Origin of the sequence: Cupriavidus lacunae (assembly GCF_003353055.1) — a bacterium.
Taxonomy (GTDB): domain Bacteria; phylum Pseudomonadota; class Gammaproteobacteria; order Burkholderiales; family Burkholderiaceae; genus Cupriavidus; species Cupriavidus lacunae.
On the sequence record NZ_QKWJ01000059.1, the window covers coordinates 1 to 46730 of the forward strand.

The 46730-nt window shown below is 63.6% G+C and carries 45 protein-coding genes and 2 pseudogenes; 16 read left to right on the top strand and 31 right to left on the bottom strand.

Annotation, left to right across the window (positions count from 1 at the left end; genetic code table 11):
- The first annotated feature begins 206 nt into the window (after positions 1-206).
- The gene (locus DN412_RS43565; RefSeq protein ID WP_161564068.1) at positions 207-350 is read left to right on the top strand and encodes a hypothetical protein; all 144 of its coding nucleotides are present in this window, start codon (positions 207-209) and stop codon (positions 348-350) included.
- 45 nt (positions 351-395) lie between these two features.
- On the opposite strand, the gene DN412_RS30530 is transcribed toward DN412_RS43565, so the two are convergent.
- The 8 genes from DN412_RS30530 to DN412_RS30565 all read right to left on the bottom strand — a co-directional run bounded on the left by DN412_RS30530 (position 396) and on the right by DN412_RS30565 (position 9029).
- Positions 396-1472 carry a porin gene (locus DN412_RS30530; protein WP_115214980.1) on the bottom strand — a complete coding sequence of 359 codons (1077 nt, stop codon included), beginning with the start codon at positions 1470-1472 and terminating at the stop codon, positions 396-398.
- A gap of 118 nt (positions 1473-1590) precedes the next feature.
- On the bottom strand, positions 1591-3030 hold the full coding sequence (locus DN412_RS30535) for an MFS transporter (protein ID WP_115214981.1): 1440 nt from the start codon (positions 3028-3030) through the stop codon (positions 1591-1593).
- 80 nt (positions 3031-3110) lie between these two features.
- The gene (locus tag DN412_RS30540) at positions 3111-4112 is read right to left on the bottom strand and encodes a 2-dehydropantoate 2-reductase (RefSeq protein WP_115214982.1); all 1002 of its coding nucleotides are present in this window, start codon (positions 4110-4112) and stop codon (positions 3111-3113) included.
- The gene (locus tag DN412_RS30545) at positions 4109-4855 is read right to left on the bottom strand and encodes a class II aldolase/adducin family protein (RefSeq protein ID WP_115214983.1); all 747 of its coding nucleotides are present in this window, start codon (positions 4853-4855) and stop codon (positions 4109-4111) included. The genes DN412_RS30540 and DN412_RS30545 overlap by 4 nt, the downstream gene beginning before the upstream one ends.
- A complete protein-coding gene (locus DN412_RS30550) occupies positions 4852-6279 on the bottom strand; it encodes an MmgE/PrpD family protein (protein WP_115214984.1) in 1428 nt (475 codons plus the stop codon). Before DN412_RS30550 ends, DN412_RS30545 begins: the two co-directional genes overlap by 4 nt.
- Before the next feature lie 14 nt (positions 6280-6293).
- Positions 6294-7310, bottom strand: coding sequence for a TauD/TfdA family dioxygenase (locus DN412_RS30555; RefSeq protein WP_115214985.1), 1017 nt, complete (start codon positions 7308-7310; stop codon positions 6294-6296).
- A 29-nt stretch (positions 7311-7339) separates the two neighbouring features.
- Positions 7340-7657, bottom strand: a complete 318-nt coding sequence (locus DN412_RS30560) for a DUF4387 domain-containing protein (protein WP_161564069.1) — start codon at positions 7655-7657, stop codon at positions 7340-7342.
- Position 7658: 1 nt separating this feature from the next.
- Positions 7659-9029 carry an acyclic terpene utilization AtuA family protein gene (locus DN412_RS30565; protein WP_115214987.1) on the bottom strand — a complete coding sequence of 457 codons (1371 nt, stop codon included), beginning with the start codon at positions 9027-9029 and terminating at the stop codon, positions 7659-7661.
- A 256-nt stretch (positions 9030-9285) separates the two neighbouring features.
- Between DN412_RS30565 and DN412_RS30570 the strand changes: the two genes are divergently transcribed.
- Positions 9286-9822 (top strand): MarR family winged helix-turn-helix transcriptional regulator, encoded by a 537-nt coding sequence (locus tag DN412_RS30570; RefSeq protein WP_115214988.1) that lies wholly within the window; start codon positions 9286-9288, stop codon positions 9820-9822.
- 425 nt (positions 9823-10247) lie between these two features.
- Positions 10248-10331 (top strand): annotated as a pseudogene (locus DN412_RS30575) (ABC transporter permease); the annotation flags it as partial.
- 118 nt (positions 10332-10449) lie between these two features.
- Here DN412_RS30575 and DN412_RS30580 read toward each other — a convergent pair.
- The 12 genes from DN412_RS30580 to DN412_RS30635 form a co-directional block, all read right to left on the bottom strand.
- Positions 10450-11454 carry a tripartite tricarboxylate transporter substrate-binding protein gene (locus DN412_RS30580; RefSeq protein ID WP_244222836.1) on the bottom strand — a complete coding sequence of 335 codons (1005 nt, stop codon included), beginning with the start codon at positions 11452-11454 and terminating at the stop codon, positions 10450-10452.
- A 121-nt stretch (positions 11455-11575) separates the two neighbouring features.
- Positions 11576-12589 (bottom strand): 4-hydroxy-2-oxovalerate aldolase, encoded by a 1014-nt coding sequence (gene dmpG / locus DN412_RS30585; protein WP_115214989.1) that lies wholly within the window; start codon positions 12587-12589, stop codon positions 11576-11578.
- Positions 12590-12617: 28 nt separating this feature from the next.
- Positions 12618-13574, bottom strand: a complete 957-nt coding sequence (locus tag DN412_RS30590) for an acetaldehyde dehydrogenase (acetylating) (protein WP_115214990.1) — start codon at positions 13572-13574, stop codon at positions 12618-12620.
- A gap of 21 nt (positions 13575-13595) precedes the next feature.
- The gene (dmpE, locus tag DN412_RS30595; protein WP_115214991.1) at positions 13596-14378 is read right to left on the bottom strand and encodes a 2-oxopent-4-enoate hydratase; all 783 of its coding nucleotides are present in this window, start codon (positions 14376-14378) and stop codon (positions 13596-13598) included.
- 11 nt (positions 14379-14389) lie between these two features.
- The gene (locus tag DN412_RS30600) at positions 14390-16831 is read right to left on the bottom strand and encodes an efflux RND transporter permease subunit (RefSeq protein ID WP_115214992.1); all 2442 of its coding nucleotides are present in this window, start codon (positions 16829-16831) and stop codon (positions 14390-14392) included.
- 28 nt (positions 16832-16859) lie between these two features.
- Entirely contained in the window at positions 16860-17921 is a 1062-nt protein-coding gene (locus DN412_RS30605) for a WD40/YVTN/BNR-like repeat-containing protein (RefSeq protein WP_115214993.1), read from the bottom strand.
- Positions 17922-17976: 55 nt separating this feature from the next.
- Complete coding sequence (locus DN412_RS30610) at positions 17977-19347, bottom strand: DUF1329 domain-containing protein (protein WP_115214994.1); 1371 nt, start codon at positions 19345-19347, stop codon at positions 17977-17979.
- Between the two features lie 12 nt (positions 19348-19359).
- On the bottom strand, positions 19360-21024 hold the full coding sequence (locus tag DN412_RS30615; RefSeq protein WP_208647686.1) for a DUF1302 domain-containing protein: 1665 nt from the start codon (positions 21022-21024) through the stop codon (positions 19360-19362).
- 72 nt (positions 21025-21096) lie between these two features.
- Entirely contained in the window at positions 21097-22302 is a 1206-nt protein-coding gene (locus tag DN412_RS30620; RefSeq protein WP_115215018.1) for an acyl-CoA dehydrogenase family protein, read from the bottom strand.
- A gap of 42 nt (positions 22303-22344) precedes the next feature.
- Entirely contained in the window at positions 22345-22920 is a 576-nt protein-coding gene (locus DN412_RS30625; RefSeq protein WP_115214996.1) for a flavin reductase family protein, read from the bottom strand.
- Complete coding sequence (locus DN412_RS30630) at positions 22920-23804, bottom strand: alpha/beta fold hydrolase (protein ID WP_115214997.1); 885 nt, start codon at positions 23802-23804, stop codon at positions 22920-22922. Before DN412_RS30630 ends, DN412_RS30625 begins: the two co-directional genes overlap by 1 nt.
- Positions 23805-23909: 105 nt before the next feature.
- Entirely contained in the window at positions 23910-24815 is a 906-nt protein-coding gene (locus DN412_RS30635) for a VOC family protein (protein WP_115214998.1), read from the bottom strand.
- A gap of 429 nt (positions 24816-25244) precedes the next feature.
- On the opposite strand from DN412_RS30635, the gene DN412_RS30640 reads away from it, so the two are divergent.
- Entirely contained in the window at positions 25245-27044 is a 1800-nt protein-coding gene (locus DN412_RS30640) for a sigma-54-dependent Fis family transcriptional regulator (protein ID WP_244222837.1), read from the top strand.
- Positions 27045-27159: 115 nt separating this feature from the next.
- Here DN412_RS30640 and DN412_RS30645 read toward each other — a convergent pair whose 3' ends face one another.
- Positions 27160-27510: a tripartite tricarboxylate transporter substrate-binding protein gene (locus DN412_RS30645; protein WP_115215020.1), complete on the bottom strand. Its 351-nt coding sequence runs from the start codon at positions 27508-27510 to the stop codon at positions 27160-27162.
- Between DN412_RS30645 and DN412_RS30650 the strand changes: the two genes are divergently transcribed.
- On the top strand, positions 27391-28152 hold the full coding sequence (locus DN412_RS30650) for an IclR family transcriptional regulator (protein ID WP_123060209.1): 762 nt from the start codon (positions 27391-27393) through the stop codon (positions 28150-28152). The genes DN412_RS30645 and DN412_RS30650 overlap by 120 nt on opposite strands.
- Positions 28149-28943: a crotonase/enoyl-CoA hydratase family protein gene (locus DN412_RS30655; protein ID WP_115215000.1), complete on the top strand. Its 795-nt coding sequence runs from the start codon at positions 28149-28151 to the stop codon at positions 28941-28943. Before DN412_RS30650 ends, DN412_RS30655 begins: the two co-directional genes overlap by 4 nt.
- Positions 28944-29030: 87 nt before the next feature.
- Here DN412_RS30655 and DN412_RS30660 read toward each other — a convergent pair whose 3' ends face one another.
- Positions 29031-29333 (bottom strand): hypothetical protein, encoded by a 303-nt coding sequence (locus tag DN412_RS30660; protein ID WP_244222838.1) that lies wholly within the window; start codon positions 29331-29333, stop codon positions 29031-29033.
- A gap of 902 nt (positions 29334-30235) precedes the next feature.
- Here DN412_RS30660 and tcuA point away from each other — a divergent pair.
- The 5 genes from tcuA (at position 30236) to DN412_RS30685 (ending at position 36021) form a co-directional block, all read left to right on the top strand.
- The gene (gene tcuA / locus DN412_RS30665; protein ID WP_115215002.1) at positions 30236-31714 is read left to right on the top strand and encodes an FAD-dependent tricarballylate dehydrogenase TcuA; all 1479 of its coding nucleotides are present in this window, start codon (positions 30236-30238) and stop codon (positions 31712-31714) included.
- A 37-nt stretch (positions 31715-31751) separates the two neighbouring features.
- The gene (locus tag DN412_RS30670) at positions 31752-33137 is read left to right on the top strand and encodes an FAD-dependent oxidoreductase (RefSeq protein WP_115215003.1); all 1386 of its coding nucleotides are present in this window, start codon (positions 31752-31754) and stop codon (positions 33135-33137) included.
- A 13-nt stretch (positions 33138-33150) separates the two neighbouring features.
- Positions 33151-33948, top strand: coding sequence for an adenine nucleotide alpha hydrolase family protein (locus DN412_RS30675; RefSeq protein WP_115215004.1), 798 nt, complete (start codon positions 33151-33153; stop codon positions 33946-33948).
- 12 nt (positions 33949-33960) lie between these two features.
- Positions 33961-34959 (top strand): electron transfer flavoprotein subunit alpha/FixB family protein, encoded by a 999-nt coding sequence (locus tag DN412_RS30680; protein ID WP_161564071.1) that lies wholly within the window; start codon positions 33961-33963, stop codon positions 34957-34959.
- A 63-nt stretch (positions 34960-35022) separates the two neighbouring features.
- Positions 35023-36021, top strand: a complete 999-nt coding sequence (locus tag DN412_RS30685; protein ID WP_115215006.1) for a Bug family tripartite tricarboxylate transporter substrate binding protein — start codon at positions 35023-35025, stop codon at positions 36019-36021.
- Between the two features lie 16 nt (positions 36022-36037).
- Here DN412_RS30685 and DN412_RS30690 read toward each other — a convergent pair whose 3' ends face one another.
- Genes DN412_RS30690 through DN412_RS30710 form a run of 5 tightly spaced genes read right to left on the bottom strand, consistent with a single transcriptional unit; the run spans position 36038 to position 39805 of the window.
- Positions 36038-36502 carry a hypothetical protein gene (locus DN412_RS30690; RefSeq protein WP_115215007.1) on the bottom strand — a complete coding sequence of 155 codons (465 nt, stop codon included), beginning with the start codon at positions 36500-36502 and terminating at the stop codon, positions 36038-36040.
- Entirely contained in the window at positions 36499-36870 is a 372-nt protein-coding gene (locus DN412_RS30695; protein WP_115215008.1) for an aspartate/glutamate racemase family protein, read from the bottom strand. The genes DN412_RS30690 and DN412_RS30695 overlap by 4 nt, the downstream gene beginning before the upstream one ends.
- Before the next feature lie 32 nt (positions 36871-36902).
- A complete protein-coding gene (locus DN412_RS30700; RefSeq protein ID WP_115215009.1) occupies positions 36903-37496 on the bottom strand; it encodes a cysteine hydrolase family protein in 594 nt (197 codons plus the stop codon).
- Positions 37497-37544: 48 nt separating this feature from the next.
- On the bottom strand, positions 37545-38300 hold the full coding sequence (locus DN412_RS30705; protein WP_208647688.1) for an SDR family NAD(P)-dependent oxidoreductase: 756 nt from the start codon (positions 38298-38300) through the stop codon (positions 37545-37547).
- 59 nt (positions 38301-38359) lie between these two features.
- On the bottom strand, positions 38360-39805 hold the full coding sequence (locus tag DN412_RS30710; protein ID WP_115215010.1) for an FAD-dependent oxidoreductase: 1446 nt from the start codon (positions 39803-39805) through the stop codon (positions 38360-38362).
- Positions 39806-39937: 132 nt separating this feature from the next.
- Here DN412_RS30710 and DN412_RS30715 point away from each other — a divergent pair, with 132 nt between their 5' ends.
- A complete protein-coding gene (locus DN412_RS30715; RefSeq protein WP_115215011.1) occupies positions 39938-40891 on the top strand; it encodes a LysR family transcriptional regulator in 954 nt (317 codons plus the stop codon).
- Here the strand turns inward: DN412_RS30715 and DN412_RS30720 are convergent.
- Positions 40839-41648 (bottom strand): aspartate/glutamate racemase family protein, encoded by an 810-nt coding sequence (locus DN412_RS30720; RefSeq protein WP_115215012.1) that lies wholly within the window; start codon positions 41646-41648, stop codon positions 40839-40841. The genes DN412_RS30715 and DN412_RS30720 overlap by 53 nt on opposite strands.
- 30 nt (positions 41649-41678) lie before the next feature.
- Complete coding sequence (locus DN412_RS30725; protein WP_115215013.1) at positions 41679-42650, bottom strand: tripartite tricarboxylate transporter substrate binding protein; 972 nt, start codon at positions 42648-42650, stop codon at positions 41679-41681.
- A gap of 221 nt (positions 42651-42871) precedes the next feature.
- On the opposite strand from DN412_RS30725, the gene DN412_RS30730 reads away from it, so the two are divergent.
- Positions 42872-43861 (top strand): tripartite tricarboxylate transporter substrate binding protein, encoded by a 990-nt coding sequence (locus tag DN412_RS30730; RefSeq protein ID WP_161564072.1) that lies wholly within the window; start codon positions 42872-42874, stop codon positions 43859-43861.
- 21 nt (positions 43862-43882) lie between these two features.
- Here the strand turns inward: DN412_RS30730 and DN412_RS43135 are convergent, their stop codons facing one another.
- Complete coding sequence (locus tag DN412_RS43135; protein WP_161564073.1) at positions 43883-44263, bottom strand: hypothetical protein; 381 nt, start codon at positions 44261-44263, stop codon at positions 43883-43885.
- A gap of 20 nt (positions 44264-44283) precedes the next feature.
- Between DN412_RS43135 and DN412_RS45545 the strand changes: the two genes are divergently transcribed.
- The 3 genes and pseudogenes from DN412_RS45545 to DN412_RS30745 all read left to right on the top strand — a co-directional run bounded on the left by DN412_RS45545 (position 44284) and on the right by DN412_RS30745 (position 46190).
- Positions 44284-44691: a tripartite tricarboxylate transporter substrate-binding protein gene (locus DN412_RS45545; RefSeq protein ID WP_161564074.1), complete on the top strand. Its 408-nt coding sequence runs from the start codon at positions 44284-44286 to the stop codon at positions 44689-44691.
- A 41-nt stretch (positions 44692-44732) separates the two neighbouring features.
- Complete coding sequence (locus tag DN412_RS45550; RefSeq protein ID WP_279635263.1) at positions 44733-45152, top strand: tripartite tricarboxylate transporter substrate-binding protein; 420 nt, start codon at positions 44733-44735, stop codon at positions 45150-45152.
- A gap of 112 nt (positions 45153-45264) precedes the next feature.
- Positions 45265-46190: pseudogene (locus DN412_RS30745) on the top strand (SMP-30/gluconolactonase/LRE family protein).
- A gap of 53 nt (positions 46191-46243) precedes the next feature.
- Here DN412_RS30745 and DN412_RS30750 read toward each other — a convergent pair.
- The gene (locus tag DN412_RS30750) at positions 46244-46645 is read right to left on the bottom strand and encodes a hypothetical protein (protein WP_115215016.1); all 402 of its coding nucleotides are present in this window, start codon (positions 46643-46645) and stop codon (positions 46244-46246) included.
- Between the last annotated feature and the right edge of the window lie 85 nt (positions 46646-46730).

Below are 46730 nucleotides of genomic sequence, written 5' to 3' on the forward strand. Positions count from 1 at the left end.
GCTCACCACAACACCAACCCCAAGCCGTTCATCTGGACCAAGAGCGCTCGCGACATCTTGCAGAAAGTCATTCGCGCCAACCGCCGCTTAAGTTCCAAACAGAATGGAACACTGCACTAGCTTGGACAGGATGCCGATGGAGACCTTCCGTCTTCGACGCACCGATCTTGCCAGGCAGTTGCATAGGCGACCGTGATCGAGTCCTTATGGACGAGCCGACGCTTGAGTTCTCGATCCACTTTGCCGTCCTCGCGGTGCTGTTTCTACCAGCCTCCAGCCGTAGCGGTCACAAAGAAATCGAAGCCTTAGCGGGTGATTTGACTCCCAAGGATCACGCGTTGGCCACCTAGCTTGAAAACCGGCGCGCGGCCCCAGCCGCGCACCGACACCATTGATCAGAACCGGTGGCGCATCCCCAGGGCGACGCCGAATTGGTTGTGCTCACTCGGCGCGATCTGGTAGGCCGCGGCGGCGCCATTGTAGTTCTCGAAGTTCAGCGCAGCGTTCTTGGTATAGGCGGACGTGACGTAGAGATCCGTGCGCTTCGACAGCACGTAGTCCGCGATCAGGCTGACCTGCCAGGGATTGGCGGGGTTGCTGGTCATGCCCCCCGCGCCACGGAGCGTGCGGATGTTGTCGTAGTACGCCGCACCGATCAGTTCGAGCGCCGGCGTGGCCTGCCAGTGCAGCGCCAGCCACCACAGGTCGTCGCGGGCAACGGTGCCGGCAGCCTGCGCGCCGTTCGCCCCGTAGCGATATGCCGCCTGCGTGAACCACCGCGAAGCGATCTGGTAGCGCACGGCCACCGCGGCCTTGCGCGCCCGAGTGTAGTCCCCCGCTACCTTTGTGCTGTTGATATCGTCATAGGCGACCGCCACGCCGAACGGCCCGGCATGGTAGTCCGCGCCCGCACCGAAGCCGGAGCCGCCCTGCAGGCTGCCCGCCTGTTCACCGAAGCTCCAATGTAACTCCGTGCTCACCGGGCCGAAGTCACCGTGATACTTGACGAGGTTGTCCTCGCGCAGGTTCAACCCAGCGATGATCGGCACCGGTTCGTAGGAGGTGGCGTAGGCGGTAGGCGAATAGTTGGCCAGCGTCAGGAACAGCGATGTGTATTGCCTGCCAAAGGTCACCTGGTGCGAGCCCGCACCGAGTCCCACCCAGGCCTGGCGGCCGAACAGTCGCCCACCCTGCGTCGAGGTGCCGGTGTCGATGCTAAAGCCGCTTTCCAGGGCGAAGACGGCGCGCTTGCCGCCGCCCAGGTCTTCAACGCCACGCAGGCCCCAGCGGCTGGAAGAGAGACCGCCGGAGTTCAGGGCGAACCGGGATGCACCGCCGGGGCCGCTGGTCAGGTTGTGATTGGTGTATTCCACGTTGACGTCGGCCACCCCGTAGAGGGTAACGGAGGTCGGCGTCGCGGCGTGACCGGTGGCAGCCAGTGCCATCGTGGCGATGGCGATAGTACTGGACATTCTCATTGTGCGTCTCTCTTGATAACTATTGTTATTGAAGTGGCAAAAAAAATGCGACGCGCTTCCCGATGCCGAAGGGAAGCGGCCGCGCAGTCCGGGCCGCGCGCCGCGGGTATCTTCAGTGCTTGGCCACCCTGGTGCCCGGGGCCAATGTGCGCCGCCCCGCGCTGATCTCGTCCGATTGCGCTTCCAGCGCTTCCAGTGCGACGCTGTTGGTCTCCGGTCCCCACAGCCAGACGACGCCGGCCTGCAGCAAGAGCAGGACGGAGACCGCCACGGCAACCGCCGTGATGCCGCCGACCCCAAACAGCCACACCACGACATACGGCAGGCCGATGGACACGGCACGCCCGATGCCGCTGCACAGGCCCGTGCCGCGCGAACGCACCGCGGTAGGGAACAACTCGGCGACGTAGCCCGCGAAGACATAGGTCGCCAGCACGTAGACCGCGGTGAAGAGCAGGAACCCCAGGCCGGCGATGGCAACCGGCGAGGTCTGCATGGAGTACACCCAGCCCAGCAGCGCGGCCAACAGCGAGAAGCCCACGATGCCGCGGCGCCGGCCGATGTGGTCGGACAGCAACGCGGCTAGCAACGCCCCCGCCGGGCCGCCAGCCGACATGAAGAGCGAATACTCAAGCGACGTGCTCAGCGCGAGGCCCTGCTTGACGTACAACCCGGGCAGCCAGACCAGCAGGCCGTAGATCGCTACGTACTGCACGATATTGAGGAACATGCCCAGCAGCGTGCGCCTGCGGGCGGCGCCGGAGAAGAGTTCCGACAGCCCGGCGTCGGCCTGCCTCGCCGGCTGCTGCTCCACGCGTACTGGCGGCAGGCCGCCGGCGGGCGTGCAAAGGGCCTCGATCTTCCGGAGCACGGCATCCGCCTTGTCGAAGCGACCCTTCGACTCCAGCCAGCGCGGCGACTCCACCAGGCGCCAGCGCAGCACCCACATCACCAGCGCGCCGGCGCCGGCGATGGCAAACATCCAGCGCCACCCGCCCGCTTGCGGCAGCAGCAAATAGCCGCACAGCGCCGAGGCGAATACCGCGAGATTGGCAATGAACGCCAGCAAGCCGAGCCAGCGGCCGCGCCGGGCCGGCGGGATGAATTCGCTGAGCGTGGCGTAGCTGATGACGGCTTCGGCGCCAAGGCCGATCGCCGTGACGAAGCGCAGCACGACCATCGACTCGGGCGAGGAAGCCAGCGCCGTGCAAAGGGTGCCGACCGACACCACCGCCAGGTTGATCTGGTAGCAGACCTTGCGGCCGAAACGATCCCCCACGTAGCCGGCCAGCAGCGCGCCGACCACCAGCCCGGCGTAGGTTGCCGACACGATGTGCGCCGCCTGGTTCAGCGTGGCAAAGCCTTCCTTGACCAGCGCTCCCGTCACACCGGCCAACAGGTAGACGTCAAAGGCGTCGAAGAACAGGCCGCCGGCGATCAGCCAGAGCAGCCGGTAGTGAAACGTCCCAATCGGCAGCCGGTCCAGCCGTGGCCCGCTGGCGGCGCCAGCGCGATGGCCGGTGCCTCCCGCTACCTTGTCGTGCGATGACATGTTTGTCTCCCTTTCCCTTGTTGTAATGGTATGCAGCAGCCCCCGGCCGGTAGCGGTTGCGTGCGGCCGGGCCAGCCGAGTCAATAGAGCCCGTGCACGCGCGCATGCAGGCGGGACAATCCGAACAGTGCCGCCAGGTCCGGTGTCGGCACCGCCACATGCTGCCCAATCTCGATAACGGCACCCACCAGCGCGTCGAGTTCCACCGGCTTGCCGGATTCGACGTCCTGCAGCATCGAGGTGCGGAAGGCGCCGAGACGGCGCGTTACCGCATGGCGCGCCTCGGGGTCGGAGTCGACCTGCAGGCCGATCCGCCGCCCGATCTCCGCGGCCTCCAGCATGCAACGCGACATGAAACCGCGCACCAGCTCGTCGTCGAGGATGCGGTCGCCGGTGGCGCCAGTCATCGCCGAAATGGGGTTGACGGTCATGTTGCCCCACAGCTTGAACCAGATCTCGTGCTGGATGGAGGCCGCCTCCTCCACGTCGAATCCCGCCTGCCGCAGCAAGCCGACGATGGCGGACAAACGCGCACTACGCGTCGTGCCGGCCTGAGCGGGTTCGCCAACGATCAGACGGTTGCCCGCCACGTGCCGCACGGTGCCGGGGGCGGGCACGACGGCGGACAGGTGGGTGACGCAACCGACGACGCGCGCCGGATCGATGGCCTCCGCAATGCTCCCCTGCGGGTCTACGGCACGGACCCGCAGCGTGGACAGTTCCGGCGCCATACCATGAAAGAACCACCACGGGATGCCGTTCATGGCCGACAGCACGACGGTATCTGGCCCGAGCAGCGGGCCGATCTCCTGCGCCACCGCGCCCATCGCGGTCGTCTTGACGGCTATGATGACCAGATCCTGCACGCCCAGGTCGGCAGGCCGCGCCGCTACGCGGATCGGGGCCCGACGCATGGCCGGAGCCGCGTCGTTGCCGCTCGGCTCCTGCAGCATCAGTCCATCCCGGCTCACTGCTTCCAGCGTGGCGCCGCGCGCCACCGCGCTGACGGGAACGTCCGCCAGCGCCAGCCTCGCGGCCAGCAGGCCGCCGACGGCACCGAGCCCATAGATGCAGATCTTCATGACGGTACTCCCTGACGGTGTGTCGAGGCGTCAAGACCGGCCAGGCGCCTCAATGCGGCAAACACATCGGCGCCAGCGCCGTAGCGCTCGTCGAACTGCAAGGCATCGGCGCTGGCCTTGCGCCGGATGGCCTCCGGAATCGGCCGCGTGGGCCCCAGCGGGGCACCCGCGACCTGGATTTCACAGGCGCGCTGCAGCGTCCACAGGTAGCTGAAGGCCTGCGGCAGCGAAGTGCCCCAGGCCAGCAAGCCGTGGTTGCGCAGGATGACCGCCTGAGCCGAACCGATCGACCGCACCACTCGCGGCCCCTCGTCGGCGTGGACGGTCACGCCTTCGAAGTCGTGGTAGGCAAGGCGGTCGTGCAGTTGCGCCGCGTAGAAGTTGTCCATCGACAGCCCCGCGCTGCTGCATGCCACCGCACTGCCCGCCGTGGTGTGCGTATGCATGACGCAATGCGCATCCGGAATCCCGCGGTGAATCGCTGCGTGCAGGGTGAACCCCGCCGGGTTCACCGGCCATTGCGATTCGCCGACGATGTTGCCGTCCAGATCCACTTTGACCAGATTGGCCGCGGTGACCTCGCCGTAGTGCAGGCCGAACGGATTGATCAGGAAGTGCGGCTGCGGCCCCGGTACCCGCAACGTGATGTGGTTGTAGATCAGCTCGGTCCAGCCGAGCATGGCGAAGATGCGGTAGCACGCTGCAAGCTGCTCGCGCAGCTCACCTTCCGTGTGGGTGGTCATGCGCGCCCTCCTCGGTCGTCCAGCGGTTGCGTACAAACCAGCAGATCGCCCAGCGGCACGCCGCGGTCCATCTGCCCAATGACCTCATACAGCGCCGCCGCCTTGTCCTTGCCGATGGCGGCGTCGACCAGCAGCGAGAACTTCTGCCGCAACTCGTGCTCCGCGAGCATAGTGTCGGGCTCGCCACGCGGCGTCTCCACGAACGCGTGCCAGTGCTCGCCGTACCGGGTCCGGATGTCGACCACGCCGGAAAAGGCCTGCGGGAAATTGGCCTCGCAGCGCGCATCCTCGTACACGTCAATGCGCTGCATCAGGGCGCGGATCTCCGGGTCTTCCAGCGCAGGCTCGTAGTGGTCCCAGCCCATGCGCCCGTGCTTCAGGGCCACGGCCACGCACAGATGCGTGGAGAACTGGCAGTCGACCACGTTCTTCGGGTGGCGGCGGCGCTCCTGCGGCTCTCCCACCACGAATAGGCTGCGGCGCGCCATGCCCACGCGCACGGACTCGATCCGGTCAATGTCGATCTGATGCCGGGCATGCAGGGTCATCACCGCGTCCAGCGGGGCGTGAATGCCGCGGCAGCAGGGGTACGGCTTGATGCCGGACTGGAGGATTTCCCATACCGTTCCCAGCCCCTGCAGCGCCTGCTCGGGCTGGGGCGCCGGAGAGTAAGCGTTGAAGAAACCTTCGCGGCCTTCGAACGCCTCGGCGGCCCCCGTGTAGCCCCGGCGGGCTAGACAGGCCGCCAGCAGCCCGCCGGCGGCGGCGTTGCCGACATGGAAGCGCTTGGTCCAGGCGCCGTTGACCGCGAACTGGCCGGTGCCAGCAGATTCGCTCAGCGCCGTGCCGAAGGCATGCGCCATCTGCGCGGCATCGAGCCCGAGCACGTTGCCTGCCGCGGCAGTCGCGCCAAAGACGCCTGTCGTGGCGCTCAGGTGATAGCCGCGCTCGGAGTGCTTCAGCGGATTGACGCCCAGCGCCACGCGGATCATCACCTCGTATCCCGCCACGATGGCCGCGAGCAACTCGCGGCTGCCGGCGCCCACCATCTGCGCGGCCGCCAGGGCGGCGGGGATCACTGCGGCGCCGGGATGAAGCTGCGCCGGGGCATGGGTGTCGTCAAAATCCAGGCTATGCCCGGCGGCGCCGGCCAGCAGGGCCGCGGCCTGGGGCGTCCAGGCCTGCCCGCAACCCGGCACGCCTACCGCCCCGTGCTGTTGGTCGAGGTCGCGCAGGGTCTGCTTCAGCACAAGGGTGGAATCCAGCGTCTGCGCGCGCACGATGATGCCGGTCAGGTCCATAAAGAGCAGCTTGGCCCGTTGCACGACCTCCTGCGGCAGGTCCGTGAAGCGCAGCCCGGCGGCGAAGCGCGCCAGTTCCCCGGTGACGTCTGGCACCGTCTTGTCCGTCGTCGATGTCGTCATTCGAGGCTCCCCCTTCAAGCCGCTGCCTTGAGCGCAGGAATGCCGCGGCGCACGAAGGCGGCAAACGCGTCGGAAAGCTGCACGCTGTCCTGCAGGTTGATCCACATGCGCAGCAGAAAGCGCTTGCGGCCGTCGTCGTGGTCAATGTAGTTGGAGCGGGAGTGCAGCGTGATGTAGTTGTTGATGATCTGGATGTCGCCCGGCTCCAGCATCATGTCGATCCGCAGGTCTTCGCGGGTGCCGAGTTCGTGGACATAGTCGATCGCCGCCTGCTGCAGGTCCGTCAGGGGCACGCCGCGCTTTGCCGCCCCCGTCTCGATGATCTTCTTGGCGAATGCGCAGTTGATGCGGCCGTGGTTGTACTCGAACACCGGGATCGACGTCGCGGTGACCTCGTTGGGGTCCGCGTTGGGGCCATAGCCGCGGTAGTCGTGGTAAAAGCCCTCGTACAGCACGTCGAGGTATTCCGGATGGTTGCGCACGATCTCGTTGTGGATCGCGACGGAGCTGACGAGGCTACTCATACCGCCCTCCTTCGCCTTTTCCACGCACAGCAGCGCGACGACATCGGCGAGATCGGTGTGGGGATCGAGTAGTTGGTTCGTCGTGTTGTTGCGGCGGTTGGGATCATCGGTCTTCATGCCGAGGTCGGTCACCGGCGCGACGAAATCGCCCGCCACGTTGTGCGAGATGATCTGGCCGAGGTGAGTGCCGAGGCCCCAGTAGATGGTCTTCAGCTCGTCGAGCGCGTAGCGCTGGACCGGCAGCCCCTTGAGCAGCGCGAAACCGCGCCCGTCGCGGATCTGCTGGTCGATGGCGGCCAGCTTGGGCGCGAGCGTCGGCAGCGGAAAGTCGACCTTGCCGAAGGCGCCCCAGCTCAGGCCGGCCTGCTGCACGGCACGCAGGGCGGCGTCGATTTCGGCGCCCTCGGCGTCGGTAATCCGGTAGATCCAGGAAGTATCGTTCTGCAGCTCGGGGCCTTTCCAGGCGGTGGCGTCGGTGACGAGGTCACGGAGAATGGGCTTGTTCATGGCGGGAAGCGTAGATTTGGGAACTTGGGTCAGTCGAGCGGCGGCACTTCGATGTCCACCAGCGAGCCGAACTGCTGGCCGCCGAAGAGATCGGTGTCGGCGGGATCACCGCAGGTGACCAGGCGCGGCACGGTGACCTTGATGGCATTGCCGGGGGCGTAGTTGAAGAGCCTGACGGCAGCCTCGTCGACCTTGAAGAAGCGCGCCATCGCAGGCTTGTTGATGACGCCGCTGGCGACGACATGCTCGTAGCTGCGCTGGTCGGGAAACATGATGTCGAGCGTCAGTTGAAACGGCCCGGCATTCTTGGTGCGGATGAGCTTGGCGATATCTCGCAGGCGCGGCATGTCAGACCTCCTCATAGCGGATGGGGTGCAGTTCAAGCGGATGGTCCAGTTCCACCACGTGGTTCAGCACGAATTGATAGGCTTCGCCCAGGCTCCAGAAGTGGGGGGCGATGGGAAACGCGAGGTTGGAGAGCAAGCCCTCCCACTGCGGGACCGAGTGGTGCAGCACCATGTGCGCCGCCTGCCCGGCAATCGCGTAGGCAACCTCCTGGGTCTGCGCCAGCGAGACCATCAGCAGGCCGACCTCGTTGCCGATGCGCTCCGGATACGGCTCACGGTCGCCGAGCACGCCGTTCTTGCCGTAGATCTTGTAGTCGATACGGTACTGGCCTCGGATCGACGGACCGAAGACGCCCTCCACGTTCTCGGCGATATGCGCCTTCAGGCCGTCGAACCAGCCTTCGAACTGCTCGAGAATGACCGGATCCCGCACGCCGCCCAGCACCATCGCCCGGTAGCCGATCTTGCGAGCGCCCTCCAGCTTGACCGTATAGGGCCGGGGGTGGAACCTGCTGCCGGTCACGCGCACCATGCGGTCGGTGACCGCCTCGTACTTCGCCTCGGTCAGGTCCATCTCGCCGCCGGGTTCGAGCATCCGGTAAGGATCGGCTGTCTCGTACAGCGCGTGCGCCGCGACGCTCAGCGGCGAGCATTGCTGCGTCGGGCTGACCGGCTCGAGCGTGAAATGCTCATCGGTGATGGTGCAGATCATGCCTTCGGGCTTGTCCATCTTGACCACCGACGCCCCGCCGCACTCCATGATCTTGGCGGCGTGCCAGGCCAGCCCCGCGGGAAAGCCCCGCGCCACCGGGATGGCGGCGAAGATCGCGGCATCGGTGGAGCGGCCCGCAAGCACGACGTCCGCGCCGCCTTCCAAGGCGGCAACGTAGGCTTCCGCGCCCATCATCGCGACGATGTGGTCGGCCTCCTGCAAGACTTCCTCGTCGAGGGGCGGGGCCGGATCGAGCGCGCGGATCTTGCCCTCACGATACTTGCGCAGCAGCAGTTCGCGAGGCGGCTCGGACTCGATGATCGCCACGCGGAAGCGCAACCCCTCTTCCTGCGCGATCTCGCGCACGATCTCGCGCACCCAGTTGAGGTTCCAGTTGCCGCCGCTGCCGCCGCACGAGCCGATCAGCAAGGGCACGTCGATGGAGCGGACGCCGGTGATGAGAATGCGCAGGTCGCGTTTGACCGCCGCCCGCGAGAAGAACGGTTTGTTGCCGCCTAGATTAGCGGGACCGCCGTCGGTAGACCCCGCGTCACAGCCGATGAACGCGAGGTCGGGCGACAGCGCTGCGCGGAAATGATCTTCCGAAAAACCGACGCCGAGAACGCCGGTGGGCGACAGGTACCGGATCTGTCGTGTCATGAGAGGTGCCTCCGGATATAAATCATCTGTTATCAATATCAAATGTTAATGATAAATCAAAAAAAATGCACAATGCTGCTCCTAACCGATCGCACAAGGGGACAGCGTGCAACCAGAGAGCCATGCAGCACGTGCTGGAAGTTGATAGAATGGTATCACTAACAAACGTTACCGATATCAGTGGTTACCCTGGCCCACCCAGCGCCGGGGCACAGAGCACAATCGCGAGGCTTCACCGCCAGCATATAACGTGAACATGAACAAGCCTATTTCGAAGACAACTACAGTCAGCACAGCCATCCGCGCCATGGGCGACGAGGATGCCAAGCGTGACCGGGCACGCCCATCCGTCCTGATGCCGGACATGGTGGGATTTCGACTACTGAAGCTGTCGAACCTGATCAGCCGCCCATTCTTCTCCGACTTCGCGCGGCAGCATGAACTCTCTTTGAATGAGTGGCGTGCGATCGTGGTGTTGGCCGGCCAGCCCGGAAGCGCTGCCCAAGACATTGCCGCGGCGACCGGCCTGCATCCCATGAACGTCAGTCGTGCCGTCATCAACTTGCGCAAGGCCGGTTTGGTCGAAGAGGCGCGCGATCCGGAGAATCACCGCCGCGTTCTCTTGTGGCTGACCCGCACCGGCAAACACAAATTTGACGAGATCTCTCCTCGGGCCGAAGGCGACGCACGACGACTGATCAACGCGCTCACCGAAGAGGAGGTAGCCGTCTTCAGTACCCTAGTCGACAAGCTGATCGCGCGAGCAGAGGAGATGGCGGCACAGGAGCAGTAGCCCTTTACAGCGCACGATACAGGCACGACGGCAGCAGGCCTGTACGACCTTGGCCTACCCGTCGGCCACTTGTTTGCTGATTAACTCGACGGGGTTGACGGCTGTAATCTTCGGAACCGGTCGTTGCAGTCGCCGCCCTAGTCTGAATGGCGGCTTAGGGCCCGAGAGCGGCCGAGCGAAAGGCGGTCGCCCCGAGCCGGGCCCAATTGGGCCGAGCAGCAGCCCGGACAGGGCACATGCCATGCCCAGTCGATGGCACATCACACCAGCACCCTGGGCGACTTTCACGACCGTGACCATGAGCCAATCATGAAATGATCTGTTCCAACGTTTGCCCCTTATGGTTCGCCTTGGTCAGTCCCATTGCTGCCAGGGTGCCGAGAACGCTGGCCAGGAGGGTTGCGAGAGGCCGCGACGACGAAGCGATGTACCTGTTCTTTGCAAAGCTCGGATTGGCGAATACCTATATCGGGCTGGTCCCTGGCCTCGCGGCACTTGGCGCGCCGTTTGAATCGGTCTCGAAGTAGGAAAGACAAAGCGCGACCTGCAGAAATGGACGCCGTTTCAAGTGGCCAGCCGAATCTGGAAGCAGCGCCAAGCGCCAGTTCGCCGATCGTTGAAAGCCGATCAATCGATCGTGATACCTGTTGCCTTCACTGCCGGAGCCCACTGCGCTAGCCCGTCTGCCGTGCGCTTGGCCAGCTCTTCCGGTGTGCCTGGTCTCGGCTCATATCCCATCGCTCTGAGCCGTTCCCGCACTTCGCGCATGGCCAGCACCTTGTGCAACGCGTCGTTCCATGCGATCACGACCCGGCGAGGCGTATTCGCCGGCGCATACATGCCATTAAAACCCGCACCAGTGCATTTGGCGCAACCGAGTTCGTGGAAGGTCGGAACCTCCGGCACCTGCGTCGCGCGCTCCGCCGAGGACACAGCCAGGATACGGATCTTCCCGGATCGATGGTATTCAATCATGCTGCCAAGCAGGCCATCGATACCAGCACTGACCTGGCCACCAATAAGATTGGTCATCAGTGGGGGGGCCCCTGGGAACGGGACGTCGACAAATGGAATACCCCATGTCTTCGCAAGCATCAACCCGAACAGATGATGCGGACTGCCGATGGCAGAATAGCCGATGGCTGCGCCGCCGGGCTGCTTCGCCGCCCAATCCTTGTATTCGCCCAACCTCTTGAATGGTGATTGCGACGCAGTGAAAAACGCGAAATAGTACTCGGCGACCGTACTGATTGGCGTTAGATCTTTCTGCGGATCGTAGCTGAGCTTCCTCGCCATCAGCGGATAGAACACCGTGAGCGCGTCCGGACCTAGCATCACCACGCTGCCATCGGCTGGCGAGCCTTTAAGGCTGGCGACGGCGACGCGACCGCCGGCGCCTGGCCGGTTTTCCACTAGCACCGGCCGCTTGAGTTCGTCCTTGAGCTTGTCGGCAAGCACGCGGGCCAGCACGTCGAAGGGTCCGCCGGCGGAAAAGCCGACGATGATCTTCGCCGGCTGTACGCCGGACTGGGCCCGCGCCGTTCCGGGAACCACCATCGTCCCGGCCGACAGCAACACGGCTGCGGCCGCAAGTGCATGGCCGCAGGCAGTTCGAGGTATTGCGCGCATCATGTCTCCTTTGTGATCTTTCGCTCGGTATTTGATAGCGGCGTTATGAGCGCCATCCCCAGGTCAGAGTGCGCGAGTTACCGCGCACGCTATCCGAGTCCTCTCAGGTGCGCTCTGTCACTACTCAAGCGTTGAGCAGATCGAGTGCCACATCCACGATCATGTCTTCCTGCCCGCCCACCATCCGCCGGCGCCCCAACTCGACCAGCACGTCAACGGTCTTGAGGCCGTACTTCTTCGCTGCCGCCTCGCTGTGGCGCAGGAAGCTGGAATAGACGCCGGCATAGCCCAACGCCAGCGTCTCGCGGTCAACGCGCACCGGCCGGTCCTGCAGCGGACGCACGATATCGTCGGCTGCATCCATCAGCTTGTACAGGTCGCAGCCGTGGTTCCACCCCATGCGCTCCGCCGCCGCGATAAAGACTTCCAGGGGCGCATTGCCGGCGCCAGCACCCATGCCGGCAAGGCTGGCGTCAACGCGGTCGCAGCCCTCCTCCACCGCCACGATGCTGTTGGCCACACCCAGGCTCAGGTTGTGGTGGGCATGCATGCCGGTCTGCGTCTCCGGCTTCAGCACATCCTTGAAGGCGCGGAAGCGGTCGCGGACATCATTCATGGTCAGCGCGCCGCCCGAATCCACCACATAGCAACAAGTGGCGCCGTAGCCTTCCATCAACTTGGCCTGCGCGGCGAGGTCCTGCGGTGTGGTCATGTGGCTCATCATCAGGAAGCCGACCGCCTCCATGCCCAGGTGACGGGCATACTCGATATGCTGCCGCGAGACGTCCGCCTCGGTGCAATGCGTGGCCACGCGAACAATGCGCGCGCCGGCGTTATAGGCATCCTTAAGGTCGTGGACCGTGCCGATTCCGGGCAGCAGCAAGGTGGCGATCCTGGCGTGCTTGACTACGCTGGCAGCCGCTTCGATCCATTCCAGATCGCTGTGGGCGCCGAACCCGTAGTTGAAGCTCGATCCTTGCAGGCCGTCGCCATGAGCCACTTCGATCGAATCGACCTTGGCGTCATCCAGCGCTTTGGCGATTTGCCGCGCCTGCTCCACGCTGTATTGATGGCGGATCGCGTGGCTGCCGTCGCGCAGCGTCACATCGGAAATGTAGATCTTCTTTTGGCCATGCATGGCAGGTACTCCTTATCGTGGCAGTGGGTCAGGCTGCGGCGCGTTGCGCAAGCGTGGCGCCAGCCATCCGCTCCGCGATGGTCAGCGCGGCGCTGGTCATGATGTCGAGGTTGCCGGCATAGGCCGGCAGATAGTGGGCCGCGCCTTCCACCTCCAGGAACACCGAGGTCTTGAGCCCGCTCACCCGGCCCACGCCTGGCACCACCAGCGGCGCGTCCGCCGGGATACGGTCGAACTGCACCTTCTGCTTGAGGCGATAGCCGGGCACATACTGCTGCACCGCGGCAGCCATGGCTTCGATCGACGCGGCGATGGCATTCTCTTCCGCCATTTCGCTCAGGCAATACACCGTGTCGCGCATGATCAGCGGCGGCTCGGCGGGATTGAGCACGATGATGGCCTTGCCCTTCCCGGCCCCGCCAATCGCTTCGATCGCCTTCGAAGTCGTCTCGGTGAACTCGTCGATATTGGCGCGCGTGCCGGGGCCCGCGCTCTTGCTGGAAATGCTGGCCACGATCTCGGCATACAGCACCGGCGCCACGCGCGATACTGCAGCCACCATGGGAATGGTGGCCTGCCCGCCGCAGGTGACCATATTGACGTTATGCGCGTCGAGGTGGGCGTCGCCGTTGACCACCGGGATGCAGTACGGGCCGATTGCCGCCGGTGTCAGGTCGATCATGCGCAGCGACGGGCGCAGCCCGCGCAGGTACGCGTCGTTCTTCACGTGCGCGCCGGCGCTGGTGGCATCGAACACGATGTCGATGTCGCTGAACACCGGCAGGCGCGTCAGGCCTTCCACACCTTCATGGGTGGTCGCCACACCAAGGCGCGCGGCGCGTGCTAGGCCATCGGATGCAGGGTCGATGCCCACCATCGCGCCCAGTTCGATATGCGCGCCGTGGCGCAGGATCTTGATCATCAGATCCGTGCCGATGTTTCCGGAACCAATAATGGCGGCTTTGAGCCTGTATGTGGTTTGCATTTATTTGCGCTCCCGCAAAAATCAAGAAAATCGCACAGAACAGCCGCCGACGCCACCAATCGACACGTGGAGACTGTCGCCGGACTGGACGGGTACCATCGCGGCAAGGGAACCGGAAAGGACAATTTCGCCAGCCTGCAACGGCATACCCAGTCTTCCCATCGTGTTGGCCAGCCAGGCAACTGCATTTGCCGGGGAGTTCAACGCGGCAGCGCCTGCACCGGTCGCAACGACGCTGCCATTGCGCTCCAGTACCATTCCGCAGGTTCGCAAGTCGAGCGCGCGCGGATCCACCAATTGGCTACCGAGCACGAACAACCCACACGACGCGTTGTCAGCCACGGTGTCCTGGATCTTGATCTTCCAGTCCCGTATCCGCGAATCGACGATCTCGAAGCAGGCCATCACGCCCTCGGTCGCACGTAACACGTCAGCGACCGAAATACCCGGCCCGCACAGGTCATGCTTGAGAACAAACGCGATTTCCCCTTCGGCCTTCGGTTGAATAAGACGGCGCATGTCGATGGCATCACCCTCCGGCACAAGCATCTTGTCAAGCAGGAATCCGAAGTCAGGCTGATCCACGCCCAGCATAGCCATCACAGCCTCGCTGGTCACGCCGACCTTCTTTCCGATCACGCGGGCACCCTGGGCTCGTTCGAGCTCAATCACGTGTTGCTGGATGCGATATGCGTCTTCGATTGTCAAGTCTGGATACCGCGATGAGATCGGATCGACCACCGTACCGCTGCTCACGGCCCGGAAGAGCTCGTCACCCAGGGAAGCAATCAGAGAAGTTTGCATGGAATGCTGTCTCAATGAGGAATGATGAAACTGGAGTTTTGGTTGGCGTCATTACGCGCGGCATCGGTCCCCGGCGACGTCGGTCGCAGCACGAAGCACGCGATGGCGGGAACCAGCACAAGCGCGCCGATCATGTTCACGAGGAACATGAAAGCCAGCAGGATGCCCATGTCCGCCTGGAACTTGATCGGCGAGAATACCCAAGTCAGCACGCACAGCGAGAGCGTAATGCCGGTGAACACCACGACTCGGCCAGTGAAATTCAATGCATGGTAGTACGCCTGCGCGAGAGTTGCACCCTGCCGCAACCCGCTCATCGTCACCGAAAGGTTGTATAGCGCGTAGTCCACCCCGATGCCCACCCCAAGCGCTACTACCGGCAGCGTCGCCACCTTGACGCCCATGCCGAGCCAGACCATCAGAGCTTCCACCAGCACCGAAGTCAGCATCAGTGGCAGCACCGTGCAGACCACGGCGCGCCACGAGCGGAAGGCGATGAAACACAGCAGAATCACGGCGCCATACACCCACAGCAGCATCTTGTGGTTGGCGTCCTCCACCACGATATTGGTAGCAGCCTCGATGCCGGCATTGCCCGCGGCCAGCAGAATCTGCGTATCCTGGCTCGGGTGCCGGGTGCGGAAATCCTCCACGGCAGCGACCACCGCTGCGAGCGTCTCTGCTTTGTGGTCGCGCAGGTAGACATAGACCGACAGCAGGTCGCAGGTCGGATTAAATAGCTCGCGGGGTGCCCTTGCAGCGCCGGCATTGATGAGTTCCTGGTTGGCGATCAGGTCAGCCCATTTTGGATTGCCTTCGTTCATCCCCACCATCGATTGGCGAGTCAACGACGCCAGGGATTGTGTTCCCTCCACGCCCGGCACCTCCCGCAGCCGCAACTCAAGCGTATCGACCATCTGCAATCGCTGGTATTGCGCACATTGGCCGGGTGGGGTCTTGACCATCACCACGAACACATCACTGCTCGCGCGATAGTTTTGCACCACGAACGCGTTGTCACGGTTATACATCGACCCCGCGCGCAACTCCGGTGCACCTGCGTCCAGGTCCCCGATGCGCAGATGCCGGGCGGCGCCGAAAGCGAGAATGCCAAACACAGCCGCCAACAAGATGACAATCGTCGCTGCCCTGCCTCGCGTCAGCCCTGCCAGCATGGTCCAAACCGACCGCGTCCGCGCCATCGTGCTATCACGCTGCAACGCCCTCTGCGCGGCCCGTTCCGACACCCCCGTGTACGACAGCAGGATCGGCAGCAACGCGAGATTGGTAAACACCAGAATCGCTACGCCAAGGCTGGCGATCACCGCGAGCTCGCGAATGACCGGCACGTCCACCAAGCCCAGAATCGCAAAGCCAACCGCATCCGCGAGCAAGGCAGTGACCCCGGCGACGAACAGGCGCCGAAAGGTGTAGCGCGCCGCGATCAGCTTGTGCGTGCCGCGCGCGATGTCTTGCAGTATGCCGTTCATCTTCTGTGCAGCGTGGCTAACGCCGACGGCGTACACCAGGAACGGAATCAGGATCGAATAGGGATTGAACTCGTAGCCTAGTAGCGGAAGCAGTCCGAGTAGCCAGATAATGCCCGTCAGCGTGCAACCGATCACCAGGGCACTGCTACGCCAGCAGCGCGTGAAAAAGAATAGCGTCAGAGAGGTGATGGCGATGGCTGCGCCGAAGAAGCCGAGCATCACGCGCAAGCCGCCAATCAGGTCACCCATCACCTTGGCAAAGCCTACGATGCGTATCTTCACGCCCTTTCCGTCATACTTTTCTCGCAACGTATCCAGCCGAGCGGAAAGTGCCCCGTAGTCGAGCTGCCGCCCTGTGTCATGATCAATGTCCAACAACGGCAGATACACGATGCTGGAGCGGAAGTCCGGCGCCACCAGTTGCCCGATCTCCCCGGACCGCTCAACGTTAGCGCGCAGCGCGGCGATGCTTTCTGGGGAGCCATCGTAGTTGTCCGGGACCACCGGGCCGCCGTCGAATCCGTCTTCGGTCACCCCCGTCCAACGTGTGGCAGGCGTCCATAGCGACTTCATGTATGCCCGGTCCACGCCGGGCAGCAGATACAGATCGTCACTAAGCTGCCGCAGCACATCCAGGTAGGCCGCGTCGTAGATGGTGTCACCGCGCGTCTCTACTGCGATGCGCACGGCGTTGGAGGTGCCCTGCAAATCCTTGGCGTGTCCGAGATAGTTAACGACAAACGGATGATGCGTCGGGATCGTCTTCAGGAAGCTTGCATTCAGCCGCAGGCCGGTCGCGCCCATACCCAGTGCGACGGTCAGAACCAGGCAGACCGAGATCCACGCAATACGATGGTTGAAGAGGAGCCGTTCGAGAAGACCGCCAGAATTCCGGTCAAACTTCGAAATATCGTCGATTGGAGGAAATTCTGGGGTAAGCACACTATCTGACGCGTGGTTCATGTCAATCCTTCGGTACTGAGAGGGGAGCTTATGAGGCCGAGCGAAGGTTCACGTGACTGGCGCCACGTTGGCCTACTACGACCAGTACGCCACTTGACTCCTCCACCACTGCAATAATCGGGATAGGGTTGTCTGCTACCGTGGCCTGGAACTGGCGTCCACCGTCCGTGCTGCGCCAAGCGCCGCCCGCCTCGTCGAACAGCAGAATCGCGCCATTGCGCCGCACTGCGCCACCGAACAGCGAGCGCTGCGTGGGGATCTGGCTCTTGCCCCAGTCATCACCGCCATTTGCCGAAACGAATGCGTTCCCGCGTAGGCCTGCGGCAACCAGCTCTCCGCTCTTTCCTCTCTGAAGAGTAAAGAGCGTGCCCTTATACGGAATACTCAGACGCGCGAAGCTTTCGCCGCGATTGCGGGAGCGAAAGACACCACCCGCTTCACCAGCGATGAGCACCTCCGGACCGCTACTCGTGATCGCGTAGAGATGCGAACGCTCCAACCCGGGCAAGGCTGCACCGGCGGGCTCCCAGTTCTCACCGCCATCGTCTGTCGAAAAGAAGAGTCCGTAGGCGCCAACCGCAAAGCCACGCTGCGCGTCCACAAAATGCACGGCCAGAAAAGGCTTATCTGCGCCATCCGCTATGAAGCGCTCGGCATTCCTGCGGGCGGCAGCATCGGCACCGCCGGCGCGCGCATATAGCTTGCGCGCGGCCGTCACGCCATCAAGCTGACGGGTCCAGGTCTGCCCCGCATCCACCGTGCGCAGGATCACGCCGCCATGGCCAACCGCCCAGCCCTTGCTGGCATCTATGAAGGCAAGGTCCGTCAGTGTCACGTCCACCGGCACGGCGGCACCGCGCCACCGGTGCCCGCCGTCGTCAGACAACAAGATATGTCCCCGCTCGCCGCACGCTACCAGGCGCGGCCCCGCCTGGGCGATTGCGGTGAGCAGGGAACGCGCGGCAAGCTCGGCGGGGTCGTTACTAACGGCTGCCGGCGATGTGGCAGACGCAGCCATCGGCATGGAGGCCGTCAACGCCAGCGCCTTGAGAAAGTGACGGCGTTTTTCTGAAAAGGAGGACATGGACATGGGGAATCCGTAAAGGGCTACCTGCCTCCGCAAAGGCAGGCAGCATTGGCGATGGCTAGCGCGCCTGGTTGCTCACAAGGGCATCGGGCGTAAAGTAGCTGTCGGCGCGGTAGGGCACCGCCTTGTACTGTTCGTCGAAATCGCCCATCGAGCAGCGATAGAGCCACGCGCCGGTCTGCAGGTTGAAGAACGCATCGGTGCACATCGTCACCACGGCAGGCAACTCGGGAGCAACGAAGGGCAACATCAGGTCCGTTCGCCAGATCTTGCCCTGGGCATCCCAGCCGTCCATCACGGAGGTCGCCCAGGTATCCTCGTCGTGGTACGAGATCCGGCGCGGCACAGCGTGCCGTTTTCCGGCTTTCAGCGTCGCCTCCACCACCCATACGCGGTGCAGTTCCCAGCGAAGATTCTCCGGCTTCAGATGGTTCTTCGCCATCGCTTCGGCATCGCTGATTGTCAGCAAGCGGTTGGTGTTGTACGGGATGTACATCTCCTTCTTTCCGAGCAGCTTCAGGTCGTAGCGCTCTGAAGAACCGACACCCCCGAAAGCTTCATCAAAAAAGCTGGTGCCCGATGCTACGAAGTCCGGCGTATCGAAGCCAATATTGGGCGCGCGACGCACGCGCCGCTGCCCGGCAAGGTATTGCCAGATCATCCTGCCGTCGGAGAAGTCGTTCTGGTCGCGCAGCAACAAAGCCTCACCCGCGCGGAACGCCGGAGCGTCCGTGGACTGAATCGACTGCCAGAACATGCCATCGTGCTTTGAACCGTCCCCGGCTGGCTCGCGATAGTAGGGAAATTGATCGTTCACCGTAGCCTGCGTCGCCAGCACCGACTGGCCACTTGGGGTATTCGCCCACACCTTGTAGCGCATGTCGATCGATTGCCCGCGCCAGCGCGTGAGGTGATTCCAGCGGACCTCCTCTCCACTCTTTGGGATCGGAAACGGCACACCGCCATAGGCGCCTTCGACAGCCAGTCCGTCCTTAGACAGCTTGGCTTGGGTAGCGTTGCGCAAGGTATTGTTGTAGAGCCATTGCGGGGCGGCCGCCGTGCGGCGGGTCGGATAGACATTGATGCGGAAAGTTTCGGGATAGCGCTGGAACAGCGCCATCACCCCTTCGCTCAGATGTTCCGAGTATTTGGATGCATTGGCAGCAGTGATCGTGAACAGCGGCTTGTCAGCCGCGAACGGATCGACACGACGGCCTTCGCTCTTCTGAGCGCCAGACCCGGCGGTATAGCCGCCCGTCCAGGCGGGAATGGTTCCTTCCTTGTTGCCGGCGCGTTCCGCGCCCAGCGGCGTCAGTGTCGTCTTGAGAGTGGCGGCCTCCTGCGGCGACACCGCGCCGATGGACAACGCGGGCACCGTCGCCAGGAGGCCGAGCGCCACCGCCAGGATGCGATGAATGGGGTTTTTCATGGTGAAGGGTTCCTAGATGGTGCGTGAGAGGGTGAAGGAGACAAAATCACGATCCTTCAGCGTCTGTCCGAATGTGAGTGTTCCAGCCGGCGTGGTCAGCGGGGCCGCGCCTCCGTAGTAATGTGTGTAGTTCAGTCCAATCTTCCACACCTTCAGATACTCCCCATTGACACCGATGCTGAGGTCCCCGCCGTGGTAGGCACCGCCGCCAAAGCCGGCCACGGCCGACGAACGTCCGAAAGGGCTGTAACCGATGCCAATCGGGACACTGATATCGAGCCCTTCCATTACCTGAAAATACGACGGTTCCAGCACGACACGTAGCGCGGCCGCGTCACGCGTGGTATTGGCATCCAACGCCGCGGCGTTGCGGTCAATGCTTAACCGCCTATTCCACGCCACCTCCCCGATCAGGTTCGCGGAGGCCCACAGCGGTGAGCGGGGCAGCACCGTGATCACTGACAACTGCGCATGTGCGGTGGAACCCACCGGATACAGCGGATTGCCGCTGTTATCCGCAGCCGTGTTACCAGCCACAACCTGCGGGTCACCCACCAGTGGTGCATTGCGGCGTATGGATATTTCGCCGCCGACATTGGCCTCGCCAACGGTAGTCGAGAAGCTCGCGCCGAAGGTACGGATGTTCTCCGGAAACACCAGGTTGTACTGCCCGATCTGGTCCACCGGCGAGGTTGATCCCACGCCCGCGCCGGGGCGTAAGTAGACCTGGAAGTTCTTGTCGTGGTAGCGCGCGAAATAAAGTCCGAAGTCGGTATCGATCGCGTCTACCCGGTAGCGCAGTTGCAAACCGCCTTGGCCGCTGTTCCTCGCCTCCTGATCGCGCCCCCGGTAGAAGGAGGCGATCGGTCCGGCCGCTCCTTCCGCCGCGATGATGCGCTCGCCGCCGGCATCAGCCATGTCCGCGTTGCTGAAATAACTGCCGGCCGCGGGCACGCGCGTGCGCCTCCACTCGAGCTGATAATAGCCACCGAGTGAAAATCCGTGGGGCAATTGCATCTGCCCCGACACCTGATTGACAGGACGCAGCAACTCCTTGAACTGCGTGTTGGGCACTGAAAGCGCCTTGATGGCATCGATCGGCGCCTGCGCGGCGGCAATGCCGTTGTTGCCAAAGAACAGGCTTTCGCCGTATAGAAAAGCGTGCCGGCCCAAGCGCAGGCTGGACCGGGTTTCGCCCAAGTCAAACTTGCCGAACACGAAGGCATCGAGCAGTTCCGCCTTTTGTCCATGCAGCGTCTGCGTTGCATCCGTGAAGTGGTTGAACGGCACGCTGATCGAGTTCGCCGTGGAGGGCGAATCATTGTCGTTATGCCGGTTGTAGATCGAGTCATACCACGCGGCACCACTGACTCGCGCGCCGAAGTTGCGGTAGGTCAGATCGAATTCGCTCAACCAGTCGAGCCTGTTAGAAATCAGGCCGCGGGAGAAATTGCGGTCACCGTCGTCATAGTTCGCGTTGCTGGTCAGCGTTGATGATGATTCTTTCACGCGGACCGCCGCACTGTACTTGAATGTGTTATCCCAGCGTAGCTTGGCTTCGGGAGCTAAATCCATCTCGAATGCGCCCACACGCGATGCTCCCGTTGCACCGATCAAGAGCAAAGCTGCTGCGCAGGCCCTTGTCGGGCGATATCTCTTTCTCTTTCTTTCCATCATGTCTCCTCCTCGCTTCTTAGGGGAATACAGCCACGCCGGTCATTTGCCGGCGCGTTTGCCCTGCGGCTTCCGTTAGGCCGGTAGTGGGTCACGCGAATAGAACAGTGGCGGGAGCGGCTGCCCGAGCAGATAGCCACCAAGGATGCCGGCAGTGTCGTCAGCGTTTTGAGTGATATGGTTGGCCGCCGCGAGTGTGTCACGCAGGATGCGCTGCATCGGGTTGTCGAGGAAAATCCCCCGCGCCGACAGCGCCTTGAACAGCAACAGCACCGCTTCCTCGCACTCCCGGCCGACGCGTGCGATGTCGAGCATGCTTGGAACGCGCTCGTCAAGCGGAACAAGCTCACGCCGCTCCACGTAGCGAGTGGTTTCTTGCATCATATTCAGGATTCTTGCCCGCGATGAACGCACGCGCGCCACGGCGTTCCCCAACCGGTCCTTGACGTACGGGCTCAAACTGGCCTTGCCGCCGCCCGTGGTATCGCGGCGCGTCTGCATTTGCTCGATGAACACATCGACGGCGCCCTGCGCCATGCCGTTGATCACGGAGGACACCGCAGCGTAGAAGATCTGCGAGAACGGATAGAGGTACATCTCTCCGCGCTCGCTCATGCTGTAGTCCGCGAGGCTGTGCGCACGGTGGAAGGGTACAAAAGCCTCACGCACCACCAGGCTCTTGCTACCGGTGCCGGCCAGACCGAATGTGTGCCAGTCATCAATGATGCTGTAGTCTTTGCGCGGCACCAGCAACGAGAGGCGATCGACGGGCTGCTTGTTCTCGTCGAGCAGCATCTGCCCCAGGAAAGCCCACTGGCCATGGTCCGTGCCACTAGACGTATGCCATGTGCCGCTGATGACATAACCACCATCTACCTTACGGTACGTGCCGAACGGAGGATAAGACGATGCGACGATTACTGAGTCGTCCTTGCCCCAAACCTCGTCGCCCGCGCGCGGATCGAGATGGCCGAATTCCCAGTTGTGAATGCCCAGGATCATCATGTTCCAGGCACTGCTGCAGCAGCCCCGGCCCAGCTCCATCAGCACTTTGAAAAAGACCGCGGGATTCATCTCGTAGCCGCCCCATCGGCGGGGCTGCAGGATACGAAAGAAGCCAGCCTCCTTAAACTGCTCAATGATGTCAGCAGGCACCATGCGCTCGCGTTCGACCTCTGCCGCTCGGCGGCGCAACATCGGAATCAGCGCCCTAGCGCGTGCCACAAGCTCTTCCTCCGTGGGTACCACGTTGACTACGACTTCTTTCAATGCTGTTTTCATGTTCTCCTCCTTGAATAGGATTGCGGTCATCCTGGCATCAGTTCAGACGATGCGCGCGAAGCTCCCGCCGAAGTACAGTAGCGGCTTGCCGTCTTCGGCAGGGACCACCACTTCCACAACTTCACACAGGAAGACCGTGTGCGTTGCTGCCGGAATCACGTCCTTAACCCGGCAGCCGAAGGACACCAGCGAACCATCCAGCATCGGTATGCCGAGCTTTCCGTCACGCCAGTCCCCATTGGCGAAACGATCCTCGCCCGCGACATCGATCACCATGCCAGCGAAACGCTTGGCAATGTTCTCCTGCGCTTCCGATAGAACATTCACGCTGAGCAATCCCGACTGCGCGATGATCTCGTGTGCTCGCACTGAACGGTTCACGCACACCAGCAGTTGAGCAGGCTCTGCACTGACCGAGCAGACCGCGGTGGCGGTAAGTCCGGCACGGCGCCCGACGCTGCACGATGCGATTACCGAGCATGCGCCGGCCAGATGGCGCATGCCAGCGCGAAACTTCGGCGGATCGATATAGCTAGTCAGACAGCCCGGCTCATCGGCTTCGACTAGCTGCCGCAACTGCCTCGGCGCGAGCGACTGAAGCGGAGATGGCGATCCCATCAAATCCTCCCGGTGGAGAGGAACGAGCGCATCACCGAGTTGAACTCGTCGGGTTGTTCATACTGCGGCCAGTGCGCCGCGTCCCCCTTCAATACGTAGAGCGAACCGCGCTGCAGGTGGGGCAGGGCCGCCTCGGCCGCCGCCACGTCATGGATGGGGTTGTACCGGGTCCACAGCAGCAGCGTTTCACACTGCAGCTTCTCCAGGTCAATCATGTCCATGCGCTGACTGTCATCGTTGGCCTTGCGCATCAGCCTGCCGAACACGAGCGGCGCGCTCTTTTGAAAGTCCTCGCGCGAATAGAAGGCCAGACGGCTATCGATCAGTTCGTCGTCCAGAAGATTCCAGTTGCCTTCATAGATGAGCCACTGCATGCGAGCTCGCACACTTTCGCGCGTAGGCGCCTTGCCAAAATTGCGCGCACTCAGTTCCGCCAGATGCTGCAGGTCCCGTTTTCCCTGTTCGGAGACGATGGGAATGCCACCGGACGTATTGAGCACCATCCGCAGAACGCGCTGAGGGTACTTGCAACCGAAGAAGCCCGACACCACGCCGCCGAGCGACTCGCCCGAAATATGCGCGCGCTCGATGCCGAGCGCGTCCATCAGTTCGCGCAACTGTTCGACGTAGTCGTCAATGCTGTAGCCGATGTCCGTTTTCTTTTCGGACAAACCGTGGCCCACGTAGTCGAAAGCGATGACGTGGTAGCGGTCCGCCAGCGCTGTAACGTTCTTCGCATAGGCCTCCAGGTGCCCACCGATGCCGTGCATCAGAATCAGGGCCTCCGCATTGCCTTTGCCTGCTTCCGCGATGCGAGTGCGTCCAAAGCGGGGGGTTTCGATATAGCGAATCTCTGCGCCTAGCAGGTCAATCCAGATACTCATTTCATCCTCCAAGGTGAAATTTTTAAAACAGCACTCCCCACCGCCACTGAGGCAGCAAGTTGCACATAAGGGGTTGGAATGGCCGGCTGCGCCGGCTGTGTCAATTCAGGCGGGCGCTTGCGGCGAGCGCTTGTGCCCCCAATCACTCATCTTCGAGTAGCTGACTACTCGCCAATTTGCCTCGTCGATCACGACACCACCGTGGCCGAGTTCGATCGCGAATCCCGATGGGGTGTGGACATAAAAGGAGAACGTGCGGTCGTTGGGATGGCGGCCGAGATGCAGTGCGATCGGCAGGCCGGCTGCGACGCAGCGGTCATAGGCCAGGCCGACATCGTCCATTTCCCTGACCTGGACCATCAGGTGATTCAGGCGCTTCTGGCCCGGAATGGCAGCCGTAGCAAGCGAGTGGTGGCGACCAGTCTTCGTGTGAAAAAAGGTCGCGTCCACGACGACGCCGGGCGCCCGCTCCTCGCGAATATAGTCGCTGACTTTCAAGCCCAGCGTATCGTGATAGAAGGCCACCGATTCGCGGTAATCACGCGCTGACGTGAGAATATGCCCAATCCCCAGCGGACCAGTCTCGAAACCCGTACCGATCAATGCATGCGAGCGAAACGGCTCTGTCATGGGCGCCAATTCTGGGCCGAAATAGAAGGCGTGGCGGTAGCCAACCGGATCGGTGCAATAGTAGAGTTTCTCGACGCGTCGCACTGCGCAATAGTCCGAATCCGCCTGGCTCACTTTTATGCCACGCTCACGCAGCAGCACGGCATAGCGGTCCAACTCATCCTCCGTCGCAAACTCCCATCCGGCTTCCAGGATATCGTCCTCGCCACTCTGCTCTAACACGATGCGTTGCGCATAGTCGTCCATGCGAAGCACTAGCGAACGGCCCGTCTCGCGCCGGTCCACTTGGAAGCCGATCAGATTCCTTGCGAAGTCAGCCCATGCACCCAGATCGCTTACGCCAAGGATTAGATATCCCAGGCTTGAAATTTCAGCAGTCATGTCTCCCACTCCTTGATGGGCTCTCGCCCAATCTTTTATCCCTCTCGTGAATCGTCTACTGCTCTCTCGCCCATTCACTTTGGCGTGCACCGCTTGCGCAGCGCAGTTGCGATTCTGATGAAGCGCTATCCCTGTAGAGCAATCGGCGTGCCAGCCATGCGAACGCGATGGACGAGCTCCACGGCGATGCCCGCAAATCCGCCTGGCATCTGGTTCCACGGGAGGTGTCCGCCTTTTTCATTCGCTGAGACACGACCTACCCGTCGGCCCGGTAATTCAGAATTTGATGAAAATGAGGGTGCGCGCGGCGCCACTCGTTCGGAATTTCACGCATTGACACCCTGGAGGGGGGGCGTCGTAACATCGCGGCGCACGCTCGGGAATGCGCCGACTAGAGGCTAGCCCAGAGCAAGAAAACCAGGAGACGGCATGAACGGTGTACACACACCCCAGGACGAAGGCGCACCACCGCCACGCGAGTTTGCGTTGCTTGACGCCATGGACTTCAGCGACATTGCTGAGCAATTGCATTTCAATCCAGTGGAAGGACGCATCTGGCTGCAGGATCGGCGTATGGTCCTGCTTCCCGTGGAGGTCCTCGGTGCTATGCGGCGCGAGCTCATCGAGTTGCTTGGCCAAGACGCGGCCAGAGGAATGATGACGCGGCTCGGCTATTCCATTGGGTCCCGCGACGCCGAACTGGCCTGGAGCGTGCGCGGAAGCCAATCGCAACTGGACATCATCGCGGCCGGTGCGCAGTTCCACGCGCTCCAAGGCTTCGTCCAACCCGAGCCGGTGCACATCGAAATCGACAGCACTCGGGGGTATTGCTACTCCGAGTTCTTCTGGAACCACGGATGCGAGGACGAAGTGCATCTGTCCAGCTTCGGCGTGGGCACCGAGGCAGCCTGTTGGCTGGGCGTTGGCTATACGTGCGGCTTTCTGAGCAAGATAATGGGCAAGCGTATTCTCGCCAGGGAGGTCGAATGCCGCGCCATGGGCCAGACGAAGTGCAGAGTCATCGCCAAGCCGCTGGAGAGTTGGGAAGACCCGGAGGAAGATCTGCGCTTTCTCGCCGCCACGCCACTCCAGCCCCAGCCTCTTAAGAAGCTGTTCAGCGTCCCGCTTGCGACGCCAAAATCGGCGCAGCAGCCCGCAACAGAGCCCCGCACACCTTCGACACTGGAACTCGTTGGTGCCTCCGCGGGATTTACTACCGTATTGCACAAGGTGAGACGTGTCGCTTCCACGAAGGCCACGGTCCTGCTGCTTGGCGAAAGCGGCGTGGGCAAGAGCGCCGTCGCACGAGAGGTGCATCGTCATAGCAACCGAGCGGACAAATCGTTCATCGAGATCAACTGCGCCGCCATTCCCGAGCAGCTAATTGAATCGGAGCTGTTCGGCGTCGAGCGGGGCGCTTATTCTGGCGCCACGGAGTCCAGGGCGGGACGGTTCGAAGCGGCGAATGGCGGTACGCTGTTTCTCGACGAAATCGGCATTCTCAGCCCGAGCGCCCAGGGCAAGCTGCTGCGTGTGCTGCAGACCGGCGAGTTTGAAAGGCTGGGCTCCACGCGCACTATCAAGCTCGATGTGCGCGTGGTCGCTGCAACCAACGAGAACCTCCCCGAGGCTGTGAAAGCGGGCCGTTTCCGTGAAGACCTCTTCTATCGGATCAACGTTTTCCCGATCTTGATCCCGCCGCTGCGCGAGCGTCGCGACGACCTTCCCCTGCTTCTCGAGTCCTTTATGAAGCGATTCTCAGACATGCATGACCGCCATGTCTCTGGCATCACACCGCGCGCACTACAGGCGGTACTGAACTACAAATGGCCTGGCAATATCCGGGAATTGGAGAATGTTGTCGAGCGTGGCATGATCTTGGCCGAGCCTGCCGAATCGCTTGATCTTCGCCATCTGTTCAGCGTCGATGCGACCTTGGGCACGTCCAGTCTGATGCGGCTCACCGAGTCCGGTGCGCTCGCAAAGGATCTGGGCACTCCGCAAATTGAGGAACCTGTCGCGTACAGCCACATGGCGGGTTCGAGCGACTTGGACCGCTGGGCGCGCGAGGCACTGCGGCAGCAGGCCGTGACCCTCTCGACCGTCGAAGACGCACTGGTCAGTGCCGCAATCAGCGAGGCTGGGGGGAATATCTCGAAGGCGGCAGCAAGGCTCGGGCTCACCCGGGCACAACTCGATTATCGGGTCAAGCGCTGCGGGCGAGCATAATGCCCAATGGAGCGCACGCCGGCATGCGCCGACGCGCGCTCCATTGCCCCCCAACCGAGCCGGATAAGCGCTGTCCACCCAGTGTACTATCCGCGGAAAATGCTCTGGTCATCAGTCAATTCTGACATTGCGCTCGCGCACGACCGATCTCCTTCGGCGTTCCGGCCGGCACAAAAAATCCAAACCAGGATGTTGCATCGAACCCGACCACCCCCATTTCATGCAGCGTCGGAATCTCCGGTGCCACTTTAGATCGCTGCTTGCTACCCGTTTTCATCGACCAATGTGGTACGCCGCTGCAGACAGGATGGGCCGAAGCTAACATCGACTCCATCTGCAGACATCCATGACTTCCACCGCGAGAGACCAAGGCTTGGTCAAGTCCGCGGCGCGGGTGCTTTCGGTGCTCGAGTTCTTTGACCAGATCCAGCGCGAGGCCAGCGTTGCCGAAGTCGCTGACCGGCATGGCTGGCCGCACTCGAGCACTTCGGTACTGATGCGCAGCCTCGTTACGCTTGGCTATCTCCACTACGACGCGAGCTCGCGCACCTACGTGCCGTCCATGCGCGTCGCGCTGCTGGGCGACTGGCTCAAGGTGACGCCCGCCCTGCACGGCGAGCTGCTCCAGTTGCTGCGGCACCTCAACGAATCCACCGGCGAAACCATCGTGCTGGCCGCGCAGAACGGGCTGCACACGCAATACGTGCGTGTGCTGCAGGGCACCAACGTCGTGCGCACGCACCTGCACATCGGCACGCGCCGGCCGATGCTGAATCCCGGTACCGGCCGGATGCTGCTCACAGCAATGGATGACGCTTCCATCCGCAAGCACAACGCGCTCAAGGAAGCGCCCGGGCCGATGGAAGAGGATGCAGTGTTCAAGCGGCTGGCGGAGGACCGGCGGCGCGGCTATGCGCTGTCGATGCACCAGGTCACACAGTATTCCGGCGTGATCTCGATGCTGCTGCCGGCCGTCGAGGGCGCACAGCCGCTAGCCATTGGCATCGCTACGCTGAGCCAGCAGCTGGTCGACCGGGAAGACCACTACGCGCAAGTGCTGCGCGATTCCATCCACCGATTTATGAACAGTACCGAGGAAAACCCATGAGCGAGGCAGTGCTTTATGAGCAGGACGGCGGCGTCGTGACCCTGACCCTGAACGATCCAGCGACGCGCAACGCGCTCTCGCCCGACATCATCGACACGCTGCTCGCGCACGTCGAACGCATCAACGCCGACCTTAGCGTGGGTTGCGTGATTCTTACTGGCGCTGGCAAGGCCTTCTGCTCCGGCGGCAACGTCAAGAAAATCGGCGAACGCGCCGCCGGGCTGCCGATTCCGGCCGAGGTGCGCCTGGGCTATCGCCACGGCGTGCAACGTCTGCCGATGGCGCTGCACGGCCTGGAGGCGCCGCTGATCGCGGCTGTCAACGGCCCGGCGATCGGCGTCGGCTGCGACCTGGCAGCGATGTGCGACATCCGTCTGGCCGGCGCGAGCGCGCGCTTCGCCGAGAGCTTTCTACGCGTGGGCCTGGTGTCGGGCGACGGCGGCGCCTGGTTCCTGCCACGCGTAGTGGGCCTGTCCAAGGCCTACGAGATGACTTTCACCGGCGATTTCGTCGACGCTGGGCAGGCTCTCACGATGGGGCTGGTTTCGCAGGTTGTCGAGGACGAAGCCTTGCTTGATGCTGTGCGTGCGCTAGCGCACCGCATCGCGGCGCAGCCGCCGCATGCACTGAGGCTGTCGAAGCGCCTGATCCGCGATTCGCAGCGGGTAGACCTCGCCGCTTCGCTGGAGATGGCGGCGTCGATGCAGGCTCTGGCCCAGCACACGGAAGACCACCGCGAAGCGATGGCCGCCCTGGCCGAGAAGCGGGCCCCACAGTACAGCGGTCGCTGAACAGAAATCACAGCGAGATATCTTCGGCACAGAGCCAGCCAAACTGAATAAAGATAATGCTGCAATCTTTTCGGGTGTCTTGCCGCCTCACTGCGGACCGACTCCGAAGCGACGCGTTTTTTTGCCGCCACGGCTGCATCTGTGCCTCACCGCCCACAACAGCCCGCGCAGCGCCGGCTGATCGCTCGTCTGCACGACGGCCGTACATTGCTCCAGGACCTCCTGCTCAGGGAATATCATGAGTTCTGCCGCGCTACCCAGCACCAGCGCGATATCGGTCAGCGAGCGCGTCGCAAGGGCATGCCTTAGAAGAAGGGACAACTGACGCTCGACTGCGGTGTCGCCTCCGCGCGGATCCCTGCCAGCCTCCTTTAGGATGTTCTCCACCATTGCCCTGATGAAGTGAAGCATTTCCTTGGGGGCTAGTTGTTGCCCCCTGGCCGAGGTGGTTGCGAAAGAACTTGAAGTCACCCTGAGTTTCCGATTTGGCGATCGAGTTCGTCTCCCCTTCGTGGCTTCCCGGAGAGCGACCGCGGGCAATACTCGTTTCTCGATTTCGAGGATAAGAAAGCTACGCTTGCCACGCACGGGCGAAGCGATGGCGTATGCCTCTTGGGGCGTCAGGCGTGAGGTGGACAAGCGCTTTAGATTTCTGACGAAGCGGGTGACGCTTTACGCGTTCCGTTGCGCCAATGGTGCATCCCTCATCCCACGGTCCCCGACCGTGTTGGAGCAGAGCAATGTACTCGCTTGATATCAAGCAAGATTATATTGTCAGTGCCTTTGAGTTGCAGCTTCAACTAAATCGAAGGTCGCTTTCGACTAAGGGGGATTCCGCATGCGCCCCACGCACCCCACAATCTGCCTTGAGCCTCTTGGTTTGCATGCCACGAAGGGCGGACAAAGAACGAACGGCCGCATGTCCTGCGCATGGGCGTAGGAGACCAGCATCGCGAATTTCCACCTCTCGCCGGCGCGCTAGCCATTCCTCGCCCTAGCCAGCGGTATCGCGCATGTCGATAAAACCACCGGCCTGACCCAGGACGCCAGCAAGCTGGGGATCTTCGCCCCATGAGGGGCACCGCGGCTGCGTTCGGCAAGGGAATTTCGATGTCGAAACAGTCTACAAGTCGGTCAACTACACGGGCAGCACCTCCTGCGCGAGATCGAGATCGCGTGCGAAGACGCTCCCTGCGATGCCACGCGCGGCCCTGAAAGCGTTCGCGAAGCCGGCATCGACGGACAGGTGTTTGCCGGGATTCCGGCGCTGTGAAGCATATAGGAGACAAAGCATGAACATTTTCGATGTAGCGGTCATCGGCGGCGGCAACGCTGCCATGTGCGCCGCCCTGTCTGCGCACGAATCGGGTGCGCAGGTCGTCGTCATCGAACGGGCCCCCAGGGAAAACCGGGGCGGCAGTTCCGCCTTCACCGGCGGGGCTTTCCGCATTGCCTACCAGGGCAACGATGACCTGAAGACGCTGATGCCCGACCTGAGCGAGCACGAGCTCGCCAGCAGCGACTTCGGCACCTATGCGGAAGACCAGTTCTATACCGAGGCGGTGGCCATGAGCGGCTATCGCGCCGACGCCGACGTGCTCGACACCGTGGTCAGCCAGAGCTTTCCCACCATGATGTGGATGCGCGGCCATGGCGTGCGCTTCATGCCCATCTACGGCCGTCAGTCGTTCAAGGTAGATGGCAAGAACAAGTTCTGGGGCGGCCTTACCGTGGAGGTCTCCGGCGGTGGCCTGGGCCTGATGCAGTCCCTGTACGCGCGCGCCGAGAAGCTTGGCCTGGAACTGCGCTACGGCGCGCGCGCCTGTGGACTGGAGCGCCAAGGCGATGCCTGGACCATCACCCTCGAGCAGGACGGCCAGACCAGCACCCTTCAGGCCCGCGCCGTCGTGCTGGCCACCGGCGGCTTCCATGCCAACGTGCGCTGGCGCGCCCAGTACCTGGGCCCCAACTGGGATCTCGCCAAAGTGCGCGGCTCGCGCTACAACACCGGTGATGGCATCGACATGGCCATGGGCGCCGGCGCCATCGCGCATGGCAACTGGACGGGCTGCCATGCCGTGTTCTACGACCTGAACGCCCCGGCCTTCGGCGACATCAATCTGCTCAACCAGCAGAAGAACTATTTCAATCTGGGCATCGTGGTCAACGCCGACGGTCGGCGCTTCGTCGACGAGGGGCTGGACTTCCGCAACTACACCTACTCGGGCATGGGCGCCCGCGTGCTGGCCCAGCCCGGCGCTGTGGCCTGGCAGGTGTTCGACGCCAAGACGGTGGGCCTGCTGCCCGACGAATACCGCGTCAAGCACGCCACCCGACTGCAGGCCGACACGCTCGAAGAACTCACTGCCCAGATGGAAGGCATCAACCAGCGCGGTTTCCTGGAGACCGTGCGCGAATTCAACGAAGCCATCGACCAGGGCGTGCCTTTCAACCCCGCGGTCAAGGACGGCCGCGGTACGCGCGGGCTGGCCGTGCCCAAGTCGAACTGGGCCCACCCCCTCGACACCGGCCCGTTCGTCGCCTATGCCGTTACGTGCGGCATCACCTGCACCTATGCCGGCGTCAAGGTGAACCCAAGCGGCCAGGTGCTCGACGGCAATGACCTCCCGCTACCAGGGCTGTATGCCGCAGGCGAGATGGTCGGCGGGCTCTACTACGTCAAGTACGCGGGCGGCATAGGCCTGACCGCCGGCTCGGTGCTGGGCCGCATCTCCGGCGCGCACGCCGCCGCACTGGCCCGCAGTGCCTGAACACGACCTTCCGTCACGATCAAAAACGGATACACCCATGAGCACTTCCGATCTGAAAACGACCCTAGTGGTAGTCGGCGCCGGCATGGCCGGCTTTTCGGCCGCGCTGCAGGCAGCCCAGGCCGGGCACGACGTCATCCTGCTCGAAAAGCAATCCGAGACCGGCGGGTCCTCGGCCATGAGCGGCGGCTGCCTGGCTTTCGCCGGCACCGACCTGCAACGCGCCAATGGCGTGAACGACTCCAGCGAGCTGCTGTTCAAGGACCTGCGCGAAGTCGGCAAGTTCGAGAACGACGAGCGCCTGGTGCGCGCCTACGTCGACAACCAGCTCGACACCTACGAATGGCTGAAGCAGGCGGGCGTGCAGTTCGGCCCGCACATCGAAACCTCGTCGGGCCAATCGGTGCCTCGTGTGCACAACGTGGACCCGGCCGACGCAGTGCGCGCGCTGGCGGCCAGCGCCAGGCGCACCGGCCGTGTCCGGCTACTGGCCGACACCCGCGCGCTGCGCCTGGTCCGCGACCCGCAAAGCGGGCGTGTCGCAGGCGTGACGGCGCAGCGTGGCAATGAAACCTTCAAGGTGCTCGGCAGCCGCGGCGTGGTGCTGGCCAGCGGCGGTTTCGTGCATAACGCCGAGCTGATACACCGCTATGTGCCGCAGTACAACGAGGAGGCGGCTGTCTTTATCGGCGGAGAGGGCAATGTGGGTGACGGCCTGAAGATGGCCCAGCAACTGGGCGCCGACTGCCGCGACATGATCTATATCAAGGGCACCTACGGCAAGCATCCCGTCGACGAGACCAACCACCACAGCCTGCTGGCCGTGTACAAGGGCGCCATCGCCGTCAACCAGGACGGCAAGCGCTACGTCGACGAATCCATCTCGTACAAGCTGCTGGGCGATGCTTGCATCGCCCAGCCCTATAGCTCCACTTTCCAGGTCTTCGACCAGTCCATCTTCGATAGCGGCGACAACCAGACGCGTATCCTGGACATCGAGCGGCGCCACGAAGAAGGCCTCGTCATCCAGGCCGACACGCTGGAAGAGCTGGCCGCGATGATCGAAGTGCCCGCCGACGTGCTGGCCGACACTGTCAAGACTTACAACGGCTATGTCGATGCCGGCCACGACCGCGATTTCGGCCGAGAGCACCTGGTCCACCAGCACGGCGAACTGGTAAAGATCGAGACCGGCCCTTTCTATGCCTACCCGTCCACCGCCGCCGTCTACGGCACCTACTGCGGCCTGTGCGTCGACCCCGACATGCACGTGCTGGACGTCTACGGCGAACCGCTGGAAGGCCTGTACGCGGCGGGCGAGGTTGTGGGTGGGCTGCACGGCGCGGCCTACATGACCGGCTCCGCACTGGGCAAGGCTGCCATCTTCGGCCGCATCGCCGCGCGCGCGGCGCTGGCCGACTGAAGCGGAGACCGCCATGCATGTCGCCGTACTACTCGCCGGCGTGGCCGACCCCAGGAAGCTGCTGCCCAGGCCCGCCTCGGGCGATTGGCGCGACCTGCCGGGCGATGCCTCGGTGTCATACAAGCCCAGTCCCTTTGACGAGGCCGCGCTGGAAATCGCCCTCAAGCTGCGCGACCAGGGCGCGGCCACGCGCGTCACCGTCGTCGTCACCGATGGCGCCAACGATATTGCGATGATGCGCGCCATCGCGGCGCTCAAGCCCGACCGCGTGCTGGGCCTGTGCCCGCCCGCCGCGCAGCGCGGCAACCCCGCCTGGCTTGCGCAACACGCGTCCGGCCTGCTGCGCGAGGGCGATGCCTGGCCCGACCTGATCCTGATCGGCCGGGAGCATGGCGACCTGGACGACGGCATGGCGCCTGCCTACCTGGCCGAATCCTGGCACCTGCCCTATGCGGGCCTTGCCCTGCAGGTGCAGGCCTGCGCGGACGGCGGCTGGACCTTGCTGCGCAGCGGCGCGCAGCAAGACGAGTCGCTGCGCGTCCCCGCGCCTGCCATGGTCAGCATCAGCAACGACAAGAGCAACCGCCTGCGCCACCCGCTCATGAAGAACGTGGCGCTGGCCAGGCAATGCAAATTCGACCAGGCCACACCGGATGCCACCCTGCCCCCCGCGCAAGCCACGCTGGCCCAGGCCGCTCCCGCCGAGGCATCCGCGCGCGGCACGCAGGCCTGCCGGCTGTTCACCGGCACGGTAGAAGAACAGGCGGCCGCGCTCGCCGCCTACCTGCGCGCAAATGCGGCCACCCACTGAGCCATGCCATCCATGTCCGACACACACCACCTCCTGGCCCTCATCCCCGGCTACGACGCCGATGCAGCGGCCGGGCGCGCCCTCATGGACCAGGCCCGGCAGCTCGCCGACCGCTGCGGCGGCACCGCCCATGCCTTGTTGGCCGCCCCTCCGTCGGCACGCGATGCCGCGCTGGACAGCGCCCAGGCCGCCGGGCTGGACCATGCCTGGTTCATCCCGACGCCATCGGAGGCCCTGCAGGCGCAGCAATACGTCGACCTGTTTGCCTGCGCGCTGCGGGCTGACGGACTGGCCGCCCTGCTACCTCATGCCCTGATGCTGGTGGCCGCCCAGCCCGACAACGAGGCCTTTGCCGGCGCCCTGGCCGCGCGCCTGGACGCCGCGCCTCTGGGCCGCTGCACAGACCTCGAATTCGACGCGCAGGGCACGCTGCATGCCAGGCGCGGCGCCTACGGCAACAGGCTCGGCATCACCCTGGCCTGCGCCGGCACCGCGATCGCCGCCATCCGTCCCGGAGTTTGGCAAGCTCCCGCGTCTGGCCGGCAAACCGCAATGCAGATAATGGACGGCCTGCCCCCGCCGCGGGCTGCGCATCCGCTCACGCTCCTGCCGCGCAACGAGCCCCATGCCGGCCTCGATGGCGCGCGCATCGTGGTGTCCGGCGGCCGCGGCATGGGCAAAGACACGGCCTTCCCCATCCTGTACGACATCGCGGCCAGGCTGGGTGGCGCGGTCGGCGCAAGCCTGCCCGCCGTCGACGCGGGCTGGGCTCCCGTGACCCGCCAGGTGGGCATTTCCGGCAAGTACGTGAGTCCCGACATCTACCTCGCCGTGGGCATCTCGGGTACGCCCCAGCACCTCGCCGGCATTGACCCGCACACGCGCATCGTCGCCATCAACAAGGATGCCGAGGCCAACATCTTCAACGTCGCCCAGGCTGGTGCCGTCGCCGAATGGCAGGCCCTGTTGCCAGCCTTGCTCGACGCATTGGACAAGACCGCCAGCCCTTAAATATCGCTATCGCCAGTGCCGCCCGAAACGCCACGATCACCCATAACGATACGGAGACAGACCATGCAAAACCACCGCACCTCCCGACGCAGCGCGCTGCGCAGGCTGGCCGCATCCCTGGCCCTCCTTCCCCTGGCCATGGCAGTCCCAGCCAAGGCCGCGGACAACTTCCCCAGCAAGCCGATACGCCTCGTCGTAGGTTACCCGCCAGGCGGCTCCAACGACATCGCGGCGCGCATCATCGCGCCTGGACTGGGCCAGGCCCTGGGTGTCTCGGTCGTGGTGGAAAACCGCGCAGGTGCCAGCGGCGTCATCGGCGCGGACCATGTCGCCAAGTCCGTGCCCGATGGCTACACGCTGCTGCTCTCGAGCATCAGCCCCATCGTGCTGGCGCCCCAGACCATGAAAGCGCCGCCCTTCTACGCGCCCAGGGACTTCAAGGCTATCAACATGATGGCCCTGACGCCGGAAGCCATCGCCGTAGGCCCCAGGCTGACCGGCGTCAAGACCCTGAAAGACCTGCTCGAGCGGGCCAAGAGGCAGCAGATCACCCTGTCCTCCTCTGGCACGGGCGGCTTGCCCCACCTGACCATCGAACTGCTGAGGAAAGTCCGGGGCAACATCGTCCATGTGCCCTACAAGGGCGCCGGTCCTGCCGTCACCGACACGTTGGGCGGCCATGTCGACGGCATCGTGATGGACTTGCCGCCCCTCTACAACCAGATCAAGGAAAAGCGCCTGACGGCCGTGGCCGTCACCAGCGAGAAGCGCGTGGACTTCCTTGCCGATGTTCCCACTGCGCAAGAAGCGCTCCCGGGCTTCAATGTAGAAAACTGGGTCGGCCTCTTCGCCCCCTCCAACACGCCCAACGCGGTCATCGCGAAACTGGACCAGGCCTTGCGCAAGGCCGTGTCCGAACCCCAGGTGAAGGCCCTGCTTGCCAACGCGGCCATGGCGCCTGCGATGATGGATTCACCACAGGCTTTCCAGAAACGGCACGCCGACGACTATGCCCGCTGGGGCAAGGTCATCAAGGATGCCGGCGTGGAAATGACCGACTGATGGAACCTGTCCGCGCCTACCCGGCGCGGACCGAGAATTCACTTTCCTGGCGAGCGAGCGCGCCCAGGGCCTGCCTGGCGTGGCTTCTCATGGCGTCGGTGGGCTGGGCATAGAGCAGCCGGCGGCTGACATCCAGGCACCCTGCGGCACGGGCGCGAGCAAAGAATGCCGCATGATGGAACAGCACCCCCAGCGCGTCGAGCACGACCGCGCCCTCCACCGACAGCAGCCGGTGCCGCACGAGGAATTCATTGAGCACGCCATCGCCGGGAATGATGACCTCGGCCCCCTGCGACAGGGCCACCCGGCAGGCCTCGATAAAACGGTCCCGGACAGAGGCCGCGGCGGCTTCGCCGCCCTCCAGGTCGAACAGGTTCATCGCGGGGCTCATCGACACCACGCCCGACAAGCGCCCGGACAAGCCATATTGCATGGCCAGGTCTTCGGTCTGCATCTTCTGGAATGGCGTCAGCGCGATCATGCCGACCTTGCGCCCCAATGAGCAGGGGTCAGCAGGCAACTTTCGGTCAGGCCGACCACGGGAATATCGACCAGGGACCGCGCCTCCACCAGGCCCGGGTCGAAGAAGCACCCCAGCGCGAAGGCGTCGTAGCCCGCGGACTGCGCGGCCTCGGCGGCCTCGCAGACCTGGCGGGCATTGAGCATGCGCATGCCCGCGCAACTGTTGACGCTCATGGGAGCCACCCCGGCAGGATAGGTACCCGGACGCAGGCCGTGCACGACGACCTGCGCCTGCGTGCCCATGACTGCATCGGCATGCGCCTGCAAGGTCTCCCGGTATTGCGGGAAAACATCCAGATCGGTGAAGCTCTGGTGCCAGATTTTCACGATCGCTCTCCTTCCGAGTTGCGCAGGCCCTGTCAGGGATTCGCGAACACCACGGTTTCGCTGTTCTCCGTCTTGCAGAAGCGGCCGATGCTGCCAACCGAGTTGGCGTGTTCCTGCGCGCTGTGCGCGGCGCACAGGTCTTCGAGCAGGATCATTTCGTAGTCGCGGTCGTGGCCGTCGCGTGCGGTGGCCTGCACCACGGCCTGGGTGGAAACACCGGAGAAATAGATGCGCTGGATGTTCTGGGCGCGTAGCTGGGCTTCCAGCGTGGTTGCATAGAAGGGACTGACGCGGTGCTTGATGACCTGGATGTCGCCCACCTTCTGCTCGAGCTCGGGGTGGATCTCGGTACCCCATGCGCCGAGCTTGAACAGGCCGTGCTGTGGCGCGGCCGAGAAGACCTGCGAACCCTGTGGGCACTCCGGATAGCCTTCGGAGAAGCCGACGCGCACGAAGCCTACGGCGATACCGGCGGCGCGGGCACGAGCAATTGCCTTGGCCGTCTTGGCGAGCAGCTGGCGCTCGCGCACCTGCTCGCCCAGCGGGCTCTTGCCGTTGGGACCGTCGACGTGCACGAGGTCGTTCTGCATGTCCAGGACCAGGAAAAGGGCGCGGGGTTGTTGCATGGTTGGGTCTGCCTTGAGTTGAATAGGGTTTGCTTGGGAAAAAGGATTTCAATCGCACCAGATGCCGCCGTTGACATCCAGGATCTCGCCGGTGATGAAGCCGGACTGTGGCGCGGCCAGGAACAGCACGGCTGCGGCAATTTCTGCCGCAGCACCCATGCGGCCCACGGGGATCAGGTCGCGCAGGGTCTGCGGAAAATTGGTGGTCATGGCCGAGGCGACCGGGCCAGGGGCCACGGCATTGACCGTGATGTTGGCGGATGCCAGCTCCTTGGCCAGGAAAGCCGTCATGATATGCACGCCAGCCTTGGAAGCGCCATAGGCGACGTTGCTGGCGCGGTCCTGCTCGCGCGGGTCCAGCCAGGGACGCGGGTTGCCGCCGTTCTTGCCGATGACCGATCCCATGTTGATGATGCGGCCGCCGCCACTGCGCTTCATGTGGCCGATGGCCGCCTGGCAGCACAGGAAGGTGCCCTTGAGGTTGATGTCGATGACGCGGTCCCATTCGGCCTCGGACAGGGTCTCGGCGTTACCCATGGAGACGACGCCGGCCACGTTCACCAGGATATCCAGGCGTCCCAGGCGGGCCATGGCCTCGTCCATGCAACGCACGATATCATCGCGGCGCCTGACGTCCAGGGACATGCCCTGGACACCAGCAACCGGCGGCTCGAAGGCCACGCGGTCCGCGGCGACGACTTGCGCGCCATGGCGAGCCAGGGCTTCGCAGACGGCCCGTCCTATGCCGCCTGCGCCGCCCGTCACCAGGGCGACGCGGCCCGAGAAAAGATCAGCGCTGTACATGTCACGATTCCTAGAAAGCCATGTCGAATGCCGCTTGCATGCGGTCGTGCCAGGTCCGGCTAGCGAGCGTCCGCGATATGGCTTGCCGCCCTGCGGCCGAACACCAGGCCCTTGAGCACCGACGTGGCACCGGTGTAGTTGGTGTAGTAGGTGCCAACGATCTCGCCGGCCGCATAGAGGTTCTTCATGGGGTTGCCGTCGGTGTCGAGCACTTGCCCGGACGGATTGATCTTGAGGCCGCCGAAGGTGAACACGTTCGACGAGATGATGGGATAGGCGATAAAGGGGCCTTGCTCGATGCGGCGCGACCAGTTGGACTTCTTGGGCGCGAGGCCGTGCGTGGCAAGCCCGTCGAGCTCCAGCGGCTTCCAACCGGCGCCTGGCGGGCACGCCGCGTTGTAGCGCTCCACGGTAGCTTCCAACGCACCTTCGGGCAAGCCGATCTTCGCAGCCAGCGCGGCCAGCGTGGCGGCCTCGATCGCCGGTTGGTCGGTGCGGATGGCCAGACGATAGTTGGGCACGTCCTTCACACGCTGGTCCAGGATCACATACGCGATACCCTGTTCCTGTTCGTAGATGCGGCGGGTGACGCGCTCGTAGTAGGCGTCGACTGTGCCTGGCGCTTCGTCGGTGAAGCGCTGGCCCGCCTTGTTGACGAGGATGCCGTAGGGAAAGATGAAGATCGACGGCTCGGACACGCCCGAGCGGGGGTCGACAGGCTCGGCGTGGTAGCTGCCGAATTCGCCGCTGGGCGCGGCGCCGGCCTCGAACGCCATCTCGATGCCTTCGCCGCGGTTGAAGTACCCGCCCTTGCACACCGGACGCAGGTACACCGAGCGCGGACCGATGTACTTGGCCATGAGCGCCGAATTGCCTTCGAAGCCGCCGCAGGCCAGCACCACCTTGCCCATCAGGCGCACGCCGCCTTCCTGCGCATGGTGGGCGAGCAGGCCCTGCACCGTGCCGTCGTCGCCGACGATCAGGCGCCGCGCGGTGGTGTGGTACAGGAAGATCACGCCCAGGCTCTCGGCCCTGGCGGCCAGCGCCTCGACCAGGGCCTCGCCTCCCCCCACGGGCAACAGGCGGGGCTGGGTCTTGGTCAGGAACTGCGTGGGCAGGAAGTCGAACTTCACGCCCATGTCCTGCAGCCAGGCAATGGTACCCGGCACGTGGTCGGCAAAGCAGCTGATCAGCTCGGGATCCAGCACGGACAGCGTTCGCGCGACGTGCGACCACGATTCGCGGCCCTGGACCATCTCAGCGGCAAAATCGGGGTCCATGTAGACACCGGCGTTCTCGGCCAGGTGCGTCTCGAAATCGTCGGACACCTGGTCGATCGCCTTCATGCGCAGGTAGGCCTCGGTATAGCGGCTCTGGCCGCCGCGATCGGCGCGGCTCGCGCGCTCGAGCACCGCCACCTTCAGGCCGCGCTCAGCCGCTGCCACGGCCGCCGACAGGCCAGCCACGCCACAACCGGCCACCACCACATCGAATGTACGTTCCATGCTCTCCACCCTTTGGAAATGACGTCCGCGCCATATGAATCGGCGCTACACTCGAAAGAGTAAGATGCAACCTGCCTGCGTGTTTAGCCCCCGGTGGCTAATGCGCGATTTAAAAAAATCGAAAGGAGACTCATGGACAAGCTATGGGCCATGGAGGTGTTCGTGCGCGTCATGGAATGCGGCAGCCTCTCGCGCGCCGCCGAATCACTGGATCTTGCCAACGCCACGGTCACCACCAGCCTGCGCAATCTCGAGGCGCACCTGGGCACGACGCTGATCCAGCGCAACTCCCGGCACCTGCACCTGACCGAAGAAGGACGGATATTCCTGCCGCACTGCCAGGAGATCCTGCGCAGCGTGGCGCGTGCCGAGACGGATGTAAAGATCCACGCGACCGACGTCGTCGGGCCCTTGCGCGTGGAAGCGCCTTTCGCCATCGGCCAGAACCTGTTGTGCCCGGCCCTGGCCGAGCTCACGCGCCGCCATCCGGGCCTGTCCGTTTCCGTATCGTTGACCAACGACCCACACAACCTGATCGAGCGGGCCACCGACGTGGCCATCCGCATGGACCGCGTGGAAGACGCCGACCTGGTGGGCCGGCCTATCTACGAAGCGCAGTACATCGTGTGCGGCACGCCGGCGACGGTCGGTGCCATGCGCGCCGCCACGCCGCGCGACCTCGACCCGGCCCGCTGCCTGGGGCTGTTCGCCGAAGGCAACCACACGCCCAATCCCTGGCGCTTCTCCCAGGATGGGAACGAAGTGGAAGTGAAACCGGCCGGGCCGCTGCACTTCAACAATACCGAGGCCCTGATCCAGGCCGCCTTGCAGAACGTGGGCCTAATCTGCGTCCTGGATGTGTTCGTGAGTGACCTGATCAAGCAGGGCAAGCTGGTCGAGCTCTTCCCCGACTGGCAGACCAGCAAGCGCACCTTCCACGCCGTGACGGTAAAGTCGCGCTTCGCGGCGCCCAAGGTGCGCGTCTTCATCGATTTTCTGCTCGAAATCTTCGACGCGCGGCGCCGCCCCAGCGTCACGACGATGGTTGCAGTCGGTCCAGACCGTAGAATGAAAAAACCTCATTGACGCGGCCGGCCTCGGGGGGCTTGTGGTAGTAGCCCTTGCGGCAGGTCTTGATGCCGCACAGGCGGCGCAGGTCGTGCATGGTCTCGGCCTGCTTGACCCAGGCGGCCAGCGAATCCAGGATGGGCACGCCATCCACTTCGGCGATGCCGTTCTGCGCCAGCAGCACGTTCAGGGGGGCTTCGCCCGGGATGATGACGTCTGCGCCCTGCGCGATCAACTTGCGCGCCGCGGCCTTGAACCGCTCGATCAGTTCGGTGGGATCTTCGAAGCCCTTGAGCACGTCATTGAAGGTAAAGCCCACCGGCACGGCGCCGGCAAAGCGCGACTCGAGGCCATGATTCCTGGCGTTCTCGGCGATGAGCTCGTTCATGTCGTCGATGAAGAGCAGCACGCCGAACTTGCGGCCCAGCATGCAGGCCGTCAGCATGGCCGACTCGCCATACCCCACCACCGGGATGTCCACCAGGCTGCGAATCTCGCGCAAGGCAGGCTCGGGCAGCGTACTCAGCGAATAGACATCGTAGCCCTGCTCCTGGGCCTGCACTGCGGCCGCCATGAACTGCAGGCCGTGCACATACTGGAAGGCCACGTGGCGGATGTCGGAGCCAGGATAGTTGCTGCGGTAGGTGCCGACCTGCATGCCGTGCATGTCGATCTGCGTGTCGGGCCGGGCCACCTTGGCGAAGTGCCGCTTCAGCGCCTCGCTGTAGGGACCCAGGTCGCTGAGCACGGTAAAGCTTTGATGCCAGATTTTCATATCACACCACTGTAGGGAACGGGTTAGGGATCAATCCAGGTGGACGTGGGCTTCGTCGACGACCTTGGCCCACTTCCGTACTTCCGACTTGAAAAACGCATCGAAGTCATGCGGGCTGGTTCCCATGGGATCGCAGCCGACGGCTTCCAGCGCGGCGCGCACCTCGGGGGCCTGCGTGGCCTGGGCGGCCGTGGCGCTCAACTTCTGGATGACATCGGCCGGCGTCCCGGCCGGCGCGAACAGGCCGAACCAGGCCGTGGCGTCGTAGCCGGGCACGCCCGCCTCGGCCACGGTGGGAATATCAGGGGCGGCCCGCGAGCGTGTCTTGGAAGTGACCGCCAGCGGGCGCAGCTTGCCGCCCTTGACCAGCGGCAAGGTGGTGACGATGTTGTCGAAGGTCAGCGGGACCTGTCCGCCCAATACGTCGGACATGGCCGGCGCCGCGCCGCGGTAAGGGACGTGCCGCATCTTGACGCCGGCCTGGCTGTTGAACAACTCGGCAAAGAGGTGCGCCCCTGAGCCATTGCCCGCGCTGGCAAAGTAGATGGGCTTGTCGGCGGGTCTCTTGGCGGCTGCGATCAGATCGGCCAACGAATGGTAGGGCGTGCCGGGATTGACCACCACCAGGAAGGGTGTCGAGGCAACCTGCGCGATCGGAGCCAGATCCTTCAAGGGGTCGTAACTGAGCTTGCGGTAGAGGCTGGGATTGACCGCCAGCGAAATGGTGCCAAACAGCAAGGTGTAGCCTTCGGGCGTCGCCTTGGCCACGTAATCGGACCCGATGTTGCTGGCTGCACCGGCCTTGTTCTCGATGACGATGGCCTGGCCAAGCATGGCCCCCATCTTGGCGGCGATGGCACGCGCAGCCACGTCCGAGGCACCACCTGCGGGAAAGCCCACGATGAGCCGTATCGGTTTGTCGGGATAGGCGGCCTGAGCCGCGCCCGCCAGCCCGAGGGTGGCCAGCACGCCGCTGGCCAGCAACGCCTTGAGGCACTTCATGGTCTGCTCCAGTAGGCCCGTTTTCCGGGCATTGTGCCCGGCCCGTGCCCGCCGGAAAATCTGGAGAAGCCGAAGGGCCGGTTCATTTATCTTGAATCCTGCATGCCTGCATGTCGTGCGTTTCAGATTTATTGAACGCCGCTTTCGATGACCGCGCCTTCTTTCCTGGCATGGGTGCACGCAAGATTGACCGGCGTAACACCAACGACCCGGAGACAACAATGAGAAATCTGCTGCGCGATGCCATGTACGCCATGGCCTTGTCGCTATGGGGGATCGCCTTGCCGCAAGCGGCCCAGGCCGAGACCGCGGCGGACTATCCGTCCAAGCCGATACGACTAGTCGTGCCCTGGGCGCCGGGCGGGAGCACCGACATCCTGGCGCGCACCACGGCCGAGCGACTGACGCGCGCGCTCAAGCAGCCCGTAATCGTCGACAACCGGGCAGGCGCCAGCGGTAATATCGGCGCGGATATCGTGAGGCGCGCCGCACCTGACGGCCATACCCTGCTGTTCACCAGCACCAATCTCACGTTGAACCCTGCCGTCATTCCCCAGACACCCTACGATCCAGTTAAAAACTTCACGGGCATCACCATGGTGGCGTTCGCGCCCATGATGCTGGTGACCAAGGCGGGGTTTGCGGGCGATAGCTTGCAAGGGCTCATCACGTACGGGAAGGCACATCCAGGAAAACTCAATTTCTCAAGCAGCGGCGCGGGAGGCGCGCCACACCTGGCGGGGGAAGTGTTCAAACAAGCCACGAGCCTGGCTATCGTGCATGTGCCTTATACCGGCGCCGCGCCGGCGCTGACCGATGTGCTGTCGGGCCAGGTGCAGATGACTTTCACCACGTATATCTCGGCGCAGGCCATGCTTTCGGCAGGGCGGATGAAGGCGCTGGGCGTGGCCAGCAAGAACAGGCTGCCCGTGCTGCCCAATGTGCCTACCTTTGCCGAGCAAGGGCTGGATATCGAAGTCGGCACCATGTTCGGCCTCTTGGCGCCGGCCGGCACGCCGCGGCCCATCGTGGACAAGCTGTATGCCGTGATCAAGCAGGCCGCGGCAGACGAGGCATTCCAGGAAAAGATCATGCAGCAGGGCGGGACGGTCGTGGCCGACGATCCCGATCACTACAACGCCTATCTACGTGAAGACGTAGCCAGGTGGGCGGCCCTGATCAAGAAGATCGGAGGCTTGTCGGCCCATTGAGGGACCGCATGCCGCCGTCATTTACGGCGGATTGATTGCCCCGCTGGCACGCCCGACGACGCGAGAGAAGTACTGCACACGGCCGTCCTGCGGGCAATCGAAAGCCCGAGGCTCAAGGCTCGCCACACACGAACCGTGAAACCAGCATTCAGATTCATCTAAAAATTCAGGAGCCAGAACCGCTGCCACGACAGCGCCGAAGGCTTCATGCCATGTTCCAATTATTCGAATAAATCGAATGTGGTTTTCGTTCTTAGACAGTTCAACTCGATCCGCATCACTTTGAGAATATCGAGCGACAACATAAAAAAACCATTCGTCATCGCTGACGCGCAAAGCAATCGCGAGCAGCGCCACGTCCATGAGGAGACAATGTGAATCGAAGAGATGCTTTGCGGACATTGGCTGCCGGAGGCGCACTGATGGCTTGCGCCCCAGTGCGGGCCGAAGACCGGTATCCCAGCAAGCCCATCATGATCATCGTGGCCTTCGCGCCAGGCGGCGGCACCGATGCGCTGACCCGAGCCCTGGCCGTACCGCTGGGAAAGGCGCTGGGGCAATCCGTCGTCGTGGAGAACAAGCCTGGCGCAGGCGCCATCGTCGGTTCGAAATTTGTAGCCAATGCAGCGCCAGACGGCTATACCCTGCTGGTCACCAGCGCGCCGCATGCATCCAACCCTTCCCTGGTGAAACTGCCGTACGACACCATCGAGGCATTCGCGCCAGTCTGCCTGGCGGCAAAGTCCCCTTTCATGCTTGTGACGGCGCCGGACTCCCCGATCAAGACACTGGACGATCTGGTCAAGGAAGCCAGGCGCAGCGCAAGCTGAGCTTCGGCTCCTCGGGCAATGGCACCAACGACCACCTGAGCATGGAGCTGCTCAGCTACATGTACGGGATATCCATGACGCATGTCCCCTACAAGGGCACGGGCCCTGCGTTGGTGGACCTGGTTGGCAAACACATCGACCTGATGGCGGCCAACATCGTAGGCGCCGGCACGCTAGTGAAGGCGGGCAAGCTCCGTGCGATTGCCGTAACGACCTCGCGCCGATCTTCCCTTTTTCCCGATATCCCGACCCTGCAGGAACTGACTGGCAAGCAGTTCGACGTCAGCGCGTGGACCGGCATCCTGGCGCCGACTGGCACACCCAAGGCCATCGTCAGCCGGCTAAACAAGGACATCTGCCAATCGCTGACCACCGACGCCGTGAAGGAAGCCATGGCGCTCCAGGGGAGCCGACATCGTGGCCGACACGCCCGAGCACTTCCAGAAATTCATCACCACTGAAATCGACAAATGGGCTGTCCTCATCAAGGCGGCGGGCATCACCACGAGTGCATGACGAACGCACGGTAACCAATGAACAGCCCGGAACACACTCTACCCAACAGGAGACAAAATGAGTGAAGTCAAGATCCTGGCCACGGGCCTGCTTTTCCCCGAAGGTCCTGTCGCCATGCGCGACGGGTCGGTGCTGGTTGCCGAAATCCGCGGCGGCACCGTCATAAGCGTGAGCCCGGACGGCACCACCAGCACCGTCGCGAAATGTGGTGGCGGCCCGAACGGCATGGCCCTCGGGCCGGACGGCGCCTTGTATGTCTGCAATAACGGGGGCAACACCTATCAGGCAACGGGCTTCTCCGCCACGGGCCCCGCCAAGGACCATGCCGGCGGGTCAATTCAGCGCACCGACCTTGCCACTGGCGAAGTCCGCACCTTGTACTCCCACTGTGGAGACAACCGCCTTTCTTCCCCGAACGACCTGGTGTTCGACGCGCACGGCGGCATGTACTTCAGCGACTTCGGTAAGAAGCATGCGCGGCATCGCGACATGGGGGCCTGTACTACGCCCTGCCGGATGGGACCTCGATCATCCAACTGGCCTACCCCGTGGCCGCGCCCAACGGCGTGGGGCTGTCCCCGGATGGCAAGGTGCTCTATGTCGCCGAGACCGAGACCACCACGGTATGGGCCTTCGACATCCTGGAGCCGGGCAAGCTGGCGCGGCATCCCTACCCGTCGCCGCACGGCGGCCGCCTGGTGTGCGGGCTGCCCGGCTATCAACGCCTGGACAGCATGGCCATAGATTCCGAAGGCAATATCTGCGTCGGCACGCTGATCCTGGGCGTGGTGACTGTCATGGCGCCCACGGGGGAAGTGCTGGACCGCGTGAAGATGCCAGATAGCCATGTGACCAACATCTGCTTTGGCGGCCCGCAGCACAAGACCGCCTACATCACCTTGTCCGAAACCGGACGCCTCGCGTCGATGGAGTGGCCAAGGCCCGGCCTGCCCCTGAACTACGAGGCTCAAGCCCTGGCCTAAGCCCCGCTTGGCAACCTGGCGGCCGGGAGTCATTTCCCGGCCGCGCCTGTGCGTTACTCCAGCACGGCCAAGGCTTGCGCGATGCGCCCTTGCATGATGGCATTCCAGGCCTGCTCGACGACCGCGCCGTCGCGGCTCGAGTAGGCGCAGCATTGCTCGAACTTGCTTCGAATGCCCTGCTCGTCGATTTTCAGGCTCATGGGGTCAAAGACATAATGCCGGCTGGCCCCGTCGCCCGCATGCAAGGTAAGCTCGGCCAGGGGATGCCCAGGATTGTCTGGCAGGTTTTCAGTGATCGCCACGCGCTGGGCCAGCGCCAGCACGGCTTCGTCTCCAAGCACCCGGTCGTCCATCCTGTCGAGCACGGGCGCGCCATGGACCAGGGCATAAGCCGTCATGAACGGCACGCTGTATTTGGTCGTCCCTGCGGAATGCCGAAGAGTAAGACGCAGCAAGGCTTAGCAAGAATTTCGCTGCGTGCCGAACTCCCAGATCGAATATGAATCTGATTCGAATCCTGGGAGATTTGAGGGACTTGCC

Coding starts and splice junctions, on each gene's coding strand:
- DN412_RS43565 (WP_161564068.1), top strand. CDS start 207: ATGGACGAGCCGACGCTTGAGTTCTCGATCCACTTTGCCGTCCTCGCG.
- DN412_RS30530 (WP_115214980.1), bottom strand. CDS start 1,472: ATGTCCAGTACTATCGCCATCGCCACGATGGCACTGGCTGCCACCGGT.
- DN412_RS30535 (WP_115214981.1), bottom strand. CDS start 3,030: ATGTCATCGCACGACAAGGTAGCGGGAGGCACCGGCCATCGCGCTGGC.
- DN412_RS30540 (WP_115214982.1), bottom strand. CDS start 4,112: ATGAAGATCTGCATCTATGGGCTCGGTGCCGTCGGCGGCCTGCTGGCC.
- DN412_RS30545 (WP_115214983.1), bottom strand. CDS start 4,855: ATGACCACCCACACGGAAGGTGAGCTGCGCGAGCAGCTTGCAGCGTGC.
- DN412_RS30550 (WP_115214984.1), bottom strand. CDS start 6,279: ATGACGACATCGACGACGGACAAGACGGTGCCAGACGTCACCGGGGAA.
- DN412_RS30555 (WP_115214985.1), bottom strand. CDS start 7,310: ATGAACAAGCCCATTCTCCGTGACCTCGTCACCGACGCCACCGCCTGG.
- DN412_RS30560 (WP_161564069.1), bottom strand. CDS start 7,657: ATGCCGCGCCTGCGAGATATCGCCAAGCTCATCCGCACCAAGAATGCC.
- DN412_RS30565 (WP_115214987.1), bottom strand. CDS start 9,029: ATGACACGACAGATCCGGTACCTGTCGCCCACCGGCGTTCTCGGCGTC.
- DN412_RS30570 (WP_115214988.1), top strand. CDS start 9,286: ATGAACAAGCCTATTTCGAAGACAACTACAGTCAGCACAGCCATCCGC.
- DN412_RS30580 (WP_244222836.1), bottom strand. CDS start 11,454: ATGATGCGCGCAATACCTCGAACTGCCTGCGGCCATGCACTTGCGGCC.
- dmpG (WP_115214989.1), bottom strand. CDS start 12,589: ATGCATGGCCAAAAGAAGATCTACATTTCCGATGTGACGCTGCGCGAC.
- DN412_RS30590 (WP_115214990.1), bottom strand. CDS start 13,574: ATGCAAACCACATACAGGCTCAAAGCCGCCATTATTGGTTCCGGAAAC.
- dmpE (WP_115214991.1), bottom strand. CDS start 14,378: ATGCAAACTTCTCTGATTGCTTCCCTGGGTGACGAGCTCTTCCGGGCC.
- DN412_RS30600 (WP_115214992.1), bottom strand. CDS start 16,831: ATGAACCACGCGTCAGATAGTGTGCTTACCCCAGAATTTCCTCCAATC.
- DN412_RS30605 (WP_115214993.1), bottom strand. CDS start 17,921: ATGTCCATGTCCTCCTTTTCAGAAAAACGCCGTCACTTTCTCAAGGCG.
- DN412_RS30610 (WP_115214994.1), bottom strand. CDS start 19,347: ATGAAAAACCCCATTCATCGCATCCTGGCGGTGGCGCTCGGCCTCCTG.
- DN412_RS30615 (WP_208647686.1), bottom strand. CDS start 21,024: ATGATGGAAAGAAAGAGAAAGAGATATCGCCCGACAAGGGCCTGCGCA.
- DN412_RS30620 (WP_115215018.1), bottom strand. CDS start 22,302: ATGAAAACAGCATTGAAAGAAGTCGTAGTCAACGTGGTACCCACGGAG.
- DN412_RS30625 (WP_115214996.1), bottom strand. CDS start 22,920: ATGGGATCGCCATCTCCGCTTCAGTCGCTCGCGCCGAGGCAGTTGCGG.
- DN412_RS30630 (WP_115214997.1), bottom strand. CDS start 23,804: ATGAGTATCTGGATTGACCTGCTAGGCGCAGAGATTCGCTATATCGAA.
- DN412_RS30635 (WP_115214998.1), bottom strand. CDS start 24,815: ATGACTGCTGAAATTTCAAGCCTGGGATATCTAATCCTTGGCGTAAGC.
- DN412_RS30640 (WP_244222837.1), top strand. CDS start 25,245: ATGAACGGTGTACACACACCCCAGGACGAAGGCGCACCACCGCCACGC.
- DN412_RS30650 (WP_123060209.1), top strand. CDS start 27,391: ATGACTTCCACCGCGAGAGACCAAGGCTTGGTCAAGTCCGCGGCGCGG.
- DN412_RS30645 (WP_115215020.1), bottom strand. CDS start 27,510: ATGCCGGTCAGCGACTTCGGCAACGCTGGCCTCGCGCTGGATCTGGTC.
- DN412_RS30655 (WP_115215000.1), top strand. CDS start 28,149: ATGAGCGAGGCAGTGCTTTATGAGCAGGACGGCGGCGTCGTGACCCTG.
- DN412_RS30660 (WP_244222838.1), bottom strand. CDS start 29,333: ATGGTGGAGAACATCCTAAAGGAGGCTGGCAGGGATCCGCGCGGAGGC.
- tcuA (WP_115215002.1), top strand. CDS start 30,236: ATGAACATTTTCGATGTAGCGGTCATCGGCGGCGGCAACGCTGCCATG.
- DN412_RS30670 (WP_115215003.1), top strand. CDS start 31,752: ATGAGCACTTCCGATCTGAAAACGACCCTAGTGGTAGTCGGCGCCGGC.
- DN412_RS30675 (WP_115215004.1), top strand. CDS start 33,151: ATGCATGTCGCCGTACTACTCGCCGGCGTGGCCGACCCCAGGAAGCTG.
- DN412_RS30680 (WP_161564071.1), top strand. CDS start 33,961: ATGTCCGACACACACCACCTCCTGGCCCTCATCCCCGGCTACGACGCC.
- DN412_RS30685 (WP_115215006.1), top strand. CDS start 35,023: ATGCAAAACCACCGCACCTCCCGACGCAGCGCGCTGCGCAGGCTGGCC.
- DN412_RS30690 (WP_115215007.1), bottom strand. CDS start 36,502: ATGATCGCGCTGACGCCATTCCAGAAGATGCAGACCGAAGACCTGGCC.
- DN412_RS30700 (WP_115215009.1), bottom strand. CDS start 37,496: ATGCAACAACCCCGCGCCCTTTTCCTGGTCCTGGACATGCAGAACGAC.
- DN412_RS30705 (WP_208647688.1), bottom strand. CDS start 38,300: ATGTACAGCGCTGATCTTTTCTCGGGCCGCGTCGCCCTGGTGACGGGC.
- DN412_RS30710 (WP_115215010.1), bottom strand. CDS start 39,805: ATGGAACGTACATTCGATGTGGTGGTGGCCGGTTGTGGCGTGGCTGGC.
- DN412_RS30715 (WP_115215011.1), top strand. CDS start 39,938: ATGGACAAGCTATGGGCCATGGAGGTGTTCGTGCGCGTCATGGAATGC.
- DN412_RS30720 (WP_115215012.1), bottom strand. CDS start 41,648: ATGAAAATCTGGCATCAAAGCTTTACCGTGCTCAGCGACCTGGGTCCC.
- DN412_RS30725 (WP_115215013.1), bottom strand. CDS start 42,650: ATGAAGTGCCTCAAGGCGTTGCTGGCCAGCGGCGTGCTGGCCACCCTC.
- DN412_RS30730 (WP_161564072.1), top strand. CDS start 42,872: ATGAGAAATCTGCTGCGCGATGCCATGTACGCCATGGCCTTGTCGCTA.
- DN412_RS43135 (WP_161564073.1), bottom strand. CDS start 44,263: ATGTCCGCAAAGCATCTCTTCGATTCACATTGTCTCCTCATGGACGTG.
- DN412_RS45545 (WP_161564074.1), top strand. CDS start 44,284: ATGGCTTGCGCCCCAGTGCGGGCCGAAGACCGGTATCCCAGCAAGCCC.
- DN412_RS45550 (WP_279635263.1), top strand. CDS start 44,733: ATGGAGCTGCTCAGCTACATGTACGGGATATCCATGACGCATGTCCCC.